Annotated in this window: 71 protein-coding genes and 1 pseudogene (1 of these 72 cut by a window edge); 26 read left to right on the top strand and 46 right to left on the bottom strand. The window is 62.9% G+C overall.

Annotated features, from left to right (window positions below):
• The 45 genes and pseudogenes from GJ654_RS18900 to GJ654_RS18680 form a co-directional block, all read right to left on the bottom strand.
• A protein-coding gene (locus GJ654_RS18900) for a glycoside hydrolase family 108 protein (protein ID WP_155447736.1) crosses the window boundary here: on the bottom strand, window positions 1-60 show its 5' end (the start). The gene continues 408 nt to the left of window position 1, outside the view; only the first 60 of its 468 coding nucleotides appear in the window; its start codon is at window positions 58-60; its stop codon lies beyond the left edge, outside the window.
• 11 nt (window positions 61-71) lie between these two features.
• Window positions 72-368, bottom strand: a complete 297-nt coding sequence (locus tag GJ654_RS18895) for a hypothetical protein (protein ID WP_155447735.1) — start codon at window positions 366-368, stop codon at window positions 72-74.
• Window positions 369-630: 262 nt separating this feature from the next.
• Window positions 631-897, bottom strand: a pseudogene (locus GJ654_RS21325) (septal ring lytic transglycosylase RlpA family protein); the annotation flags it as partial.
• Window positions 898-1127: 230 nt separating this feature from the next.
• Window positions 1128-1709, bottom strand: coding sequence for a hypothetical protein (locus GJ654_RS18885; protein ID WP_155447734.1), 582 nt, complete (start codon window positions 1707-1709; stop codon window positions 1128-1130).
• 12 nt (window positions 1710-1721) lie between these two features.
• Window positions 1722-2669 (bottom strand): hypothetical protein, encoded by a 948-nt coding sequence (locus tag GJ654_RS18880; protein WP_155447733.1) that lies wholly within the window; start codon window positions 2667-2669, stop codon window positions 1722-1724.
• A 3-nt stretch (window positions 2670-2672) separates the two neighbouring features.
• Window positions 2673-3416 carry a hypothetical protein gene (locus tag GJ654_RS18875; protein WP_155447732.1) on the bottom strand — a complete coding sequence of 248 codons (744 nt, stop codon included), beginning with the start codon at window positions 3414-3416 and terminating at the stop codon, window positions 2673-2675.
• Between the two features lie 288 nt (window positions 3417-3704).
• On the bottom strand, window positions 3705-4073 hold the full coding sequence (locus GJ654_RS18870) for a hypothetical protein (RefSeq protein WP_155447731.1): 369 nt from the start codon (window positions 4071-4073) through the stop codon (window positions 3705-3707).
• A gap of 97 nt (window positions 4074-4170) precedes the next feature.
• Window positions 4171-5016 carry a hypothetical protein gene (locus GJ654_RS18865; protein ID WP_155447730.1) on the bottom strand — a complete coding sequence of 282 codons (846 nt, stop codon included), beginning with the start codon at window positions 5014-5016 and terminating at the stop codon, window positions 4171-4173.
• A 12-nt stretch (window positions 5017-5028) separates the two neighbouring features.
• On the bottom strand, window positions 5029-6966 hold the full coding sequence (locus GJ654_RS18860) for a hypothetical protein (RefSeq protein WP_155447729.1): 1938 nt from the start codon (window positions 6964-6966) through the stop codon (window positions 5029-5031).
• Window positions 6967-6987: 21 nt separating this feature from the next.
• Window positions 6988-8079 carry a hypothetical protein gene (locus GJ654_RS18855; RefSeq protein ID WP_155447728.1) on the bottom strand — a complete coding sequence of 364 codons (1092 nt, stop codon included), beginning with the start codon at window positions 8077-8079 and terminating at the stop codon, window positions 6988-6990.
• Window positions 8076-9131: a hypothetical protein gene (locus GJ654_RS18850; RefSeq protein ID WP_155447727.1), complete on the bottom strand. Its 1056-nt coding sequence runs from the start codon at window positions 9129-9131 to the stop codon at window positions 8076-8078. Before GJ654_RS18850 ends, GJ654_RS18855 begins: the two co-directional genes overlap by 4 nt.
• Window positions 9131-9925, bottom strand: a complete 795-nt coding sequence (locus tag GJ654_RS18845) for a hypothetical protein (RefSeq protein ID WP_155447726.1) — start codon at window positions 9923-9925, stop codon at window positions 9131-9133. Before GJ654_RS18845 ends, GJ654_RS18850 begins: the two co-directional genes overlap by 1 nt.
• The gene (locus GJ654_RS18840; protein WP_155447725.1) at window positions 9925-10509 is read right to left on the bottom strand and encodes a hypothetical protein; all 585 of its coding nucleotides are present in this window, start codon (window positions 10507-10509) and stop codon (window positions 9925-9927) included. The genes GJ654_RS18845 and GJ654_RS18840 overlap by 1 nt, the downstream gene beginning before the upstream one ends.
• Before the next feature lie 19 nt (window positions 10510-10528).
• Window positions 10529-11095, bottom strand: a complete 567-nt coding sequence (locus GJ654_RS18835) for a hypothetical protein (RefSeq protein WP_155447724.1) — start codon at window positions 11093-11095, stop codon at window positions 10529-10531.
• A gap of 9 nt (window positions 11096-11104) precedes the next feature.
• Complete coding sequence (locus tag GJ654_RS18830; protein ID WP_155447723.1) at window positions 11105-12094, bottom strand: hypothetical protein; 990 nt, start codon at window positions 12092-12094, stop codon at window positions 11105-11107.
• On the bottom strand, window positions 12091-12885 hold the full coding sequence (locus GJ654_RS18825; RefSeq protein WP_155447722.1) for a putative phage tail protein: 795 nt from the start codon (window positions 12883-12885) through the stop codon (window positions 12091-12093). Before GJ654_RS18825 ends, GJ654_RS18830 begins: the two co-directional genes overlap by 4 nt.
• Window positions 12885-13997, bottom strand: coding sequence for a baseplate J/gp47 family protein (locus GJ654_RS18820; protein WP_155447721.1), 1113 nt, complete (start codon window positions 13995-13997; stop codon window positions 12885-12887). Before GJ654_RS18820 ends, GJ654_RS18825 begins: the two co-directional genes overlap by 1 nt.
• A gap of 12 nt (window positions 13998-14009) precedes the next feature.
• The gene (locus GJ654_RS18815) at window positions 14010-14546 is read right to left on the bottom strand and encodes a phage GP46 family protein (protein ID WP_155447720.1); all 537 of its coding nucleotides are present in this window, start codon (window positions 14544-14546) and stop codon (window positions 14010-14012) included.
• Complete coding sequence (locus GJ654_RS18810; RefSeq protein ID WP_155447719.1) at window positions 14546-14974, bottom strand: phage baseplate assembly protein domain-containing protein; 429 nt, start codon at window positions 14972-14974, stop codon at window positions 14546-14548. The genes GJ654_RS18815 and GJ654_RS18810 overlap by 1 nt, the downstream gene beginning before the upstream one ends.
• On the bottom strand, window positions 14971-16053 hold the full coding sequence (locus GJ654_RS18805) for a phage baseplate assembly protein (RefSeq protein ID WP_155447718.1): 1083 nt from the start codon (window positions 16051-16053) through the stop codon (window positions 14971-14973). Before GJ654_RS18805 ends, GJ654_RS18810 begins: the two co-directional genes overlap by 4 nt.
• Window positions 16053-17255 (bottom strand): DNA circularization N-terminal domain-containing protein, encoded by a 1203-nt coding sequence (locus tag GJ654_RS18800; protein WP_155447717.1) that lies wholly within the window; start codon window positions 17253-17255, stop codon window positions 16053-16055. Before GJ654_RS18800 ends, GJ654_RS18805 begins: the two co-directional genes overlap by 1 nt.
• Window positions 17255-19060: a hypothetical protein gene (locus tag GJ654_RS18795; RefSeq protein ID WP_155447716.1), complete on the bottom strand. Its 1806-nt coding sequence runs from the start codon at window positions 19058-19060 to the stop codon at window positions 17255-17257. The genes GJ654_RS18800 and GJ654_RS18795 overlap by 1 nt, the downstream gene beginning before the upstream one ends.
• A gap of 383 nt (window positions 19061-19443) precedes the next feature.
• Window positions 19444-19779: a hypothetical protein gene (locus tag GJ654_RS18790; protein ID WP_155447715.1), complete on the bottom strand. Its 336-nt coding sequence runs from the start codon at window positions 19777-19779 to the stop codon at window positions 19444-19446.
• Between the two features lie 7 nt (window positions 19780-19786).
• The gene (locus GJ654_RS18785; RefSeq protein ID WP_155447714.1) at window positions 19787-20158 is read right to left on the bottom strand and encodes a phage tail tube protein; all 372 of its coding nucleotides are present in this window, start codon (window positions 20156-20158) and stop codon (window positions 19787-19789) included.
• Between the two features lie 30 nt (window positions 20159-20188).
• Complete coding sequence (locus tag GJ654_RS18780) at window positions 20189-21751, bottom strand: phage tail sheath subtilisin-like domain-containing protein (protein WP_155447713.1); 1563 nt, start codon at window positions 21749-21751, stop codon at window positions 20189-20191.
• A 2-nt stretch (window positions 21752-21753) separates the two neighbouring features.
• Entirely contained in the window at window positions 21754-21975 is a 222-nt protein-coding gene (locus GJ654_RS18775) for a hypothetical protein (RefSeq protein ID WP_155447712.1), read from the bottom strand.
• The gene (locus GJ654_RS18770) at window positions 21972-22748 is read right to left on the bottom strand and encodes a hypothetical protein (protein ID WP_155447711.1); all 777 of its coding nucleotides are present in this window, start codon (window positions 22746-22748) and stop codon (window positions 21972-21974) included. The genes GJ654_RS18775 and GJ654_RS18770 overlap by 4 nt, the downstream gene beginning before the upstream one ends.
• Complete coding sequence (locus GJ654_RS18765) at window positions 22748-23221, bottom strand: hypothetical protein (protein WP_155447710.1); 474 nt, start codon at window positions 23219-23221, stop codon at window positions 22748-22750. Before GJ654_RS18765 ends, GJ654_RS18770 begins: the two co-directional genes overlap by 1 nt.
• A 4-nt stretch (window positions 23222-23225) precedes the next feature.
• Window positions 23226-23894, bottom strand: coding sequence for a hypothetical protein (locus tag GJ654_RS18760; RefSeq protein ID WP_246664823.1), 669 nt, complete (start codon window positions 23892-23894; stop codon window positions 23226-23228).
• Window positions 23824-24330, bottom strand: coding sequence for a tyrosine phosphatase family protein (locus GJ654_RS18755; RefSeq protein WP_155447709.1), 507 nt, complete (start codon window positions 24328-24330; stop codon window positions 23824-23826). The genes GJ654_RS18760 and GJ654_RS18755 overlap by 71 nt, the downstream gene beginning before the upstream one ends.
• Window positions 24327-25373: a major capsid protein gene (locus tag GJ654_RS18750; protein ID WP_196305622.1), complete on the bottom strand. Its 1047-nt coding sequence runs from the start codon at window positions 25371-25373 to the stop codon at window positions 24327-24329. The genes GJ654_RS18755 and GJ654_RS18750 overlap by 4 nt, the downstream gene beginning before the upstream one ends.
• A 34-nt stretch (window positions 25374-25407) precedes the next feature.
• Complete coding sequence (locus GJ654_RS18745; protein WP_155447707.1) at window positions 25408-25794, bottom strand: head decoration protein; 387 nt, start codon at window positions 25792-25794, stop codon at window positions 25408-25410.
• A gap of 34 nt (window positions 25795-25828) precedes the next feature.
• On the bottom strand, window positions 25829-27094 hold the full coding sequence (locus tag GJ654_RS18740) for a S49 family peptidase (RefSeq protein WP_155447706.1): 1266 nt from the start codon (window positions 27092-27094) through the stop codon (window positions 25829-25831).
• Between the two features lie 349 nt (window positions 27095-27443).
• The gene (locus GJ654_RS18735) at window positions 27444-29105 is read right to left on the bottom strand and encodes a phage portal protein (protein ID WP_155447705.1); all 1662 of its coding nucleotides are present in this window, start codon (window positions 29103-29105) and stop codon (window positions 27444-27446) included.
• Window positions 29105-29332, bottom strand: a complete 228-nt coding sequence (gene gpW, locus GJ654_RS18730) for a gpW family head-tail joining protein (protein ID WP_196305621.1) — start codon at window positions 29330-29332, stop codon at window positions 29105-29107. Before gpW ends, GJ654_RS18735 begins: the two co-directional genes overlap by 1 nt.
• Window positions 29333-29334: 2 nt before the next feature.
• A complete protein-coding gene (locus GJ654_RS18725) occupies window positions 29335-31350 on the bottom strand; it encodes a terminase gpA endonuclease subunit (RefSeq protein ID WP_155447703.1) in 2016 nt (671 codons plus the stop codon).
• A gap of 5 nt (window positions 31351-31355) precedes the next feature.
• Window positions 31356-31922, bottom strand: coding sequence for a hypothetical protein (locus GJ654_RS18720; RefSeq protein WP_155447702.1), 567 nt, complete (start codon window positions 31920-31922; stop codon window positions 31356-31358).
• 650 nt (window positions 31923-32572) lie between these two features.
• Window positions 32573-33361, bottom strand: a complete 789-nt coding sequence (nusG, locus tag GJ654_RS18715) for a transcription termination/antitermination protein NusG (RefSeq protein WP_196305620.1) — start codon at window positions 33359-33361, stop codon at window positions 32573-32575.
• Between the two features lie 122 nt (window positions 33362-33483).
• Window positions 33484-36177 (bottom strand): phage/plasmid primase, P4 family, encoded by a 2694-nt coding sequence (locus tag GJ654_RS18710; protein WP_155447700.1) that lies wholly within the window; start codon window positions 36175-36177, stop codon window positions 33484-33486.
• 95 nt (window positions 36178-36272) lie between these two features.
• Window positions 36273-36503: a winged helix-turn-helix domain-containing protein gene (locus GJ654_RS18705; protein ID WP_155447699.1), complete on the bottom strand. Its 231-nt coding sequence runs from the start codon at window positions 36501-36503 to the stop codon at window positions 36273-36275.
• On the bottom strand, window positions 36503-36772 hold the full coding sequence (locus GJ654_RS18700) for a DUF1153 domain-containing protein (RefSeq protein ID WP_155447698.1): 270 nt from the start codon (window positions 36770-36772) through the stop codon (window positions 36503-36505). Before GJ654_RS18700 ends, GJ654_RS18705 begins: the two co-directional genes overlap by 1 nt.
• A gap of 164 nt (window positions 36773-36936) precedes the next feature.
• The gene (locus GJ654_RS18695; protein ID WP_155447697.1) at window positions 36937-37272 is read right to left on the bottom strand and encodes a hypothetical protein; all 336 of its coding nucleotides are present in this window, start codon (window positions 37270-37272) and stop codon (window positions 36937-36939) included.
• The gene (locus GJ654_RS18690; RefSeq protein ID WP_155447696.1) at window positions 37272-37877 is read right to left on the bottom strand and encodes a GcrA family cell cycle regulator; all 606 of its coding nucleotides are present in this window, start codon (window positions 37875-37877) and stop codon (window positions 37272-37274) included. Before GJ654_RS18690 ends, GJ654_RS18695 begins: the two co-directional genes overlap by 1 nt.
• A 3-nt stretch (window positions 37878-37880) precedes the next feature.
• On the bottom strand, window positions 37881-38303 hold the full coding sequence (locus GJ654_RS18685) for a hypothetical protein (protein ID WP_155447695.1): 423 nt from the start codon (window positions 38301-38303) through the stop codon (window positions 37881-37883).
• Window positions 38304-38649: 346 nt separating this feature from the next.
• Window positions 38650-39060 carry a hypothetical protein gene (locus GJ654_RS18680; RefSeq protein ID WP_155447694.1) on the bottom strand — a complete coding sequence of 137 codons (411 nt, stop codon included), beginning with the start codon at window positions 39058-39060 and terminating at the stop codon, window positions 38650-38652.
• A 59-nt stretch (window positions 39061-39119) separates the two neighbouring features.
• Here GJ654_RS18680 and GJ654_RS18675 point away from each other — a divergent pair, with 59 nt between their 5' ends.
• A complete protein-coding gene (locus GJ654_RS18675) occupies window positions 39120-39386 on the top strand; it encodes a hypothetical protein (RefSeq protein WP_155447693.1) in 267 nt (88 codons plus the stop codon).
• 348 nt (window positions 39387-39734) lie between these two features.
• Window positions 39735-40412, top strand: coding sequence for an XRE family transcriptional regulator (locus GJ654_RS18670; protein ID WP_155447692.1), 678 nt, complete (start codon window positions 39735-39737; stop codon window positions 40410-40412).
• Here the strand turns inward: GJ654_RS18670 and GJ654_RS18665 are convergent, their stop codons facing one another.
• Window positions 40413-40817 carry a hypothetical protein gene (locus GJ654_RS18665; protein WP_155447691.1) on the bottom strand — a complete coding sequence of 135 codons (405 nt, stop codon included), beginning with the start codon at window positions 40815-40817 and terminating at the stop codon, window positions 40413-40415.
• Between GJ654_RS18665 and GJ654_RS18660 the strand changes: the two genes are divergently transcribed.
• The 24 genes from GJ654_RS18660 (at window position 40816) to GJ654_RS18550 (ending at window position 51988) form a co-directional block, all read left to right on the top strand.
• Complete coding sequence (locus tag GJ654_RS18660; protein ID WP_155447690.1) at window positions 40816-41031, top strand: hypothetical protein; 216 nt, start codon at window positions 40816-40818, stop codon at window positions 41029-41031. The two genes, GJ654_RS18665 and GJ654_RS18660, sit on opposite strands and share 2 nt — an antisense overlap.
• A gap of 53 nt (window positions 41032-41084) precedes the next feature.
• Window positions 41085-41357 (top strand): hypothetical protein, encoded by a 273-nt coding sequence (locus tag GJ654_RS18655; RefSeq protein ID WP_155447689.1) that lies wholly within the window; start codon window positions 41085-41087, stop codon window positions 41355-41357.
• Window positions 41354-41611, top strand: a complete 258-nt coding sequence (locus GJ654_RS18650; protein WP_155447688.1) for a hypothetical protein — start codon at window positions 41354-41356, stop codon at window positions 41609-41611. The genes GJ654_RS18655 and GJ654_RS18650 overlap by 4 nt, the downstream gene beginning before the upstream one ends.
• Window positions 41611-41835 (top strand): hypothetical protein, encoded by a 225-nt coding sequence (locus GJ654_RS18645; protein WP_155447687.1) that lies wholly within the window; start codon window positions 41611-41613, stop codon window positions 41833-41835. Before GJ654_RS18650 ends, GJ654_RS18645 begins: the two co-directional genes overlap by 1 nt.
• 7 nt (window positions 41836-41842) lie before the next feature.
• Entirely contained in the window at window positions 41843-42103 is a 261-nt protein-coding gene (locus GJ654_RS18640; RefSeq protein ID WP_155447686.1) for a hypothetical protein, read from the top strand.
• A gap of 1 nt (window position 42104) precedes the next feature.
• Window positions 42105-44213, top strand: coding sequence for a ParB/RepB/Spo0J family partition protein (locus GJ654_RS18635; RefSeq protein WP_155447685.1), 2109 nt, complete (start codon window positions 42105-42107; stop codon window positions 44211-44213).
• A 5-nt stretch (window positions 44214-44218) separates the two neighbouring features.
• The gene (locus tag GJ654_RS18630; RefSeq protein ID WP_155447684.1) at window positions 44219-44644 is read left to right on the top strand and encodes a hypothetical protein; all 426 of its coding nucleotides are present in this window, start codon (window positions 44219-44221) and stop codon (window positions 44642-44644) included.
• Window positions 44644-44862, top strand: a complete 219-nt coding sequence (locus tag GJ654_RS18625) for a hypothetical protein (protein ID WP_155447683.1) — start codon at window positions 44644-44646, stop codon at window positions 44860-44862. The genes GJ654_RS18630 and GJ654_RS18625 overlap by 1 nt, the downstream gene beginning before the upstream one ends.
• Window positions 44859-45176 carry a hypothetical protein gene (locus tag GJ654_RS18620; protein WP_155447682.1) on the top strand — a complete coding sequence of 106 codons (318 nt, stop codon included), beginning with the start codon at window positions 44859-44861 and terminating at the stop codon, window positions 45174-45176. Before GJ654_RS18625 ends, GJ654_RS18620 begins: the two co-directional genes overlap by 4 nt.
• 152 nt (window positions 45177-45328) lie before the next feature.
• The gene (locus tag GJ654_RS18615; RefSeq protein ID WP_155447681.1) at window positions 45329-45703 is read left to right on the top strand and encodes a hypothetical protein; all 375 of its coding nucleotides are present in this window, start codon (window positions 45329-45331) and stop codon (window positions 45701-45703) included.
• Between the two features lie 20 nt (window positions 45704-45723).
• Entirely contained in the window at window positions 45724-46056 is a 333-nt protein-coding gene (locus GJ654_RS18610; RefSeq protein WP_196305619.1) for a hypothetical protein, read from the top strand.
• Window positions 46057-46067: 11 nt separating this feature from the next.
• On the top strand, window positions 46068-46319 hold the full coding sequence (locus GJ654_RS18605) for a hypothetical protein (RefSeq protein ID WP_155447680.1): 252 nt from the start codon (window positions 46068-46070) through the stop codon (window positions 46317-46319).
• A gap of 4 nt (window positions 46320-46323) precedes the next feature.
• Window positions 46324-46530: a hypothetical protein gene (locus GJ654_RS18600; protein ID WP_155447679.1), complete on the top strand. Its 207-nt coding sequence runs from the start codon at window positions 46324-46326 to the stop codon at window positions 46528-46530.
• Window positions 46531-46568: 38 nt separating this feature from the next.
• Entirely contained in the window at window positions 46569-46982 is a 414-nt protein-coding gene (locus GJ654_RS18595) for a hypothetical protein (RefSeq protein WP_155447678.1), read from the top strand.
• Window positions 46979-47179 (top strand): hypothetical protein, encoded by a 201-nt coding sequence (locus tag GJ654_RS18590; protein WP_155447677.1) that lies wholly within the window; start codon window positions 46979-46981, stop codon window positions 47177-47179. The genes GJ654_RS18595 and GJ654_RS18590 overlap by 4 nt, the downstream gene beginning before the upstream one ends.
• A complete protein-coding gene (locus tag GJ654_RS18585) occupies window positions 47176-47394 on the top strand; it encodes a hypothetical protein (protein WP_155447676.1) in 219 nt (72 codons plus the stop codon). The genes GJ654_RS18590 and GJ654_RS18585 overlap by 4 nt, the downstream gene beginning before the upstream one ends.
• Window positions 47395-47724: 330 nt before the next feature.
• On the top strand, window positions 47725-47931 hold the full coding sequence (locus GJ654_RS18580; protein ID WP_155447675.1) for a hypothetical protein: 207 nt from the start codon (window positions 47725-47727) through the stop codon (window positions 47929-47931).
• An 18-nt stretch (window positions 47932-47949) separates the two neighbouring features.
• The gene (locus GJ654_RS18575) at window positions 47950-48312 is read left to right on the top strand and encodes a hypothetical protein (RefSeq protein ID WP_155447674.1); all 363 of its coding nucleotides are present in this window, start codon (window positions 47950-47952) and stop codon (window positions 48310-48312) included.
• 496 nt (window positions 48313-48808) lie between these two features.
• Window positions 48809-48982 carry a hypothetical protein gene (locus GJ654_RS18570; RefSeq protein ID WP_155447673.1) on the top strand — a complete coding sequence of 58 codons (174 nt, stop codon included), beginning with the start codon at window positions 48809-48811 and terminating at the stop codon, window positions 48980-48982.
• Window positions 48979-49875 (top strand): hypothetical protein, encoded by an 897-nt coding sequence (locus GJ654_RS18565; RefSeq protein WP_155447672.1) that lies wholly within the window; start codon window positions 48979-48981, stop codon window positions 49873-49875. Before GJ654_RS18570 ends, GJ654_RS18565 begins: the two co-directional genes overlap by 4 nt.
• A complete protein-coding gene (locus GJ654_RS20915) occupies window positions 49872-50282 on the top strand; it encodes a hypothetical protein (protein WP_196305618.1) in 411 nt (136 codons plus the stop codon). The genes GJ654_RS18565 and GJ654_RS20915 overlap by 4 nt, the downstream gene beginning before the upstream one ends.
• Before the next feature lie 10 nt (window positions 50283-50292).
• Window positions 50293-50631 carry a helix-turn-helix domain-containing protein gene (locus GJ654_RS20910; protein WP_196305617.1) on the top strand — a complete coding sequence of 113 codons (339 nt, stop codon included), beginning with the start codon at window positions 50293-50295 and terminating at the stop codon, window positions 50629-50631.
• A gap of 164 nt (window positions 50632-50795) precedes the next feature.
• Window positions 50796-51626, top strand: a complete 831-nt coding sequence (locus GJ654_RS18555) for a tyrosine-type recombinase/integrase (protein WP_196305616.1) — start codon at window positions 50796-50798, stop codon at window positions 51624-51626.
• A complete protein-coding gene (locus tag GJ654_RS18550; protein WP_155447669.1) occupies window positions 51623-51988 on the top strand; it encodes a hypothetical protein in 366 nt (121 codons plus the stop codon). The genes GJ654_RS18555 and GJ654_RS18550 overlap by 4 nt, the downstream gene beginning before the upstream one ends.
• The last annotated feature ends 126 nt before the right edge of the window (window positions 51989-52114 follow it).

Raw genomic sequence — 52114 nt, 5'->3', positions numbered from 1 at the left:
CCAGCCGCCCTCATAAGCCAACGTGAAGGCGAGCGCCGTTTTGAAATTGTCTTTTGCCATAGGGAAGACTTTCACAGATCATGCTCATCGGCGGGACGGCACCCGTTGACCGATTTCAGGTGAAGCGATGGGCGTTCCGTCAGCCATTGCGTGACGCGCATCCATCCGGCGCCCATCATGCAATGCACGGAATTGTCTGCTTCGACGGGAAGCCTCTCGCGCCGGCATTGCTCCTGCGCATTGCAGACCGTCGCCAGCACCACCCACCGCTGTTGCGGCGGCGTGTATTCCTCGGCGCGGGCGTTGAGCCATTGCGCAAGGAGAAGGAGCACGACGAGAATGGCGCCGGCGCAGATGTCGCGAAGCATGGTCAGCCCCAAGCGATCACGTTCGGGTCAGCCGGTTTCCCAATGGCGCAAGTGACCGGGAAAGGCAGTTGCCACGGCGCAGGGGAGAACGGTGACGGGTCAGACCAGATCGGCGGCCGAGGCGGATAATATGGAGCCGGGAGCACAGGAGCCGCAGGCAGGTGCGGAGCCGGCTTGCTCGCAACCCTCTCGCATTCGGAACACTGGCGCACATCAGGCGCCCAACACCGGCCGCAGCCGGGACATTTCCAGCCCATCATTTTCAAAGCCTCGTTATGGTGACAGCCCCAACGCCGGGCAGTCCGATGGCGCAGGCGGCGGCTCGCGAAAGATCGAGCGCCCGCCCACGCGCGAAGGGGCCTCGGTCGTTTACGCGCACCACGACGCAGCCTGACCGGCAGACGCGAAGCCGCGTGCCAAATGGAAGCGTTTTGTGCGCAGCGGTCAGAGCGTTCGCGTTAAACCGCTCTCCGGAGGCCGTGTAGCGGCTCAGGCGCTCGCCCTTGCCTCCACCATAGAACGACGCCACAACGGCGCTGCCGCCCCCTACAGCCTCGCCACATGGCCTCTGTAGCCGATGCTGATCTTGACGCGCGACCCTGACCTTTTTGTTGGCCTCAGGAAAAACCTGCCCAGCCGGCGCATGAGGCGAGAAAGCATCGTCCCAATATCCTCCTGCGTTGGCGGAAATCGGCGCGCAAAGGATCGCGCCCGCGAGTAGCGTGCGTTTCAACAAATTGGATTCCTTGGATTAGTGGCTTAGAGAGACGCCGCCAGCGTGAATAGCGCGTCGATCTCGGCCGATGTCTTACCCATACTCACGGCAAGCAGGCTTACAAACGGATTCAGGCGCTCGAAATCACGGCTCCCAACGACCGCCATTTGCGCGGCGAAGCGCTGGTCTTCAGGCAACGTATTGATCGCCGCCGCAATGCTCGCCGGGACCACCACGCCGGCGACGGCACTGAGCGCTTCGTCCGGCGTGATTAGGCCGGATAGCGCCGCAGCCTGGAAGAACTGCCGGCGCGACACAGTGGCGAGCGCCGCAGCCTGCGCGGCGTCGTAAGCGTCAGCCTTCGCCTTCACCGCGTCATAATCGGCGGTCTTTTCCTTGAGCGCGGCAAGCTCAACAGTCGCCGCGTCGTAGTCGTCAGCCTTCGCCTTCAAATTGGCGTAGTCGGTCGCCAGCGTGGCGAATGCGGCCCCGAGCACGCCGCCGACCGCGTCAACGGCCAACGGACGCGGCAGGCCGGGGACGCCCTGCTCATTCCAATCAATCTGATGAGCGCCGACAAGAGAGCCGTCCACCGCGCCACGGATGAGAATTTCATAGATTGCCACTTGTGATCTCCGTTAAGCCGCGACGGGCGAACAGTCAGAACAGCGCCGCCATGATCCGTTAGAATAGAAAACCGGGACACCCGACCCGGCGCCCGGCCCCTCTCCGTCCTTGCGCCCGTCAATGGCGTAGGCGTTCGCACGTTCGACGCCGGCAGGGAGAGTTGCGACAGTGAAAGGCGCGTCAAAATTGGGAGACGCGAACGACCAAGACCCAACAGCGGAAATCGGCCGAACAGCAGCGCCGGCCCCTGTGGCTTGCGTGCCGACGATGCAGGTGTTCGCCGTAGTCTTCCAGTCGATTGCAAACCACTCTTGGGCGCCGCCGCTGGTCCATGTGTTGTAAACGCGATCAGCCTGCGCGTTCGTGCCGTTGCGCTGGGCGATGATGCCAGCGGCGTCTAGATAAAGTCTTCCGTTTCCTGCGCCGTTAAAGTCTAAATACCCAGCAAATGAAAATTTAGCTCCGTCGCTTCCAAAAAGCGTAGCGCCTCCTTGGCCAACAACACTACCGCTGTCACCTGATCCTAATACAAGATAAGAACCGGATGTACCGGCGCGCATCGTTGGGTTGTTGTAACTTCCAGCCCTCCCATTAATCTGCCCGGCCGGAGTTATACTTAAAACAGACGACCCGTCTCTCTGAAAATCAGCCAGCTTTGACCCAGCCGCACTATTCGTATTGGTGACGTTGACCAGCAACGCGCCGGGGAAAGCGACGCCAGACGCATTCCACGTTCCGGTGATTTCTAGCCCGGAACCGCTCGACGTGAGCGTGCCAAAAGAGACAGATGCCGGGAGCGTCAGTCCCGGCGCGCTCAGAACGCCAGAGCCATCAATCGAAAGCCCAGAGCCGACCTTGACGCCGCCAAGCGTGGAAGCGCCCGCTATGGGCAGAGTGTAAGCCGTCGAAGCACCGGCCCAATCAAGGTTCCCCGTGAACGGGTTGAATTGCCAGCCCATCTCTTACGCCTTCGTGATCGAGGTCAGGTTGTTCGAGCCATCATAGGCGAGGGTCAGCGTGGCTACGGTCGTTCCGCTCGCGCCCCCTGTTTTGTAGGTGACGGTCGTCACGTTGCCGCCGGTGTAGCCAAGGCCGATATAGTCGTGGACAGGGATGGACATGCCGGCAATCGCCGCCTTGAGGTCGTCTTGTTTGGCGCTTGTGGCCGCCCCAGTCGGGAGGGGGAGAGTCGCCGCGCTGATTGGCTGCGTCGCCTGCCAAAACGTGCCGGTGACGGCAACGGACTCACTGACGGATACCGAGGGCGTCCCAGAAATTGTGACGCCGCCGATGACGTTGGAGCCAGTCGCGAGCGCCGGGAGCGACGCCAGCGAAACAGGTTGCGTCGCCTGCCAGAATGTGCCGCTCACAGGGATTGCGGACGATGCGCTAATCGCCTGCGTCGCCGACCAGTTGGTGACATGCGCCAACGCGCCGCCATCGCCATTAAGCGAGGGCTGGTTTGCCGCCGTCGCCGCGCCAGCAGGCAGAGGGAGAGATGACGCGGACACCGCCTGCGTAGCCGGCCAATTCGACACGGCCACCGACCACGAGCCGCTTTGCAAAACGGGGATCGCCGGCTGGTCGGATGCGATGGCAACGGAAATCGCATTTGCCCCGGCCTGATACCCGAGAGGCGGCGTTTGACCCGTCTTTGTCGCGCCGGCGCCGTCCGTGAATTGATATGACTGCGGAGCAGTAGCCATAGGGAACCTCTCAGAAAATCATTGCAGCGGCGGCTGCGGCGTTGATCGGGTGGAATTGAAGCCACGGCTCGGAGGGGGTCGGAGGCCCGGCAGGGACCAGCGCCCACGGATCAGCGACCACCGAAGCCGTAGCCTCGAAAAGCCCAGCGTTGAGCGTCACTGTGGCGCTAAAGAGCCCGACGTTAAGTCTTGCCGTCGCTACCCCTGGAGGAGGATCGCCGACTGGCTCAAGCCGCGCCGTGATTGGGACATGAGCGCCGGCCGGGCGGCGAAGGAGGTGTATCGTCGTCATTGTGGCGCCGGGCGCACGTAGAGCCGCCCCAGCAACACATTGCGGGTGTGGCCGTCAGCAGTCGCCTTGCACACGATGGAGTAGTTCTCACCCGCGGCGAGCGGCGTCAGCGTCTGCGCCGAGGCCGCAATCAACAGCGTGTCGCTGACTGACGAGCCCTCGCTTTGCACGATCTGCAATTCGCCCGTTGATGTCCCGAGCGTCAACGGCGTGTGCGCCGCAGACGACAGCGTGAGCGAGAATGCGATGCCTGAAAGATCACACGGCGCCGCTCCATTCGTGTAGGAAAACGCGGCGATCCAATCTTCAGCCGGCCCTACCGCGTCAGAGATTTGGTAGGGCCAGAGGTCCAGAATGTTTGTCATCAGGTCACCCGGCGCGCGAAGTCGAACAAGCGCACGAAAGCGCGCCGACGATGAGGCGTTTCAGCATTTCAAAATCTGGCCTTTTGGGTGGAGCGTTTCAGCGAGCGCGCACGCAAAACCGCGAGCGGCTGAAGCAGGCCTGTCCCGTCCGAACCGGAACCACATCGGTCGTCATGTTGGGCAGCGCGCCGACGATCATCTGAGCGATCGCCCTCTGATCCCCGAGAGGGAGCGATTCGACCAGAGAGACCAGCCACGAATCGCTGGTAAAACCAAGCGGAACTTCGCCGCCGCCAGCGCGGGTCAAAAACCCGCTCCCGTCAAAAACGACTTGGCCGCCCCCCACTGGGACAACGCCGTCAACGATTTCCGGGATCGCGGCAAAAAGCAGCTGTGAGACTAGCGCGCAATCAGCCGGGGATAGCGCGGCGAACTGCGCGGGGAGACCCTCTGGCGTCACCCGCGCCGCAGCCGCCCGCACCGCTTCCAGTATCGCCGTTTGCGACACAGGCAGCGCAACAGGCGAAAATTCCCCCAGCACTTCGACTGTGTCGCCAAGCGCCAATGTCGAGGGGCTGAGATCGCCGCCCCTGGACGTGACGCCGCGCGTAAAGCCAAGACCGCCCGCGAACGGCGCTTTCTTTGAGCCGTCCTGTAGCTCGATCCGGCAATCATATCTCAGCGCGACCGGCATCATCGCCATCTGCGCCGCCGGCGCAGAAAACACACAGAAGCCGGTTTGCGGATCGAATTCGACTTTCCCATCTTCTGAGCTGTCGCTGGCCCATCCATATTCGACGGCTTGCGACGCCGCCGAAATGCGCGCGTGCATCCTGATCACGCTGGCGGGAATATCGTATGCGATCGCGATCTGGCTAAAATCGCGCGTGAAAATGAAGTCCTCATTCGTTCGCGCGCGCAGGTTAAGGGTTTGTGTTCTCATCGCGCCGACCCCTCACTGCACATGCCAGGCGGACCCATCGGACAGAAAGGTGCGCCCCACGCCGGCCGCCAGGGTTGTGGGCGAGCCGGAGATGCTGTTGCCGTCGCTGTCCTTGACCGTCATCGACGTGACCCCGCCATCAGACGACAGTCTGAAAATCTGACCGTTTGCTCCGGTCAGCGGCGGGATCAGCACCGTGAAAGCCGGGATGAGTGTCGTGTTGATGAGTGTCGCATTGTCTCGTCCCGCAGACACGACGGCCGTGTTGTCCTCAGTGTGGTTGATCGGGTCGATCCATGCGGCTCCGCCGTGATGGAGAGCCCCGTTGACGACGATCTTGCCCGCGTTGTCCCCGTCCTCTGTCGAGAGAGTGATTGTTTTCGGACTGCCCTCGATGCCGCCAATCGACACGCTGTCCGTGTCGCCACGCATTTGCAGCGCTGTCGTGCGCTTCGTGCTCGTGTGATAGTTCAGCGCGGCAATCTGGTCCGAATTGGAGATCTGGCCTTTCCAGCCAAACGCCAGCGACGAGCCCTCGCTGAGAGGGCCGAAACCGCCGATTGTGTTGATCACCCGATTGTCATGCACTTGGGATTTGGTCGGAATTTTCCCGAGAAATCCGTAAGCGACTGTCCGCGTCTCCTGATTGTCAATGCAAGTATTGTTGCGAATGATCCAGCGTTCCGCAGTCGTTCCCGGCGCAAATTGAAAGCAGACGCCGGACGCGCCGCCTGGCCCAGGGTTGAAAATCTTGTTGTTTTCGATGGTGAGCGCGTTCGCTCCAAGGGCAATCTTGATCGCCGGTGACGTGGACGCCCCACCATATGAGAACGACGAGTTACCGGAAATGTCCGAGCGCTCAATCGCAGACAAGGCAATGTCGCCAAGAGAAAGATTCTGTGTCCCGTTCCCAACCAGCACGTTGTCTTTAATTTTGATGTTGTAATGGTTCCGCGTCTGATCGGTGCGCGTTCCGACCGATACTTCCAGGCCGACGCGCCCGTTGCCGCGCAGAATGTTGTTGGCGATCACAAGGTCATGACTCAGCGTTTGCGTATCGTTGTCGTTATAGACGCCGATACCAGAAACAAAGCCGCCTTCGATGACAGAATCAGTAATGCCGGAGTTCCAGACGCCTTTATAAAAAACAAAGCTCCCGTCGTTGTCGATGTTGCTGATTTTCAGACGCGAGGCCCAACAATTGTTTGAGCCCGCCGCAAACTCGGCCGAATTTGTCGAGTCCCGCATCGTGACGTCTGTAACAGAGCAGCCGGAAACGCCGACGAGATTAAGCGGCCACATGCGGGCTCCCTGGATCGTCACGCCGCGAATTTGAACATTCGAGGCAGTCGGCCCCGAGCTGATGCCCCCGGCCGCGCCGTTGGCCCCGGTTGTGTTGTTGCGGTTGCCGTCGATCACGCCAGATCCGTCGATCACCACATTACTGGCGCCGCTGCCGATCTGGATCACGGTTTGAACGATCCCGTCCGGCGCCTTCAGCGTTCCGTCAACGGTCAGATGCGAATTGGATGGCAGCGTGAGAAGGTCCGCGCGACAAGTGACGCTGGCAGGAATCAGCACGCGAGCATTACCAGCCGCTGCTGTGATGATCGCCCGCAGCGCTGTGCGGTCGTCAGCCGCCCCATTGCACACTGGGGCGGGCAGCGCGCCATAGCCGCGCAGCACGTTGACCGTCGCCGTCATCGCCGACAGATCTCCCGTCGCGCTGGCGGTGCCGCCTTGCCCTGTCGAGAGCGGCATGGTGAGCCCGTTGATCGACGTGATGTCGGAATTCGCGCCACGGCTGGCCGCGCCAAGATTGCTGCGAGCGGCGGACGCCGCCTCAGCCCCTGTTCCCCCGTCACCGACGCCCAATATGCGTTTTGTGCCGGGCGCCGCAAGCGCCGGCGCCGCGCAGAGCAGCGCGATCAGCAAAAGTGTGATTTTCATGATGGCCTCAGTTACGTCGCGTCACAGAACGCCGGCGACGGCGTCGAGAATTGCGCGCCCGCCCAATGACGGGTTGAGCGTGGAGCCGCCTTCGCTGTGCTCATTCCACGAATAGACCAGACCAGTTTGTGCTGGGCATTCTGTGGGATGATCGCGTAGAAATTGCAGCATTCGCCCAACATGCGCAGCGATTTCAGAAGGCGTTCCAGCGACGACATAATCCAGCCAGCCCCGCCATGCGGTTTGCGGGCCGCCTGCGGCGTTGGGCCGCTCCACCATTGGACGATGGTCCCAGCCAGTCATTGCAGTCGGGATGCTCGCCTGTCCGGAATCGGCGCGCGTTTGCCATGTCTGCTCGACAAGCGCCACAAGGCCAGAATACGGTTGCTCGGCGATGGGGCTGGAATTCGTCGCGTAGAAACCCAGTGCATCCGCCCCGGTCGCGGCGAGCACGCCGTCAATCGGCACAGGATGGGACACCAGAACGATATATGGGTTCCCAACTCCTGCGGTACCGCACGCCGCCCTGAAAGCCGTGATGTCTGCCGCTAGATCGACCACGGCGTAACTGTCTGCGAGCAAGCACACGAGAGGACGCCCGCTGATCACCCGCTGATAATTGCTCTGCGCGAGGCGGCTCATGACGTCCGCCATTGATGATTGAATTTCCAAGTGAAAATTCGTGTACGACGACCACAGATGACACCAATTCATCTGATTTTTGATCGACGATGTTTGGTGGAATCTCCATGCGTTTTGGATCGCTCTGGTCGTGCCGTACCAATCATACGCCCAGTAATCTAGACCGGCGCCATGCGCGGCAGTGATCTCCGCGTCGATAGCCGATTGCGACACGCACGAATCCAGCGAAATCGTATGATCATTGATCACCGTAGCGCAGGCTGGAGCGCGAGATTGATACCGCTGCGGGCTGAGATTGGACTGCGCTTGCGGCGCGTTGAGCGAAGCTGGCCCGGCGTACCATGCATCCCATCGGATCGCCCCCACCGTGACCCCAGGATGCGCCGCCGAGGCGGGGAGCGGCAGCATCGTGGCGGCGGCGGCGGCGGCGATGGAGGATTTCAAGACTTCACGGCGATCAAGCTTGATCATGGAACCCTCGTGGCGCGCAGCGAGCCGTATCCAGTGACAGCCCCGGTGTGGCCGGCTTGGCCCACCAGATTGTATTCTTTGGGCGCAGTGAGATTCACGCGCAGAGGGCCGACCGGCAGCGAGTCAAAACTCACCCCGTTGCCCGTCCATTGCCAGCGCGCGTTGTTGTAGTTGCCGCGATCGGGGCGTCCGAGCACCGTTCGGTCCGGTCCGTCAGGCGTGTCTATCGTGACGGTAGCCGAGCATATCTCGTAAACGATCGGCGTCGCGTTGGCTGGCAGAAACCCACAATCCCCGGAAATATCCCAATTTCCTGCCGTCAGCGTGATCGACATGATGGTGGTCGGGGTATTGTTCGTGAGCGAGACACCGGCGGGCGCTTCCTTATACGTCGAAATCAACTCGCCGATATTGCCGGCGCTTGGATTAGCTCCGGTGGCCGTGCCCATCGCAACCAGCGGTTTGCTCAGCGTCGCTTGAATTTTCGACACCCGAAACACGCGTTCTTCATCGATCATCATGTCGATCTTGCCATAGTCGCCGACTGCGGCCAGCGCCGTGCTCCCAGTCGATCCGTAAATCGCAATATTGTCGGGCCGAGCCCCGGGCCTGATGCGCGTGACCACTGTGATGGCGTCGCCGGGGTCCTCCACGCGCAGCATTTCGCCATGCCCATTCCCGAACGTATGTTGGCCAGAACCGATAGCGGCGTAATTGCATCGTACCGACGTGCTCACCGCCGACCAACACAGCCATGTTGCGCCGTGACCGAGCTGCCCGTTCTGCATCACCGCAAACTCAACAGGTGTCACACCGCCAAGCGTGTGCTGTTTCCCGACGCCCTCCGACCCATCTGGGGCTGAAAGCGTCGCATTCCCGGAGCTATCGACGGAATGCGTCCCGACGCCCAAATTACGGCGAGCGTCCGCCGCAGTCGCGGCGTTGGTTCCGCCGTCCTGAATTTGTAGTTTTGGGTTTATGCCAGGGTCAGCCGCAAGCGCAGGGACAGCGCACAATACGAGCACAAACGCTCCATGAATGCATTTCGACATCACGGCACTCCGGGCGTTAACTGGATCGTCGCGGTTTCCAGCGTGTTGGTGTCGGTCGCTGTTGCGACGCCAATCTTCACGGAGATCGTCGTGGCTGTCGCCGTATTGACCGCGCTGTAGTATGGGATGCCGGCAGACGCGCCGATGACGCCGCCGCCGCTGACGGCGCTCACCTGCACAGTCTCAGACCCGGCATTCGCCACACCAAAGAGGTACGACGCGCCGCGTGTTGTCGTGGTTGAATTCGACCCGAGTTGAGACGCGCCAAGGTATAGCGATGTGCTTTTTGCCCCAGCGCTATTGTTGTTTGACAGGGTTGCGGGCACATATACAGCCCCGTTTGGGCCGATTAGACCAGCAGGCACCGTCATGCTGTATGCAGTGAGCGCTCCCGTCGTCTGGGTGTAAGCGCCCGTCCCTGTGGTCGCAAAAGCGGCCTTGCTCGCAGGGATCGCCGGCGTCCCGCTCGTATAGGCGTTGTTGTAAACCGTCGCCGCCGTGGTCGATGAAAATTCGGCGTAATACCAACCCGCCGCGACGCCTGACGCGATGGCGTTCGCGGGCAAATAGACGTAGGCGGCGGGGTATGGGCTGGCGACGGCAGTGATTCCGCTCAGCGCCCCATTGGCGCCCATCGTCCCGGAGGACGGGATAACGAATGGGACGCGGCTTTGACCGATGACGCGCACAGCGCCAGGGGTGAAGTCCGACAGGCTGTCAGCGCGGGCCGGCGCTTGAGGCAAGCCAGACACGATCAGGAGCGCCGCAACGGCGTAGAAAACGGCGCGGCGCATCAGTACGTCTCCAGCGCGTCGGCCGCCTGCCCGGCGGACCCGGAAATGCCGTATATCGCCGCCGACGTCTCGACGGTTCTGGCGCGCCCCGGGGGGATGCGCGCGCCCGTCGACGTCGTCACGTCGGGATTGCCGACGTAGATATCAGTGGCGCCCCAATTTGCGATCGTGACCGCCCGCCGAGATGTACGGGCTGCGACGATCTGCGATGCGGTGACCCCGATTGTCCTTTGGGCGGTGGCAATGCTCTGCCCACTCGACTGGCTCACAGGTATCACGCCGATGGTCGCTGACGCCGCGCCCTGTCCCGGCAGCACCCACCATTGGTTTTTGGCGGTGAGCACTGGCGAGATGTTGCCCCCGGAGACATAGACGACTCCAGCCGCGCCGGCTGGAGCGGTCGCGCTATCGGAGAGCCACACACCGCTGGTTGAAAATGCTTGCACTTGAACCGGTTCAGTTCCGGACCCGACGCGAGTCCACCCGACCACATCCCCTCGGCCCGAGACAATCGGCGTATCGGCGAACGCAGATGACGCGCAGATGAGCGCCAACGCGCCCGCGAGAAGCGTTCGTTTCAACATTGCAAAATGTCCTATGATGTCAGAGCGTAGCGGCGAACCGGAACAGGTCGTCAACGTCGCCCGCGTCATGGCCGAGAGCCGCCGCCATGAGGTTCATCAGCGGGTTCGCGCGCTCAAACGTCTCAGCGCCAATCGCGAGCATCCGCGCTCCAAATTGGTCTCCTGCCGGGAGTTTTCCAATTTCGGCCAGGACAGCAGCAGGCAGCGCCTGACGCGCGACAGCGGCTTCGGCTTCGGCTTCCGTCAGGAACCCCGCCAAAGCAACGGCATGAAAGAATTGGCGGCGGCTTACCGATTGAGGCACGGGCGCGGGGGGCGCCGGCGGCGTGCGCCCAGCAAGCACTTCGGCGATGATCGGCGCAACGACCGCGTCCACAGCGTCTGTGGTGGTGAGGATGCCGGAGGTCGGCGCCTCGAATGTCACGGTAGAGACCGTGGCGCCAGCCTCCGGAGCCGCGACCTTCTCTTCTGACGCGATATGGTGCGTGAGCGCGAAGGAAAGCCCCGCGTCCGGCCCGCGCATGGCCAAAGGAATCGCAGCCATCACTTTATCCAACTGCGCAAGAGTGAGTGTATAATCCGCCATGTCCCTGCCTCAGATGCCGACGCGAAAGCCGGAAAAAAAGTTGATGGAATTGTTGCCCATCGCCTGCGTTGATCCTGCATCATGGTAATATTTTGCGTAAACGGTATCGCCGGCAGAAACGCGGATCACACCAGAACAGCAATTTGGATCGAGGTTCGCGATAGGCGTGCCCGATACCGAGAGCGCTTGATTGGCGATGGCGGCGCTGTTCTGGAAAATGAGAATTCGCTCGTTGTTGGATGCGCCGTTTGTGTTGGCGCCGGCCGTGAAAATCCAATCTCCGGCGTCGCCAGCTGCGGCGTTGAAATTTCCGGCTGATTGATCGACGCTGCCGCTAATCCCCGAGATGGTCATGCTCGGCCAGCCCGTCAAATTTGTCAGTATGCCCGAGGGGATGTCAGCCGGAGCCCCGAACATTCGGAACCCACATGACCCCGCCGCCAGGCCATTGCCCGCGACCAGCAGCCATGAAGCGCCGTCACATTCGAAATCCATGACGGTGCCCGGCCGCGAGACCATTGTCACGCCGGTCCAAGTCGTGTTGACGATTTGGCCAGCGCTGGTGGTCAGATTCCAGTTCGCGCTTGAGCCATTGATCCACCGAAACCGGGCGCCGCCAGATGACGCCGGGGTGGGCAAATGGAACGTTTGCCCGGTCGCGCTGCCTGTGGCCTGAATGGTTCCGCTGTAATCGTCGCTGTCGAGCGTATCGTTCGATGTGATAGCCCTGCCGGTCACCATCAGGCCACCCTGCAGAGTCAGCAACCCCGTCACTATGCCGCCGGACTTTTTCAGGCGCGCGCCAAACAGCTGCCGCAACTGCGTCAGATCGGCATCGTTTGGCGTCAGCCCGTCAAGGAGGATCGCATTGACGATCTCGCGCTGCACCACCTCGAAGCCGCGCGCCGTCGGGATTGACCCGGCGAGACCGACGGCGGCGTTACCCTGGACATAGGAAGCTTCCAGATCGGTCGATCCAAGCGGCGGAACGTATTTCATGAGGCTGCCCCAGAGTAATCGAAAAAGACGTAAGTTTCGACGTTGGCGCGATTGCGGATGCGGCGTTCGAGCGCGGTCGCGTACGGGATCGACGTCAGCGCCTGCGCGCCGTCGAAGCTCATCACGCCGTCAAAGGCGAGATAGGTGGCCTGGATATCGAGCAGCTTGACCGTCCAGAACTGCGTCGGATCGACGCAAAAATTGGTCAGGCCGGTCACGCTGTCGAAGCTCATCACGCCGTCGCACGAAAACAGGCGCACATCGGAAAGCATCGCCAACCGGGTCGCGCCATCGAACGGCGTTCCGTCGAAGGCGAAGAACCCGTTTTCGGTCACCTCGACGCGATAGCCGAGCTGGTCCGCCACACAGATGAAATAGCCCGGCGAGGCGCCGCCGGCGTCGGCGTAGGCCTGCCGCACCGCGCGTAACCGGGCGGCGTCGTCAAGCGTGGCGTAGATCGCCTCCTCGCCCGCCTCGGGCAGTCCAAGCTCGGTCTCCCAATCGGCCAGCGCATCCGTGACCAGCGACGGGAACGCCTGCGAAAACACCGTGAACAACCGCGTCCACATGTCGGCGGCGAAATCGGCGATGGCGAGCCACACGCCGCGCAGCACCGTCTCAGGCTCGAAATTCTCGTCTGTCGACCAGGCCGCCCCGCGCGGCGTGAAGTGCAGGATCTGCGGCAGCAGGGTCTCGTCCGTCGGCGCGCTCTCAACGTCCACGATCGAGGGCGGCCGCGCCGAAATCAGCGGGCAGATCGCCGCGTCCTGCGGCGTCCTGATGTCGAGCATCAGACGTAGCTCGGCGCTTGATAGGCGGGGATGCGCCCCGGCGTGTAATAAGTGATGTCGCCCGCCGGCGCGACGCGGGTGAAAGTCAGCAGCCCCGGCGTGCGCCCGATCGCCTCGTCGATCCAGTCCACCGGCAAAACAAAACTGCTGTTCGGCGTCGCCGGCGCGACATGGGCGCCATCGACGGGATTGTAGGAGGTGAACAGCGCCTGCAGCTCCAGCGCGATCCCCGCGCGAATTGCGGGCGTATCGGGAATAACGCGGGTCAGAGTGACCGGCACGGGCGCGGGCGTGACGCCAACGACGGTCGGGCGCGCCGTCACCGGCCGCTGGTTCGGATTGCCGAGCGCCGCTCGCATCGCCGCGACATCGGCGCCGGACGGGGCCCCAAGCGCGCGATCGGACCGGGCGAAGGCGATCCACACCTGCCGCGTCGAATTCGAGAAGGAATCCACCCAGGCCCAGGCCACGCCGGCCGACGACGCCCGCGCCCATTTCTGCCAATCCGACACGGACCCCCCGTTCGGCGGCTTGCGCTTTTTCTCCAGAATGCGCGCGCGCCAGGCCTCTTTGCCCTCGGCGTCCGCGCCGCCGCCCAGGCCGCCGGCGCCCACAATCGCCACAGCCCCCAGCTGCGGGGTGTCATCGGGATAGACCAGCGCCAGCTCGGTCGCGGCCGCCGTATTCCCCGCGGCCCCGGCGACGTTTGCCACGAGCGGCAACACCACGCTGGCGCCGGACGCCGTCACTTCGGAAGCGGTCGAAAACAGTGCGCCATCGGGGCGCTGGAATTGCACGCCGCGCGGGATGACCAGCCCGGACACCGCGTCACAGGTCGCGGAGCCCGTGGCGGCGACGGCGGGGATAGCGGACACGCCCAGCTCATAACCATGCCTGCCGATGATGGCGACATCGGTCGCGCGCGAGACAAAAATCTGGTCCCACAACCAGGACATGCGTTGCTCGAACGCCTGCGCGACCGGCGCCAGCACCTTGCCGAGCACAGACCAGGTGTTAGGCCAAACAGACACGACGGCGCCGTCCACCGCCTTGGCGAACAAGCCGCGCGCCCACTGGCCCAGGGCGTCGAGTGTGCGAACCGTCAGAGGCATTTTAGTTCCTGATCAGGGCTTCAGCAGCGGACCGCCGGCCTTGCCGGCGATGGCCTGCCACAAAATGTCGAATCTCGCGGCCCACATCACGCCGCCGTCTTCGCCGTAAATCGTCACAAACAGACGGATCAGCCCGGCCGGTGCGTCCACTTCGGCAGAGACATCGATGCGCGCGCAGGCCTTTTGCGTGATCAGCGGACGCAGCGCGCTGCGCGCCGCGTCCTCGACCTTGTAACCGGTTTCCGCCACCAGCTCGGACCGGCGAAAGCGCCACAGCAGCGACCCCATCGGCCCTTCGCCGGCGCCAGCGTCGATGTCGAAGGCGTCGCCGATCCAGCCGCGACGGTCGCCGTTGTCGAACATGGTCAGATCGGATTTTTCGCAGGCCGCGTCGGAAAACAGCAGCATGCAAACGGCGGAAGCGAATGTCTCGCCGCCGCGCAGCCCACCATCGGCCGCGAGCGCGAAATCGCCGCGAACGCCATTCCAAACGATGTCCGGCGGCGGAACGGCGTTCTTGGTGGTGAGAACGCGCGTGGTGATCGCCATCAGGCATAGACCTTTTCAGACGGCCCGTTTTCCGTCATCACCCGCGCGCCGCCCTTGCCGTTGAGATAGACATTTCCGGCCGACGTCACGACCACATGCCCCTGCTTGTTGGAAATGTGGATGCCGTTCTTCAGGCCCATGAAAATCGTGTTGCCTTCAGCGTCGTAAAGCCGGCATTCGCCCGGCGCGAGGTCTTTGGGCCGAAGATCGGGATGCTCCATCCCAAGCATGAACGCCAAATCGCCCATGCCGCGCGGCGAATAGCCGACGCCATGCGACCCCTTGGGCGGATTGTACGCGTAGCCAAAATGGCCGACGCGATGCGCGCCGGCGAATTCCTCGCCGGCATAGCCCTTCCCATCGATTTTCTGCAGCTTGCCGCTGTCATCGACCTTGTCGAGCAGGAAGCGGAAAATGTCGCCGCTCATTCGTCCAGATCCTTGCCGTCGCCGCCCGCGCCGAGCGCGCCGGCGTCACCCTTGCCCTTGGAGCCGCCGAGCGCCCGCGGATCGACCATGGTCAGATCGGCGATGGTGCCGTCCGTCAGATCCTGCGAAAACGACACACTTTTGATCGCCATGTCGCCATCGATGTGCCAGCGCGGCGCCCGGCACGCGACCAACTTTCCGGGCGTCCAGAGCTGCCCGGTCGAATCGCGCCAGCTCGAAACCTTCGGCGTCCAGACCTTGCCTTTTGCCGCCTGGCGCAACACCTCATGCTTGCCGCGTTTTTTCGCCAGCTTGATGTCGCCGTCGCCCTCGAGATGGACGATTTTGCGGCTGATGCGCTTGATCGTCGCGTCGAGCTCGATGTGCTCGACCCGCAAGCTTTTCTCGTCCACGCCGAGCGCGCGCTGCCCGCGCACATGAATGTGCGAATGCTGGCCGGAGCGATCAAATTTCACGCGGCCCGACTTCAGCGGAAAGAACCCCTCGACCAACTGCCCGGCGTGCCGATCGCCTTTGGGGCGGGTGATCTTCACGGTCCCGTCCGGCTGCGGCACAAGCGCCGCGCCCTGCTTCCGCGCCTCGCGCTCGACCGCATGGAACACGGTGTCATCCCGCGCAAGCTGGATTTTCGGAATCGGCTTCAGCGACAAATCGCTGGTGAATTTCACTTGAAGGCCAGTGGATTTCGACAACTCGTTGGCCGCGTCCACCAGTTTTTTCTTTTCGATCCGCCCGGTCTTGTGAACCGCATGCGACTTGATTGCATCGCCGCTCTTGGACCGACCCGAAATCGTGACTTCGTGATTGTCCGTCGAAATATTGGCTTCGTAAGTGTCGATATAGCCGGTGACGACAAGGTCGCCGCCGGCATAAATCGACAACTCCTCGTCAAGAAACGGCACAGCCGCGCCTGGGTCCCACGCCTGCGTCCATTCGGGCTCGGTCACCTTCAGCTCAAAACTCTGCGCCGCCGCCTCATAGTCCCAATCGATCGAAACCGACGTCCAACCGGTCATGCGCAGCGACGACAGCGCGACAGAAACTTGCTCGATCGCCATTATTCGGCCAGGGCGACAAAGATATTCGGCATGAACAGCGGCGTCCCCACGCCATTGCGCGCCAGCAGTTCGCCTGCGCGCGACGGGTCGCCATAAAGCGCATAAGCGGCGGCGGCCGCGGGATATCGCAGCGTGGTCGAAACCTCAATCAGCGGCGCCGTGTCCAGCATGGCGGCGTTGAGCGCCCGCACCGCGGCGATTTGCGCGTCTGCCAGCGCCTGCGACGCGTCCGCGCCCAGCACCTGCCCCAAAACGTCAATCATTGGGTCGGTCGCCGCCACCAGCGCGTCCAGCGCTTCTTTGGCGCTTTGCCGGTCCGTCAGCTCCAGCGACGACGCCGCGCGCGCGATCTCGCCCGCCGCCGCGCCCCGCGCCGCGACGAGCAGCGCCGAGGCCAGCACATTCTGCGCGGCGATCCCGGGCGAGGCCGAAGACGGGGCCAAAGCCGCCAGATTGGCCGCCAGCCCGACCGCGAACGCGTTGCCGTCAGTCGCGGGCAAGGCCGCGCCCACCGTCTGGATTTGCGCGGCCACAGCCTGCGCGAAATCCGCGACATCGGCCAGCGTGGCGATCGACGCGGCGGAATCCGTCAGCTGCGCGCCCGAGGTGTGGACGCTGGCGGCGTCATCGGACGCAAGCGGCGCCGCCGACGACGCCGAAACCACGGCGGAGGCCACGGACTCCGCGAGGCCCGCGGCGGCGGCGATCTGCGCGACGGGCGGCGACACCATGCCGCCGATCGCGACGGACAGCAGCGCCGGCAGGCCGGACAACACCGAGGCGCACACCCGATCGAACAGCTCGACCGAAAACGGCCCGAGCGAACCGCCCCAAGGCAAAAACTCCAGCTCGAAAGCGACATAGCCTTGCTTGTCGCGATTGTACTTGCGCTCGACCTCCGTGCAGATGCACGCGATCACCTCGCCGTCGGGCATGACGAGATCGCCGGACCCTTTCGAGGCGCAGACGCCGAGCAGCGCCCGACCATCGGCATAAGCGGAGCCGTTGGCGATATAGGCGGTGATCCTGTGCGTCCCGGTCTTGCGGCCGAGGTCTTCGGCCTGCCCCTGCTCGCCGCCGACGTAGTCGTGGTTGACGGCGTGCCGGCCGAACCCGCTCGGGCCGCCGCTCTCGACCTGGAAAGCGAAGCCCTTGTAGCTGGCGCGGCGCAGCCGCTTGGTCCAGTCGGTGACGGACTCCATTATTGCGGCGCCCCGGCGTTCGGCATGGTCGGGCCGGTGCTCGCCTTAACATTCGCCTTAATGTGACCTTTGGACGAGGCGAACATGCTGTCGACCCTCCCGGCCCCTTCCAGCACCCTGATCCCGACAGTGACCTGCGCCGAACCTTCGAGCTCGACTTTGCCCGTTACATCAACGGGCTTGTTCACCACTGCCTCGATCTTGCCGTTGAGGATGGCCTGAAGGTCGAGCGGCTTGTGCTCGCTCTGTTTGCTGGCTTCCGTCTTCGGCGCGCCGTTCGCATCAAGCCCGGAATAGTCTTTCGACAGCGGGAAGGCCGCGGGGCCGCCCGGATGACGGTCGCCGGGCTTCAGTTCCGGTTTTTCCCGGTTCATCGCATATTGCTTCAACGACTCGAGCGCCTGTGCCGCGCCATCGGCGTCCGCGCGCAATCGAGCAAGCGCCTCATGCGCTTCAATCATCGACCCGGCTTCTGCGGCGATTGCCTCACGCGCTGCGTTGATCTGCGCGACCTGATCCTTCCATGCCTGTGCGCCGCCCGTTTGGTTGACCATGCCTTCGGCGAACTTCAAATCCTTGTTGAGCTTTTCCAGTCGGCCAAAGAGCTCATCACGCCGTTTTGCATAAGCGGCTTTGTTGTTTGGATCTCTCGTAAGGTCTCCCACGACCTTGTTGGCGAGATCGTTAAATCTCTCTTGCCCCGGCGAAACCTCGCCCTTTTTGTTGGCCTCGAGATTTTCGTGCAGGCGCTCCGTCGCCGACGCGACAGCCTGCGCAAATTCGTTCGTCGGCGCGGCGAGACTGTCGGCGATCGCCTTGCCGGCTTCCTGCATATAGCTGCCGAGCTGCTGGCCGAGGTTTCGAAACGCGATGCCGCCGTCGCGGCTGTTGAACATGTCGGCCGATTCCAGCCCCTTGGCGCCGCGCACCAACGCCGCGTCTTTCATAAACCGCGATTGCTGGGTCGCAAAAATGCTGACGAGCTGCGCCGCCGTGCCCTTCGAGAACAGCGTGGCGATGACTTCCTGGATCTTGTTGGGATCGACGACGCCCTTTTTTGCCAGCGCCGGCAGCAGAAATTGGTTCACCCATTCATACGGATTCGCCATCGCCATCTGCGATCCGATGATTCCACCCGGCTTGACCTGCGCGATGTGGCCGCCCTTCGGGGTGTAAACTTTCGATGGATCGACCAGCCCGTAATCCATCATTTGTTTCAGGGCGGTCTTGGTCATCTTGCCGCCAACGATGGCGGAAAAGAACGCCTGTTGCGCCGTGCCGGCCTGGGCGCCGCCCAATTCCTGCGCCAGCGTCGGCGCGACCTGAAGCATGTATTCCTGAGACAATCCGCGCGTCGATTGCCGGCCATACTTGAACATTTCGTAATAATCGGTCGGGCGCAACGTGTCGCCAAACACGTTCATGGCCTTGGCCATACCGTCCATGTACTGACGGAACTCCCGAGGATTCTGCGTCGCGCCTTTGATCTCCATGCCCTTGATGAGCTTGTCAAACTCCTCGGCCATGTTCTCGCCGCCGCGCGCCGCTTCGGTGACGGCGCGCAATTTCATCATCGGTTCGAGCAGTTCGGCGGCTTCCTCATACGACCCGACAATCGAGCGCATGTTGCGCAACATGTGCATCGTCGTCGATTGGTCGAAATTCGGAATATCCTTCGCCAGTTTCAACGCCTGGGCGTTGGCGTGCTCGATCTCCTCCTTCGCCATGCCGGAGGCTTCCATGCGCAACCGTTCATGCTGCGCCTTCTGCCCGGCGGTGATCACTTTGCCGACGCCATAGGCCATGGCGGCGGGCCCGGCGACGGCGGCGACCTTGTCCAGCATGCCGGCGGCGGCGGCCGACGCCATGGCGGCGCGCGAGTTGCCGAGCCCGCGCGACAGCCGCGACATTTTCTCCATGTCCTTGGCGTTGAGCCCGAGCGACGCCGCGCCCTTGATCGATTCCGCCGTGCGCCCGAAGCCCTTGAGCGCCGCGCCGAGCTTCGACAGGGTCGAAGTAAACCCGGCGTCCCTGGCGCTGATTTGCGCCTCGGCGCGCATGATGCGATCAGCCATCAATCACCGCCGTTGCTTCTTCAACCATTTCACGCAGTGTTTGGCGACGGCCAGGAGGTCAGACCGCGCCATTTCCGAAAACGCTCGCGCGTCCAGCACGCGGACGCCCGGCATCAGGACGAGGAGCTCGAAGAGTTGCTCGAAATCTTCGCCCGGGCTTCCCAAAAAAAACCGAGCATACCCTCCTTGATCCGCATGGCGTCGACCAGTTCGGCCTGATCGAGCAGGAGAGAATCGGCAGGCGCGACAACGCAGCGCTCGATATAGCCCTTGATCGCATCGTCGTTTTCGATGCGGATGCTCACGCCATCTTTCACGGCCCAGCGAGCAGGCTCGCCAAGCTCGGAATATTCGCTGTAACGGGGCTCGCGAAGCGTGACCGCCGTCACCGGGCCGGAATGGCTTTTGATCGGCTCGCCGATCAGCTGAATCGTCACTTGCTTCGCCATCGCCGCCTCACACCGCCTGATACTTGTCGGTCTCGACCTTGAGGCCGGTGATTTCGCCCGTCGCCGTGTCCAGCTCTGGCCGCCCGCTCCAGCGCGCGCTGGTGAGCAGATGGCTGACGCCCGTGTCCATCTCATTGACCGTCACGTTGATGTCGGCCAACAGCATCGCGTTGTCCCATTTGATGCCGGAAGTCTGCCCCCGGTCGAAGCTGATATCCGCCGCCGCCAGCACCGGCTTGACAGTGGAATACCCGGTCCCGTCGCCATTGGCGCCGTTTTCCATCTCCACCGTCGTCGGCGAAATTTTCACGCTGGCTTCGCGCGGCGAATAATTGACGCCGTTGATCGAAATCGAGACGCGGCCGCCCTTGTTGTCCATGTCGAACTCCTATGTTTGGCGCGGGCCGGCTCAGCCGTTCAGCAGCGCGTCGGTCATTTGCGTGTAAATCGTGATGTTGGCCGCAAACACGCGGAACTGGTTGGCCACGTCGGTTGGCAGGAAGGAATTGACCCGGTTCGGGTCGGAATCCCGCTCGACGATCAGATATTTCGCGAACAGCGCGACATTCTCGACCAGCGAGGCGCCGGCCAACTCGGTGTAGGCGTGAATGTTTGCGGCGCGAAGCGCGTCCGTCGTGACTACGCCCTGGTTGTTGTTTGGGTTCTCGTCGACCAGCACGCAGCGCGGAAAGAGCGACTCGACGCGATGCCGCATGTAGCGGCCGACATATTGCGAAATCGCCAGCGTTTCGATGTCGAGCCAGGTCGTGTCGGGCGTGTCGTAGGGATTCCGCTGGTAGGTCGTGACCAGCCGCTCCAGCCGCACCGTTTTGGCGGCGTCCACCGTGTAAGCCGCAATGCCGTTGCGATAGAGCGATTCCCGATCCGCACGCGCCCAATAAGACGATGGAGCATAAGGCGCCAGAATGCCCGAAAGCGCGATGGTTTGCAGCGGCCGCGCGATTTCCGTGGCTTGAGAGAGCGGCGCGCCAAGGTTCTTGCTGCGCGCGACCACGCCGCCGACCGCCGCCGCCACCACCCACGGCGCGGCGGGCATGCCGCGGATGCCGAGAATAGTCGCATGCGGATCGTTGCGCGCCGCGCCGAACGCCGTCAGCTCCGACAGTGTGCCGGGACGCGCCGTGATGTAATGGCCGCCCTGCTGCACGGTCGGCGCCCAGCGCCCGGAGCCGGAATTCGCCAAAAACGTCTGCGACGCATTGAGTTGCGCCGTCGAGGCCCAGGGCCCGGAAATCCATTCGGCGTTGACCGGGCCGAGCCGCGCCAGCGCCGCCGCCATATCGACCTCGCCCGAGCCCCCACCCAGCAAATAGGCGCTGTTGACCGTCGAAGCCGCCGTCCCACCGGAATAAGTGACCGTGATGCCGGCAGGATCGTTTTCGCCCTGAAGCGCGCTTTCGATGCGGATGTCGTTGCCATACGACCCGTTATGAACAGCCGTCAGCGTCACGACGGCGCTGTTCACTGCCGCCGTCACCGGATAGCCCATCCGCAAATTGAATTGCGTGTAGCCGGCGTCGACGGCCGCCTTGAAGGCGGCGGCGACGGACGCGGCGGTGTCGCCCACGGCGACGGCGACCGAAACCGCCTGGCCGGCGATGTAGCGCGTGAACGTGCCGCCGGCGGTGGCCGGGCCGGCGAAGGTCACTGTCGCCGAGGCTTTGTCGCCCGTCGGCTCCGCCACCACCAGCACGGAAATCGCGCCGAGCGGATCGTGCTCGCGCGCATAAAGCGCCATGTCGGCGGCCATCGATCCCAGACCGAACAGATTGGAGGGATTGCCTCCACCCAGTTCGTTCAAACCGCCCACGGCCGGATAGCCAGCCTTAGCGTGCGCGATCAGCACATGCCGCGAGGTCGAATTGTACGGCGCGGCGCCGGCGTTGAATTCTGCGAAAAACAGCGACGTCCTGATGTTGGACGGCATGCTTTCAAAAGCGACATTGCCCATCGTCAGGCTCCAGTGTTGTCAGCGGAAGGTTCAGCGGAAGGTTCAGCGGAGGCGGCCGACGGCTCCACGATCTCGATATCGCCGCGCATGATGTGACCGGCCCAATAAGCGTCGTAGATGCGCGGAACGCCTTCCTCCACCCACGGCAGGCGGGCGCCGCCATGCGACGGGTCGGAAATGTCGGCTTTGGGATCGGTCGGGCGAATGTTGATGGTCTCGGTCATGTCGATTGTTCCGGGTGGGCGACAAAGGTCGGGTCGGCGGGGTCGGGCGTGGTGGACGCGGGCCCGCCGGCGCGGCCGGGCTCGAGCGTGAGGGCGACGGTTTCCAGCCTCGGGAGATCGTCCGGCGCGCTGAATTGCGCCGCAAGGCGTTTCAATTCCGCCAGCACGTCGGCCGGCGGCGACAACGCCGCGAGCGCCCCAAGTGCGGGCGGGAGCAGGTTCAGCGGCGCGGGCAAAACGCCCGCAAATGCGCCACGGGTCTTCATCTCGCAGGACAGCGTCACCACTCGCACCGCGAACCGCTGCCCGGTGGCGTCGTCTTGATAGCGCGACGACGAAACCTTGCTGATGCGGCGAATGACGTGGTCGCGCAGATATTTGGAATAGGTATTTCCCGAGCTCAGGAAAAACCCGCCATTTTGAATATCCGAGGCGTCGCCAACGATGCGATGTTCGATCAGATCGAGATCGCCTTCCATCTCACGGTCGGACACAGCGACCACGGCGTCGCCGGTGTCTGGATCGGTGGCGCGAATGGCGATTTCCATCGTCAGTTCGCACGTCCGGTTGAAATCCGGGCCGCCGTTGTTGGCGGAAAACGCCCCGCCGTCGTCATCTTCCGCATAGAGCAGAATGAGCGGGACCGGCTCCGCGCTGTCGAACATCGCCAAACGTGAATCGAACACGCGCCCATTCAGCCGCGCGGCGAGCACGGGGTCGGCGAGCAGGGCGCAGCAGGCGCCCAGCCGCAAAGCGGTCCGTTGCAGCGACATCAGTCGTAAACCGGCTCAGCGAGCGTGCGCGAAAGCTCCGGCGGATTGGTCGCCACCAGTGTCATCTCCACCATGCCGAGATCGAGAGGTTGCGTCATCTCGACGCGAAAAAAAGCTTCGTCTGCAAGCCGCGCTACCAGGTCGCCGCGCTGCGGGTCGCTCCCCGAAAGATCGCGAATGCGCTGCGCCTCGGCGCCCGAAAGCGCCAGAACGGGCGAGACGCCGGACAGCGGATGCACATCGGACGCCGGCTTGTTGCGCCCGGCCGGATGGATGACTTTTGGAACCATCCGGAACCGCCCGGTGAAATAGACCGGTTGCCGATCGGTCGCCTCCAAGGAAGGCCGAGCGTTGACCGCAGGCTGACCATCGGCGCGCAAAGGCGCGCCGCGCGGAATGAGCCGCCATTCTTCGCCCATGGCTTCGTCGAGGGCTGCTTCAGCGTCCACCCATTCCCGCGCGAAATTACTCATCTGGTCAGCCAGGGATTACGCGCAAGAGTTCGTGGAAAACGCGCGGCATGAGGTCGGATTGCACGGTTGAATAAAACGACGACGCGGACGCGCCGGTTACCATTTCATCGGGAATGTCGAGGCCTGACTTCACAACCTCAAGTGGCTTGCGTGAGCCTCCCACCCTTCGCATGACGTTGCCGCCGAATTTTTTTGTTTTCTTGCGCCGCTTCTTACCGAAGCCGCCGCCAACTTTGGTGAAGCCTCCGGCATAGTGGTGCTGAGCATTCCACGGCGACGCGTCGACGCCGTCGCCGCCCTCACGCGGCTTGAAAAACTTCAGACGGATGTTGCCGCCCTTGGACTTGATGACATACGCGCCCCGCGCAGCGCCGCCCGACCTGCCGTCGTAAGCGGTATGCTGCCCGAGCGCTTTCTTGATAGTCTTGTTTTTCAAGCCCGTTTGCGGGACTAGCGCCCTGACCATCGCGATGCGGGCTTTCTTGCCGGTATGGTTGAGGGCGCGCATGATCGCGGTTTGCGATTTCTCGCCGGCCGCGCCCAGCAGATTGCCGAGCGTGGTCAATTGGCTGGCGTCGATCCTAATCTGGACAGCGGCCATTTCACGCACCTTCAATCGGTAAGGCGAACGGCGCGCCGAACCCGTCGCCATCGCCAAAACGCTCAATTGCATCAATCATCCGTCCACGCCGCCCCATCACAGCATCACCGAGAGCGACGAGAAGCCGGTTTGGCTGTATGGATGGACTGGCCCGATACATATCGGCGGAGATCTCCGCCTCAGCCCTCTCCGGTGATAAGGCGCAAGCGACAATGAAAGCCGCCGCCGGAGACCGGCCAATGCCACGCCAGCAATGAACCAACATGGCGTCGCGCTTGCCCCAGGATTGCGCGAATGCGATTAGCCTTCGAGCGTGCGCGGCGGTTGGCGGCAAAAGATCACGCCGCCGCCGCGCTACATCGGCGAATTCCAACCGGAGGGTCTCAACCCCCGCAAAAAACGGGGCCTGTTCCGTCGCATCTCCAAGCGAAACAACCGCGCTAATCTGGTTCTTGCTCGCTACATCTTGAATTTCGTTTATTGCGCAAACCCAGATGACGGCGCTCACGGAGCCGCGCCGGAATCGAGCTCGACCAGCACTTCGGGGCGGCGCACCATGGCGAGCTGGTTGGACTGCGTCATCAGTTCGACGCCCTGGCCGTGATCGAGGATCTTCGGCGAGATGAACACTTCCTGGCCGGGCGCCTCGTTGACGAAGCGGATGTCCTCGGGCGGCGCGTCATAGGTGTAGAACGTGTCGAGCGTTCCGGCCGGATAGGCGTGGCCCTTGCCAGTGGTGACGAAGGACTTGGACACCAGGGAGCCGCTCACCTTCACCGGCGCGACGCCGTAATATTCGCGGAAGATGATCTTCTGATAGGTGAAGGTGCGGCCCATCTGGCCGCCGACCTTTTGGCGATCGACCTGCGCCAGCTTTTCGGCGTTGGACCAGTTGAGCCAGTATTTCTGCACCTTGGGATGGCCGATGAAAGCGTCGAAAAAGGCCGGAGAGACAATGGCCTCGACGTGGCTCATCACTTCGCCGCGCAGGTTGGTGGCGATCTGCTCGAACAACTGGCTGCACAGCCCGTCGACATCCGTGGTCGAGCTGGAGAGGTTGAAATAGATGGTGACCTTGGTGAAGCCGAAAGCGTCGAACAGATTGTAGAGGGTGGCATCCTGGCCATCGACGATGTTGCCCTTCAGGGCGCCCATACGAATCCATTCGCGGGTGATCGCGTGCTTGCTGCGGATGGCGCGCAGGCGCTTGGCCATCTCGTCCTCGAGCGTGCGCGGCCTGGCGGCGCGGCCGTCGACCGTCAGCATGTTCTGCAGGTCGCGCGGGCCGATCATGTCGAGATGCGGGAAGTGCGGAACCTCGAAATAGAGCACGTCACCGCGTTTACGTTCGGCGACCGAAGCCGGGCCGCCGCGTTCGACGGCCGGCAGCACGGACAGCGTATGCTCGTCGCGCCGCACTTCGATCAGAGTGGAGATCGACCCGGACGACGGAAACAGGTCGAGATCGTTGAGCAGACCGTAGAGGTTCGGAATGCGGTTGACCTGCCCGGTCAGTTGCAGGGCGGTATAAGGAAACAAAATGTCGGTCACGGTGACCTCGCTTGAAGAGAGAAGGTGGAAGACATCAGACGGCGGCGCGGACCTTGACCGGGCCAGGAAGCGCGCGCAGCTCTCCGACGGCCTTGGTCTTGTTGGCGCCGGAAATGCCGGACGGCCAAACGATGCCGGAATCGGCCAAGAGCGCATTGTTGGCAATGTAGAGGGCGCCATCCGTGACATCGGCGACGCCGGCGCTGCGTTCAGCGATGGAAACGCCGATGCAGGCGAGCGACCCGTCGTTCGGCAACGCCACCACCTTGCCGTTGGCGTCATGGGCGACGGGCGTGCCAATGACGGTTGTTTCGCCGGCTTTCAGCGTGCCGGTGTCGCGGGAATAGCCCACCTCTTCTTCGTACTTGACGAGGTCGGACAGGATTTTCGGCTGGGTGTAAGTGCGAACGGGAGCGACCATTGCGCGTGTCTCCTTGTTTGGCGGTAACGGCCGCTCAGCGCTTCGGCCGAGCGATCATGCGATCGACGGCGGCGGCGAGGCCCGCGCCGACGGCGTCTTCCGGGCTATTGTCCCTGTCCTGGGCGTCAACCGCCGGGTTTGGCGCGATCGCGTCGAGGCGGTGCGTCTTCGGCGCGGCAGTGGCGAGCGGCGAGGCAGCGAGCGCGGCAGCAGCGGCTTCCGGCGCCATATCGGTCTGAAGCGCCAGATGCTGCGCCAGGGCCTCACGCCCTTTCGCGGCATCATGGCCAAGAATGGCGGCGACGCGCTTGCGTTCGGCTTCGGCGCCCAGCGCCATGGCGGCGGTTTCGGCAGCGGCGAGCTGCTCGGCAGTGATGGTGGTTTCGCTCATGCTTTTCGGTCCTTGATTTCCGCGCATAGCGAGCCCCAGCGCGTCCTCGGCTTTCAGATCGGCGGCGATCATGGCGAAGACGTCGTCCAAGCCGCCGACGGCGTCGGCGAGACCGGCTTTGACAGCCGCCCGCCCCATGAAAATCCCGGCTTTGGTGTCGCGCACGGCTTGCTCGGAAAGCCCACGAAAGGCCGCGACGGAAGAAACGAACAGCCCGTAAGCGGATTCCAACCGCGCATCGATGCGCGCCGCCGCTTCTTCGGACACCGGCCCGTAAGGGTGGCCGTCCGCTTTGAATTCGCCCTTGGTGAAGATCGTCGGCTTGGCGCCGGCCTTCTCCAGCTGCGCCGACCGGTCCACATGCACCATGATCACGCCGATCGAGCCGACCTCCGCCGACGGCGTCGTCACGATCTTCGACGCGCCGGCGGCGATGGCGTAGCCGGCCGAGGCCGCCAGCCCATTGACAAAAGCATAGACCGGCTTTTTGGCCGAAAGCGCCCGCACCCGCGCCGCCGTCTCCATCGCCCCAGCGACCTGGCCGCCCGGCGAGTTAACGTCAAGAATAACGGCGCGAACCTCCGCCGCCTCGGCCGCGGCGAGCTGCGCGTCAAGCCCTTCATAGGAAGTCAACCCGCTCGATGCGCCGATCCAGGCGCCGCGATTGACCAGCTCGCCCATCACTGAAATCAGAGCGACGCCGCTTTCCATTCGAAACATCGGAATGGTGCGCCCGTCTTCGCCGCGAGGCCCGGACGGGCGCCCGACGAAACGGCTGGCGTCAATCTCGACAAGGGGATCGACGCCGAAGCGTTCCGCAAGACCGGAAACCAGCGCCTCGGCGGCGCTGGGCTCGACCATCAACGGCTGATTGAACACCAGCGAGGCGACGCGGAGGGTTTGGGGCATTTTGGAACTCTCTGCCCGCTCGGGCGAAACTGATGGCCGTCTTTCCGACCTGTCACCGCTTCCCGGGCCTGCAAGGCTTGCGGTCAACCCAACTACAACCCCCGGGTGGGGAGAGCGCTTTAACGAACCGATATGCGCCCCATTCTTTCTCCCTCACCCGCCACCCCGATAGGCTGAAGCTGATCCTTCTTAAGGGGCCTCACCGTCGCTCCTGCGGGAATAGGTTCGTAAGAAAAGCTCGTTTCAAATTCGGGCGGCGGGCTGAACCCCTACACCTGACTGCCGCCAGGGTCCTCAAAGAGTGCTGGGGGCCTTGCGAGCCTTACCAGACCGCCCTCTCTGGGTATTTCTAAGTTTGTTCGCCCGCGCCGGCCGGGCCGGTCGCTTCCTCGGAATCGGGCTTAACGCCCTTGTTCGCCTGCACGGCGGCGACGATGGACATGCGCGACAAACCGTTTTCTTTGAGAACGTCATTTTCGAAAGCGATCTGCTCGATGTTTTCTTCCCAGTCGATAGACTGATCAGCGCACTCGGTTTCGAGATTGGACGTCAATCCCTCCATGCGCAGCGCGGCGCCTTCGGCTTCCTTGACCGGGTCCACGTAGCCGCGCCCGGGACCGATCCAGCGCACTGACGCATAAGCTTCCGGCATGCCCCAAAAATCCGGCGCGCCTTCGGGCGCGACGACATAGCCTTTGTCGAACGCCTCCTCGAGAAAGGCGAGATAAATTGGCTGCACATATTGCTCGGCGAACACCGCCTGTAATCTCTTGATGGCGCGCCAGACCTCATTCAAGGCGGCGCGCGCCGACGAATAGTTCGTGCGGCTCCAGTCCATCGAAAGCTGCTCGTACGACAGGCCGAGAGCCGCCGCGATCGACTGCAGGAAGGCGGATTGAAACGCATGGAACGCCGTCGTCGGGCGCGGCGCGTTGTTCAGCGAAATCTTGTGCCCCGGCGGCATGATCGGGATGCGCACGCCGCCGAGTACAGCCGGGTTTTTCTCCAGATAATCCAGCGCGCGCGTCATGTAGGACGCGCGCACACTCGACTCCTTGCCGCCAGCGGCAAGACGCGACGCAACTTCCTCATCCGGAAGATCGGAATAAACAAAGGCCGCGAGCAACGCGTTGGCGGTGGCGTTGGCCAGCTCGGTGTCGCCGTGCTTCCCGATCATGCGCAAGCGCGAAACCAGCGCGGCAAACGGCGTGACGGCGCGGGTCTGGTCCTCGCGCTCCGGCTCGAACGCGTGAATGAACACCGGGCGGCCCCAAGATGTCTCACGCTCGATTCGGGTCCAGGTCTGCGCCTGCACGGACGCCCACCAATCCGCGATATGGCCGTTGCGGACATGATAGGCGACAGGGACGCCGTCGCGGTCGAACTCGACGCCGCCGCGAATTTTCAAACTGTCGGCGGCGTTTTTCGGATTGCAAACCCGGTCCGGGTCGATCTGCGCGACGCAAGTCGCATAGCGCGCGCCAAGCTTTTCGACGCGGCGGCGGTCGTATTTGATCGCGGATGTCGCCTCGCCGCCGATTGCAAAGGTGCGCGCCGCAAGGCGCAACAACCCGTTGAGCGACAACCGCCGACGCGCATCGGCAAATTTGCGAGGGTCGCGCGAAAACAGCTTCCATTCCGACCGGATCACGCGACCGATTTCGCGCGCCGTTTTCGGGTCTATCCCCAATGCTCTCGCGTCCGGCGTCGGTACACATTGCCAGCCGGCGCCGACAACCATGTCGACCAACCGCATGATCGCCGCTGTGGCGTGCGGATCGTTGCGGACAAGATGTCGCGTGCGGTCGAGCGCGATCCGCTGGTTCGGAAGCGTGGCGGAATCGCCCGACGTCATCGCCGGCCAGAACGCCGCCAACTCCTGCGTCATGCCGGAAGACGCCGTGTAAGCCGTGCTGGCGGGCGCCGGCCGCGCCGTCGAAGACGATATGGCAGCCGCCTGGGGCTCGTAGGTCGCGCTCCAGTGGACGCGCAGGTTGGCGGGCGCGTTCATCAGAACACAATCCCGACGCCGGAGGGACTATAGGTCCCGCCGTTCGCAATCTGCGCCTCAAGCCGGGCGACATAACCGCGTAATTCGCTGACAGTGGCAGTGGTATAGGTCACCCACTTCTCGCCTTCGCGCACCTCGACGCTCCGGCGACCGATCTGCAATTGATGCAGCGCGGTGCGGGCTTCAGTGAGCCACTGCGTCAGCGTCTCCATCGGAACAGCGGCCATATTCATCCCTGATTAAAGCGCGCCAGGCGCTCGAACGGATCGTCGGGTTCGTCTTCCGCTGACGGCAATGGTATCGGCGGCGGCTTATCGGCGGCGCCAGCGATAGGGCGCGCCGCAAAGAGGTCGTTGGCTATAGCGTCGTCAGGCAAGCCACGCCGACGCGCGAGATGCGCCCATTCGACATCCGTGGTGCTCGACAGACCGAGATATTCGGCTAAAGCCAGATTGTAGATCCTGCAATCGAGCAAATGGTTGTCTTCATAGGCCCGCTTCCAGACTTTCCTTGAGCGGCCGCGATAAGCCTCATCAGCCATGTATTCGGCAGTGATTTGCCTGAAATATTCTTCGTCAAGCCACATGCCAAAATGACAATAGCCTTCCGGATCGGCCGATGCGCCTGACTTCACCCCGAGCTTGTGCAGGTCGGAATAAAACGCCCCTTTCAGCGGCCATGTACCGACCGGCCAGAGCTTGACGCCTTTCTTGGCCTTGTGCCCAGCCAGATCGATATCCATCAGGCTCGGTGTGCCGATCGGCGGCTTGCCCCAACCGTCGCGCCCGTCGAGCGCCAGAACCATATCCTGCCCGGTGTCAATGTGAAGCCGCTGGTTGCTTCGCACCCACGCGTAAACCACATGCGACCGGTAGCCGGAGTCCACGCCGAGCGCGTCAATTTTGCGCATCCGCCCGAAGGCGTCGGGAAATTCCCGGTTAAGCGTCTGCGCCCGAAGCTTCTCGAATGCGTCTCCGTCAGGAGATTCTGTCGAGCCGTCGAGATAAAGCGCGTCCACCACCCATGTCTGCCGATCCGGCGCGATCGCAATGATTTCCAGCCAGATGCCGCGCATCTGCACGTCAGCCGCCGCCAGCAGGATGAGCCCGCGAGGCGGAATATGGCCACGCGTTAGACCCTCTTCGCGGCGCTCCATCAGCCGTACATGGTCCGGCGCGTCGCCCCGGAACTGGTAGGGCAGGCCGAGAACCAGGTTCCAATAATCCTTGCGGCCGATCTCGCCTTTTTTGCGCTGCTTGAGCCAGTCCTCGGCTATCGCCTCATAGGACATCATCAGCGAAATGAAGGCGTCGATGTGAAAACCAGGATGGCGGTTCTCACCCGTCGCCGTCGCCCGCCACTCGCCGGCCCGGATCATCGGCACTCGCGACGCATCATCGATCAGCGTGCCGCAATTCTGGCAGACATAGGCTGTCTTGTGCGGCCGCTCCTCATCGATTTCGAGGAAACGGAACTCGTGCACGAACCATCCCTCGCAATTCGGACATTGGCAATGCCAAAATCGCTGATCCGAGCGCTTGAAGGATCGGTCAACCCGGCAATGACCAGGAGCCTCCCCCAGTTCGTCGCCGGAATCGACCTCCGGCGTCGAAATCTCCAGAATTTTCCAGTTTCGCCGCCGTCTGAAAGCCGTAAAACGCCCAAAAAACAAGGTTTCTGGGTCGCCATAACCCGGAATGTCCTGCCACTTCGACACCTCGTCCTTGACGCCTTTTTTGGCCGTCTTGGACGAAAGGTCCATTACCGCGTTGGCGTTACCGAGCCAGAGGCGGCCGCGCGAGAAAACCTTTTCGTATGTTGTGGAGCCTGAGCCAGAGCGCGACGTCTGCGGCTCGATAACGTCACGACCGGTCCGACGCTGCCACGCGTCAATAAGTGGCTGCAGCTTTCCCGCGTTGAGGTCGCGCAGCGCGTCGATCCCCGGCACAGCGTAAAGCGTGTTCGCCGGTTCGCGATCAGCGATGTAGAGACACCATGCGAGCGCCAGAATGGAAGCGCCGGTCTGCTGGCTCTTTCGCACCGTGACCAGGTTGCACGGATGATCGTCGCCAAGACAGTCGGCAATCTCGACGAGATAGGGCGCGCCCTTCGCGCTCCAGAGTTGGCCCGCGGCGGGGCCGTCGACCAAAACGATGTTTTCCGCCATCCACTCTGACAATGGCATCGGTGGCGCGAGAACAAGACGCTCCGCCAGCGCGTCGAGCACACCGGCGATAGCCGACATGTCGTTTATTGCGTCTTGGAGGGCGCGTCCTCGACAATGGACGCGCGCAGATTGTTGGCTTCGGTCTTCAAGGCGCGCACCATTTCAGCGGAGAATTCCGCCGCCACCCTCTTCAGAACCGGCGCGAGGCCTCGCACGCCATCCTTGGCGACAATCGCCGCCAGATCGTCGGCTTGCTCTTCCAACCGCCCCAGCACGTCCAGAATCACGGTCGCCGCGCGGTCATACCCTTCGGCTACCGCCTGAGTGTCGACGAGCTTGCCCTTGATCGTTTCCAGATCAATCCGGCGCCGCTCGGTCTCCAGCCAAGTCTTCTGCCGCAGCGCCTCGTCATAGGACTCTCCGTCCTTGGGAAGCTCTGTGCGCTCCTGCGGCTTTGGCTGTTGCGCCTTCGATGGATCATCGAACCGACCGCGCAGCGCATCATACTGGGCGACGTTCACAGCCACCACATTGCCCCGCGCGTCGCGCTCAACAGCCAAATCGTGCTGCTCTACGAACCGCTTGACCCGAATTGAAACGGTGGGCTTCGAAACGCCGTCACGCGCCGCGATCTGAGCGATAGACCACATCACAGCGCGAGGAGTGTTAGGCGTGTTAGTAGCAGCCGTTAGCACCGTTAGCCCCTATTAGCCCTGATTTTTCCATTGCCTAACTGGAAACACGCCGGGCCATTTTCCTGCCGCGTGCGATTTTAAGCGGCGGAAGGACCCGTGAAACGGGGATGTTTCACGGGGTAGGGCGACCGCGCGGCGGAGGGAGGGGCTGCGGTCACGCGCGGCGACCAATGCCCCAGAGCAGCCACCACGGGCTTGTCACCCACGCCGCAGCCATACCCCATGACGCCAGCCACAGCGCCAACGCCAGCGCGTCGGCGGCGTCTATCGCCGGCATACGCGCGACCCGCCGCAGCGGCGTTCGGACACCAAGGCGCGGCCCGACAGCGCCATGCTGACCAGAAGCAGGATCAGACCGATACGGATCAGCATCGATACACGCCGTTGAAGAGAGGATTTTCTTGCCGCGCTTGCGCACTCGGACCGGATATCATCCGGTTTGCTTTCGAGGACGTCGGCGCTGTCTGGCGCTCTTTTTGCCCTCGACGGGCCAGTGTCTCACGCTGCCTGGGGCGGCCTTGGGCCGCATACCCGCGATCTGGACCGGTTCGTTGGCCGGTCCGCACGCGACTGGCGCATAAACAGCCGTGATTTGATTTGATTCGTCAAGCCGTCATACGCGTCAGTTCAGACACATCCACTTTCAATTCGAACTGCTGACGCCCGCCCAGAGCGTCCAAATCCAGGAACGCGCGCATGCGTTTCTTGCCGTCGAAGTTTGTGATGTGCGCCATCATTCCGGCAAACGGCCCGGATTTGATCTCGACGCCAGCGCCGACATCGAGCCCTGGCTCAGCCTTGACGAGCGCGGCGGCGTCAATCATCGCGCCCGCCGCCATCAGCATGATCATCTTCCAGCGCGGGATCAACGCCGGCGGCGAAAACCGATCGCCATCGCGCAGCACATCGACCACGCCACGCACATGCGGCGCGGCGCTCCATTGGTCAAAATCGTTCCAGCCGAAAAAAAGATAGCCCGGGAACAAAGGAAACGCGGCCGCCTTGGCCTTCTCCTGCTTGCCCGCGCGCGAGGTCCGCCACCGCTGTTCGACGATCGACGGCGCGAACACATCAAATCCCGCAGCTTCGAGCGCCTCGCGCGCCGCCGCATTGCACGCCGGCTCCGGCAGCATCCGCGCCCCAAAGGCAAATTCCCGCCGTTCGCCCAGCGCTTTCACGCCTTGCTTCACCGCCGCCACGCCCCAAAATTGCCGATCCATCATCCCCTCACCCCTCGCAGAACACGCAAAAACGGCCATCCTCCCGTCCCTCCCGGAATTCTCAAAAACCTCCCGTCCATAAGTCTTTGAATAAAAACCATTTGGGAGGATTTGGGAGGATAGGGAGGGTTTTTGCATATGAAATTCTATTTTTTCCTGCGCGAGCGCGCGCACACACATATGAGGCCGAAGCCCGCGAAAACCTCCCTATCCTCCCAAATCCTCCCAAAGCCAGCTTTTACAGCAGCTTACGAGCGGGAGGATTTGACAAAAAACGGGAGGATGGGAGGATTGCATCACGGATCACGCTCCTCATCATCGCCAAATCCGCGCTCGCGTTCTTCGTTCGTCCAGGCGCGCCCATGCTCATTGACGAAGTCGCTGACGCCCTTGGTCAGCGACAAATCAAGCCACCAGATTTCAGACGCCTTCTTTTTCGGAATGCCGCGTTCGGTGAGGGCCATGCCCAACCCCTTCATCGTCCACTCAGCCTCGCCGTTGGCTTTCGCCCAGGCGCAGAACAGCCGATGCATTTCCACCGCCTGGACGCGCTTGCCGAGATCGGGCTTTGTGCAGACCTCCAGGAAGCGCCCAAGCGGGTCACTGTCCGCCCTGTAATCCGCCGTCGCGGACTTCACCGTTTCCGGCAGCAGCAGGCCGTGATCGAGCCAATCGCGCAGCCCGTCGAGGCACCAATTGAAGATGCCCGAGGCCTCCTGATAGAGCTTCTTGTCGAGACCTCTGTCCTGCTTGGCCGGCGCGATTGTGATCGGCCAGGGCACGAGGATCATACGTTGCCAAATGCCCTCATCCGTGCCGCTGATTTTTGGCCGGTAGTTCCCCTGCATGGTCAGCTTGGCCTGCGGGCGAAACGAGAAGAATTCCTTGTTGAGGTGGCGCGCGTCGATCCTATCTTCACCGGTAAAAAGTTTGACCAGCCCCTCATCGAGCGTCGCGCCCTTTTTGGGCTCAGATGTCGTCAGCAGCCGCACGCCCGGCAGCTTGGCGAGATCAGGCGTAGCCTGGCCGCCAGCTCGCGCGCGGCCGGAATCGAGAAAGCTTTCGATGGGGATGGTGTCGGCGTAGTCGCCGCCGATATGCAGCAGGCACTTGGTCCAAACACCCTTGCCGTTCCGCCCCTTGCCATAGTGGAAGGTCAGCCGCTGTTCCGACGTGTCGCCGGTCAGGCCAAGGCCAGCCCATTGTGCGAGGAAACGTTGCGCCGGGCGGGAACCGTCCGCCTCCGGCGGCTGCACTTGATCCAGGAAAGCGCGATAGTTCGGCGCTTCCGCATCTGGATTATAATTCACGCGCGCTAGTTTGGTGATCCGGTCTTTCGGGGCGTGAGGATCGAGGCGCACATAACCCTCGAAATCCTTGCTGACGCGCAGCGTCCCATTAAGCACATTGATCGCATAATGGTCGCGGTCGAGCTCCTCAGGGCCAACGGCGAATTTCGCCGCAGCCAATTTTCCGATCGCGGATATCCGGTTGTTGCTTTCCGAGGCGCGACCCCACTTCGAGACCTTGGCAGAAAACAGCGTAACTTTCCCGCGATCATCGACAATCTCATAATCGTCGTCAGTGCCGCGAATGGCCTTGGCTTCATTCTGGATCGCACGCACCGTCGCTTGCACGGCCGACATCACGGCGTCATTGGCGCCATCCCGCGCAAAACGCCGCCCGTCCCAGATCAGCCAGCCCAGCTTTTCGCACCACAAAACCTTCCCGTCATGGCGCGCGAAAAAACGCTCCGCATTGCCAAGATCGGTCATCGGCAGAAAGGCGCAGCGGCGATCAAGTGAGCTGTCGTCAGAGACGACGCCGCTTCCCCCACCCCCCTGGGCAGGCCCGCCGTCGTCGCCTCCCGTTTGGGAGGGTTCTTCAGGCGCGCCAACAAAGGGTCCGGGTTCAGAGGAGCGCGGGGCGATGGGTTCGCCTGGCGGGATGTACCCGTCATCGGGAGGCGCAGCTCGTGCGGCGAATGGCACAACATTCGAACGCTCCCGCGCGCGCGTCCCGATCTGCGAAAGGTCGGCGGGTTCGGATTCGCCGAATTTCAGGCCGCGTTCGATGGTCCCGCCAGGCCGCACCGCCTTATCGTTGCCCTTGATGCCCCACGCCATGCACGCGTCAACGAGCGCCGCCAGCGCCACCGAGCGCGACAAAATGCCAGCGCCGACCAAATGGCCAATCTTGATCGCGCAAATGTTGGCGGTGTCGCTGCGTTCGCCTGGGGGCGTGCTGGACAGGATGCGGCATTCGGCGTCAAGCGCCGCAAGCGCGTATTTGCGCCGCGCGTCATCGACGGCGGAAGCCTCTGCGGACGCCCTCTTGGCCACATCGACTCGAGGAGCTAGCCTCTGCTCGAACTCCCCACGTTCCATTATCAGATCGACGAGCCGCGCTGGCGCTTCGGGCAGCAGACCCGATGGCGGCGTCAGCCATTCATAACTGCGCCCATTGAGCATGACCGAGGGAGGCGCGATCACATAGCCATAAGGACCGCGCACGTCGACATGCGCACGGATCGCCTCGGGCGCGTCATCGCATTTCTTGAACAGGTTGGCGCGATTGCGCATCTCGATATCGACGGGAGAACGAAACCACAAATGCAGTCCGCCCGATTGCGTTCGGCTGATCGCCATGCCCTCAGGAAAGCCGCCGCAAAATTCCTCCAGCGCCGCCAGCATGTCTTCGGCCGAAACGTCGCGCGGATCGAGATCGACAACGAAGCCGGCGCGCGCATCGGTGCGCACGCCGATCAGCGCGCGCGGCCACTGTCGCCACCAGGCGCGAATTTGCTCAGCGTCGCAGGTCGCGAGGTAGAAGCCGCCATCCTTAGCTCCGGGTACGGACTCTTTGGGCGTGAGCGGCATTTTCCCGACGCCCTTGTCGGGCGAAGGCGAGCAAGGGAAAACCGCCCATCCGCGCGCGGCATAATCGAGTGCGGCCTCCAGAGGCGAAAATGTCCGTGCTGGCTCGCTCATTTTGCCGCGCTCTCAATGCTCTTCTTCTTGGTTGGTGGGAAAACGCACGCGAACAAAAAGTCAGATCCAGGACTCGACCTGCGGCGAGAAGCTCATCACGCCACCTTCCGGCGCTTCGGCCGCGCCACGCCTTTCTGCGCATTGGTCATCCATTCACCCCTAATCTTCCCGACGTGGCGTCCAACGGCCATCTCGCTCAAACTGAGGCGCAGGCCTATCTCGCGATTGGTGATGCCGGGGAATTTCAGCAGCAGTTCAAGCACAGCGCGTCGGTTGGCTAGGTCTATCTCGCGCGGGTCGGCCGTCACTGCGCCAGCGTCACTCATCACGCCACCCGGTCAAGCGCCAACGGGCTGCGCCGCGACACCCGCATGCAATCGCGGCCTCCGTTCGCGTCGCGCGACCAGGCCAGCCATTCGTCTTCGGAAATGCGATAGAACTTCAGCACGTCGCCAAGCGTCGCGTGGCCGTTCTTCACCGCCGCCACCAGCGCCATTTTGCGCGCGGGCGTGAACCGCCCGATCTGCGCGAACAGTTTCAGCACGCCGTCAGAACAGCGATCCTTGACCGGATTACCCCGCAGATCGATCCACATGGCCCTGACCTCCAGACGACGCGGACGGCCAACACCGCCCGCAAAAATAGCTCTTGCCGATTCCAAACGGCGGAAACTTCGCCCCGCAAGCGCAGCGCCGCCGGTCGTATTCCGCGAACCAGTCGCGCAACCCCTTGGCGCGCGCCTCCGCCTCGGCTTTCGGATCAGGCCGCCGCGCCATCGCCCGACTCCAGCATTCCGGCAAGCGCATCGAGCGCGGCCCCGGCGATCCCCTGGGCCTTGCCGCAGGCGTCGCGGGTGACGCCGGCGCGCAGCCGGTCGAAATCGCAGCCCAATTGCAGTGCGTAGGACAGCAGCACGCCAGTGTCGCGGATCAAATGATCCATGAACTGGTCGCGCTTCACCGCATTGATGAAAATCTCGCCGGGTCGGCCATCAGCCAGAAACCCCACCGTCGCGACGGCGGGATGCGACGAGGTCGCCGGATCGGCGAAAAACTCAAAAGTCAGCGCCGGCCGGCGCGCGGGAAGCTCGGACATCACGCCGGCGCCCGCAGTTCGGAAAACCGCACGACGCCGCGCATGTGCCAATTGTCGCGCCGCTGCCGCGTTTCCCGCGACTCATAAGCGAGCCCCATGTGGTGCGCGCAATAAGGGCCGCCATCGATCGGCTTGCCGGCGCCGCAAAAATGAAAATCCTCGGCGCCCGGATGACCGATCGGCCATTTGCACATGCGTTCGGTGAGATGCGCGATCTGCACGCGCCCACTCTCGGGAAGTGCGACCTCGCCGACCGCCAGATCAATCGCCGGGGCGGAGGGCGAGCGAGCAGACTGTGCGCCCTCCGTCCCGGCAACCTGCGGAAGCGCTGAAGGCGCGCGCGCGTCCGCTTTGGGAGGCGGCGGAAGTCGCGACGCCGCCTCATTCCTTTTTTTCTCCGACGCGTTCGATCGCGTGTCGCCGCCCCGCGCGCCCTTGAACCGCAGCCCCAGCCGCCACGCCAGCCCCAGCACCGCATTGCGCGAGCCGAGATCGGTCGTCACCGCAACCTGCGCGGCGCTCAGTCCTTTCGCGATCGCCTCCGTCAAGATGCGATAGGACGGATGGTCCTCTCGCGTTTTCGCATTGCCGAACGCTCCCGCCATGCCTCAGACTCCCCGTGTGTCGCGCGCTATTTGCGCCCGCGCAGCTTGCGCCTCGACCAGGAGGCGGGCGGACGCCAGCGCGTCAGGCGAACCAGCGTCCACCCCGCTTTCATCAGCCGCCACCAGCTCCGCCTGAATTCTCGAAATCTGTCGCAGCAGCGCACGGTCGATCTTCCTCGCAATCGCGACACGGACGCCTTTGTGGCGCTCCCGACGAATATTTTCCGCTGTGCCGCCAGCCACGCCGATCGCGTCGGCGACGATTTGGCGGGCCTTTTCCGCGCCCTTGCCCGATAACACCCGCGCAATCGCCTCCAGCAGCAGTAGGGAGACGCGGGCGCGATCGTCCGGGTTGTGGGGGAATGCCAAATTCATGGATGTTTTATCCAGATTTTGGGATGTTTTATCCATGTGGGCTGGATGCATCGCGCCGCTCCCCGTGTGATCCTGTGATCGCTGACAACGGGGAGGGCGATGCGTGAAGGAGATGAGACGCGCGGCCGGGCAAAGCAGGCGCGTCTCGTGGTCAAAAGGAAGCGGCGGATCGCCCCAGTGCAGGTGACGAGCGATCCGCCGACGGCGCGGGCGAGAAGAACCGGAGATCCCGCGCCTTCCCCCAGCCCACTTGCGCGACGACCAAGACCGCAAGAAACCACCGGGAGAACAGAATGTTGAAAGCCTATATGTTCGAGACCAAGCGCGGCGTGTTCCGACTGCTGCCGGAGACGGACGGCTATGTCCTGATGTTCGGAAACGAGCGACTGGCGAAGGCTCACGACGCCCCCTCCGCCTTGTGGCAATTGTTCGCGGGCAAGTCGGCGTTTTCCGCCGTCGAGGCGCGCGAATTCGGCGTTCCCTCGACGTTGGACGATTGGGACGCGTTCGATTTGCGCGCCCGCAGCACCTGATCGTGCCCGACGATAATTTCGTCCTGCCATGCACGCTCTTTCACCGCGAGAACTGCGCGATCGAGCAGCGACGGGTCCATGGCGACAAACGCTCCGACCAGAAACCGCACCTGCTCATGCGTGAGGCGAATCCACAGCGCGTCGCGCAGGGTCGGATGGTTCTCAGGCTCGACGGTGACGCCCCATTTCGCGCCGAGATAGGGCCCGGACACCGCAACATGCTTAGCGTGAACGGAGCGGTCGAACGGCGTGCGCACGGGGAGCTCGGGGATCATGAGCGCCGCTCCGCGAAATAGCGCTGGAAAGCGCCGAGGGATTGCAACCGGAGGTCGGCATGACTTTTGACGCAAATGACACGGCCAAGGATTTGCTCCTGGCAGGACTGCTGCAAGTCCTCGACCGCGTCGCCGCCGAGGGCGGCGAGACTGTCGCGATGAAAATCGCCGCCGACATCCACGCGGCCTGCGACACCTTCGGGTTTCCAGGCTTGAATGCTGAACAGGCGCAGGCGGTCCGCCGCGCCTTCGACGTCAAGATGGCCGCACTTGAACAAAGCCTGCTGAACGCAGCGCGCAAAGGCGGCAAACCGGGCGAGGGGTGAAGCGCTCACGCGGCGGCCTCCGAATCGGTGGGAGCGGGGCGCGGCACGTCGGCGGGCCATTGAGCGCCTTCGGGCCATTGCGCGGAAAATGAAGCAAGAACGCTCGCCAACTTGCGCGCACCCATGTCACCGCCAGCCCGCAATTCGCGACTGCGACGCCCCGCGCCCAGAAATCTGGTCGACACGGTCGCCTCGGCTAAGCCGGTGGCAGCGGCGTAAACGTCAATGACGCGAATAAGGCTTTCAACGTGGCTCATGCGGACAATATGAGCGGACTATAATCCGCATGTCAAGCGAGGACTGCAGTCCGCGTTCTAAAACCATTCCTCATTTGCGATAATTCTAACCATGAAGCCGGCGACAAACCCAATCGTTGCGCGCATCGATCAGGCGAGAGAAAAGCTTGGCAAATCGCGCGAAGCGGTATCCCTCGAAGCGAAAATGGTGCGCGGCTATCTACAAAAGATGGCTGAGCGTCCGCACGCCGTTCCGAAAGCCGACACATTAGCGCGCCTGGCTACGGCAAGCGGAGCGCCGCTGGATGAATTGCAGGCCATAGCAAGCGGGGCGACACCTCGCGCTTTCAGCAGCACAGAGCGCGAAGCTGTCACAAGATCGCTTGCGGAGCCGCCGATTCCTATCCTTGGGGACGCGAAAGGCTCAGCGCTCGGGGCTGTGATGTCGTGTTCGACCCCTATAGGCTATGTCGCGCGACCGCCGGGCCTGATTGGTGTCGAAGGCGCTTACGCGGTTTTCGTTCAAGGAGATTCCATGTCGCCGCGCCACAAGAATGGCGAATTGCGCTTTGTTCATCCCTACAAGCAACTAAACCCAGGCGACGACATCATCGTCCAGATTGTGAACGCCCACCACGAATCGGGCGCATTCATTAAGACGTTTGTCGCCAAACATCAAAAGTGGTTAGTATGTCGACAAATCGCACACGACGCCGAAGTCAAATATCCAGTCCAGCAAGTAACGTCTGTCCACAAAGTGCTTAATACAAACGAGCTCTTCAATGTTTGATTATCGAATCGTCGTGAATTTTCCTGCGCGCAAAATCACACGCGATCGGCATGCGTTGCAGTCTGCGCCAATCGCATCGTCTTTCGGTCTGCCTACTATGAACACTGGAGAACCGCAGGCAGGGCAGTCACCAACCCACGCTCCTTGACGCCAGCGACGACCAAACAGGCTCACTCCACCAACAACAAGAAACGCCCCAAACCAAAACATCGGGTCAATCAAGCCTAGCCGCGTCCATGCGCCGAACATAAGCGCTAGACCGCCAATCATAAGCGTCGCGCCAATAAAAGCAGCAATGGTCATTGCTGCTGCCGCCATCGCCCATCCGCGCCGGACAACTTTTCCTGTTTTCAGGCTCACGGCAACGTTTCGATCGTATTTTGCGGGTGTCGGGGTGTCGGGCATGGGCTACCTGCAGAGCTTGTGGCGCATCATCGCGACGATCGCCGATGCGGACCCGCCAAAAGCGCCGCACGCCGCCGTGCAAAGAAAAATCGCAAAAACAACAAATATCGCCCGCAATCGCCTGCTCCGTCCCAGAAGGCCGCGAACTGAGCCTAAAGCACATGTGCGTCGGCGTCATGCGGAAAATAATCCGCATCCTCTTGACGCGGACTAAAATCCGCACATATGATCCTCCCATCGCCGCACCGAGCGCCGATGGGAGCCGTCATGCCGCACACCCCAACCCCTACCGAAAAGCCGATCCACAACCACCTTGGCGCGGTCTGGCTGCACATGCGCCCGGAAATGCGCGATCCCGAATACATCGTCACGCGCATGTCCGCCGACCTCTGCGCTCTTCGCCGCAAGCACGGTCACTACGACCTGCACGCGCTGCTCGCCCTCGGCTGGACCGAGGCGCAGATCAACGAGCACAGCGCCGCCGCCATCGCTTCCGCCATCGCTTCCGCCATGTTCCTTTCTGTCGGAGTCTCCGCATGACCCATCTCATCGACGCCTGCACGCCGTCCGCCGTGGAGCTCGGTCGCCGCATCAACACCCTGATCGGCCGTCGCCTGCAAATCATCGCGGCGCTGCAAACCGACAATGTCGAACACGCCCTGGCCGCGTGCACCGATTACGCCGACGCGATGACGGACCTCATCGACGAAAGCATGAAGCTGGCGTTGCTTATCGAGGCCGCCTTCGAGGCCCGCTCGGCCAACCCATCCCTCCAGACCGAACAGGGGGCGTGATGTCCCATCGCATGACGCAAATCCCCCGCGACATTCTCAACCAGATTTTTGCGCGCAATCTGGAGGCCACCACGGCGGTCTGCGCCATTTACGGCCGCATCCAGGACAATCCCGAGATCGCCCGCGTCGCCGCCGAGGATCTGACGCAGGCCGCCGAAGGGCTGCAAGCCCTGGCGCAAAGCCTCGCCGCCTACCTCGCCCCCGAAAACTCCAAGCTGAATTGAGACGACGATGACGAACAAGATGGACGATGGCGGCCCGGCGTTCCCGAACCTCGAATATGTGGAAGGCCAGCGCGACGGCCATGGCGACACGATCGACGGCTACACGGTGGCGACCGGTGGCATGTCTCTGCGCGATTGGTTCGCGGGGCAAGCGCTGACAGGCCTTCTGGCGGCGTGTGAAATATCATGCCCTGCTTCGCTGTTTGCAAAAGAAGCTTACGCCGCCGCCGACGCCATGCTTGCCGCGCGCGCGATGAGGAGCCACTGACATGGTCCAACTCATCGCCGAACGGAAGATCGCCTTCACCCGCATCAACGGCGCGTCGCCGTGCAACGTCCGCGCCGAGTCTGACGCGCTGGGGGACGATTTCGCCTCGCTCGCCGCCACCATCGACGCGCTCGGTCAGATCAAGCCGCTCGCCGTCCATGGCGACGACCTGTCCGGCTACTGGATCATCGACGGCTTGCGGCGCTGGAACGCGCAGGCGCTCCGCATGCAGCAAGGCCGGCTCGATCCCGAGGCGGACGAAATCCCCGCCAAGATCTACGAAGGCACGTCCGCCGAGCTGGCGGAACTGTCCATCGCCGCCAGCCTGCAAAAGCAGCTTCATCCGGTGGAGGAATTCGAGGCCTTCGCCTGGCTCAACGAAGCCGGCATGACCACCGAAGCCATCGCCAAGGATTTCGCTTTCACCCTTCGCCACGTCAAGCAGCGCCTCGCGCTTGGTCGCATGGCGACGCCGATCCGCACCGCCTGGCGTGTGGGAAAAATCACCCGCGATCAAGCCGAAGCCTATTGCGAGGCCGGCGACCCCGCTGAGCAACAGGCGCTGTTCACGCGCCAGTTTAATCAGGGCGAAATCAACGCGCCCGCATGGCAAATCCGCGCCTTTGCCCGCAAGGACAAAGTCAGCGCCGCCGATCCCATGGCTCGCTATGTCGGGCTCGACGCCTACGCCAAGGCCGGCGGCGTCATCCGCGAAACCCTGTTCGACACCGACGAGGAAAAACTTCTCACCGACGGCGCGCTGCTGCGTCGCGTGGCGCGCGAAAAACTCAGCGCCGAGGCCGAGATGATCAGGGCCGAGGAAGGCTGGGGGTTTGTCGTCATCGAAGACGACCCCGAGGCGCCGAAATTCAGCTTCGACCAGCGCGCGCTCGACCTGACCGACAAGGAGCGCGCGCGCCTTTTGGAGATCGAAGAGGAAAGCGCCCAGGGCGACCCGGAAGAGGAAGCCCGCGTCCGCGAAGTCGACGCCATCGAAAAGAAAGCCTTCGCCCGCACCTATTCCAAGACCGAACGCAAAAGCCTCGGCATCACTGTCGAGATCAACGATCTCGGCATGCTCTCCGTCACCCGCGCCGCCATGCTTCTCCCCGCCCAGGCGGCGCCCGAGCCGGCTTCTGACTCTCCCCGGGAGCCGGCTCCCCAATCCGACGCCTACCAGCCCGCGCCGCTGGAGCGCGCCAAGATCGAAGTGGAAGCCCCGCCGAGCAAAGGCGCAGGCGAAGTGGTCAACAGCGCGGCGACCGAAGCGCTCGCCGGCGTCGCCGCCGCCTGCGGCAATTTCGCCCTGGCGCTGCTGGTGGCGCGGCTGGGCTGCTCCTATGGCGGTCGCGAAGGCGGACTTTGCATCTCCGGCCACGAGTCCGCGCATTGTTTTCAAGAGCCGAGCAACGAGCTGCTCAAGAGCATCAAGCGCGAGAACTTTGGCGCCGCTCTGAAAATCGTCGCGGACGCGCCGTTGAACGATATCACCGTCGCCGCTTTTGCTTTGATCGGCGCGCACATCAACACGCGGCCGGAGGATTTCAAACACACCCGCCATACGCTGCGGGTCGCGGCGGAATTCAGCGACGTGCGCGCCCGCCTGCGCGAAGCCATGGATTACGAGGCCTATTTCAAGGCGTGCCCGCGCGAAGTGGCGTTCGACCTGTTCGAGGAATTCCTCGGAGCCTCGGACGTCGCCGCCGCGAAGAAACTGAAGAAGGCGCCAATCGTCGAGAAGGCCGCCCAGCTCGCCAAGGACAAGGGCTGGCTGCCGGAGCAGTTTTCCGATCTGCCGGTTGACGCGGACGCAGAACACCCCGCGCCTGTTGCAAAGCCCGGCCGCGCCGCCAGCGTCGAGGTCGCGACTTTCGTCGACGCCCAATGCGTGCGCGGCGACGACATCGAGCAGCCGACCCCGGCCAAGGAAATCTACGCGGCCTATGCCGCCTTCGCCAAGGCGCGCGGCTGGACGCCGATCACCAACGCCGCCTTCGGCCAGGAGATCGCCGCGCTCGGCGTCGAGAAGATCAAGACCCGCGCCGGCATGGCCTATGTCGGTTTGGGCCTGCCCGCCATCCCCCGTCCCGTCACCCAAGCCGCGGAGTGATCGCCATGCAGCAGCAAGCCTTTTTCACCATGCGCGCCGGCCGGCTGGAGCGCATCCCCGTGGACCGCTCGGAAGACGGCATTCTCGACCTTTCCACCCATTTCGCCGCCGAACAGAGCGCCGCGATGATGACCGCCCCGGGCGAGGTGCGGAAGGAGACGGCGCGCCTGCTGACCGAACTGTCGCTTGACCTTGAAGCGGTCCGCGACGCCATCAAGATCGCCATTTCGTCCGGCCTGATCGAGGAGGCGATCAGCGCGTTGGAGGAGCTGAGAGACCTGTCCTTCGTCGACGCGAACCATGTCGCGCCGATTGTGCGCACCGCCTTCACCACGCGGCGCGCCGAGATCGCCAGGGAGCTGCACGCCCTGCTGTGCGCCGCCTACGAAAAGTTGACCGGCCGCTGTGTCGAAATCGAGCGGAGGGCGTGATGGACCATCCCACAGTTCCAACCGAATCCCCGATCCAGGTTCCGCGCTGGCGTGTCACGATCACCTATCGGGCCGACGCCAACCGCCCCGGCCTGACGCGCCTGGTGGCCGACCAGGACGAGGCGGCGGAATACGTCCGCACCGCGCCCTATTTCGACGAAATTGAATTCATCGACCTGGTGCTGATCCCGCGCCGGCAGGCGGAGCAAGCGGCATGACGCCAAACCTCCCCTGGGCGCCAATCTCCGGCCAGACCGCGCTGCGCGTGATCGAGCGCAGCGAAACCTTTGTGCTGTGCGAGGACAGACACTCAGGCGCGATTTGCTACCTGTTCGGGCTGGACGGAAAGCCGGTGTCCATTGGCGGCCGCAGCCTGACGCTGCAAGCCCGGGTGATGAAGCCCGAGCCCGTCGCCGAGATCGAACCCGATCCTCGCAGGCCCGCCTTTGAAATGGTCGCGCCGCCGGCCATCGCGGCGCGCGCCACGAAGAAGGCCAGCAAACCCAAACCCGCTCAGATGAGCCTGTTCTAACCCCGGGAGTCGCCCATGTCATACGCCATTGTTGGACTGATCTGTTTTGCCCTCGGCTCTTGGTTCGGCGCGGCCCTGACCGACGACCGCGACCCGCTCGACCAGCCGGACGAATGAGCCGAACGAACCCCTGAAGTGAAGAGGAGGAGACTATGAAGACGATCCACGTTTACGACCGGCGCAAAATCATGCAGCGCGCCCACCAGATCGCGCGCCAGACGCGCGAGCAAACGGCGCGAAAAGCGTTTGACCTCGACGTCCGCATCGTCGGCGCGATGATCATCCATAACAAGCCGCTGTCGGCGCACATCGCCGCGACGCCGGTGGATTTCGCCGCCGCCATGCGCACGGCCTGGGCCGAAGCCAAGGGCGCGAACGTGCTCCCGCGCAGCCAGGCGCTGACGATCGCGCGCCCCACGCCGCTAGCTCCGTTCAACCGCCGCATGCGCTTCGCCCGCGTGTTCCGCCTGCTGTCGAGCGCGGCCCGCTGGGTCGGCGCCCGCTTCATCCCCTCGCGCGCGGCGTGAGTTCAACGAAAGGCTCGCACATGACAGAGACGGCCGAAGCCGCGCCTCCGGAAAACGACGGATGGGAATGGGCGATTGTCGAAATCTTCGGCCATCGCAAGCACGCCGGACGCACGCGTGAAGAGGAGCGTTTCGGCGCCAAGCTCCTCCGCATCGATATCCCGAAAGACGGCGATCCGGAGACCAATGGCTGGGAGACGGTCTACTACGGCGGATCGTCCATCTTCTCGTTTGCTCTTGCGGATGAGGCGACGGCTTTGCGCTTCAACAAGCCCTACGCGCCGCCCTCGCGCATCCAACTCACCCACGAGCCGGCCAACGAGTCCGACGACGACGACGACATGAACTTTTGAGGGACCGCGCTATGATTCCCGACATCACTTGGCCTGAGAAATTGACGCCGCCGCTAGACGACGTGTTGAGGCTGATGAATTTTCAGACCGGCCCTATCGCGCATTTATACCGCCGCGCCGGCCATGATATTCCCAGAAAATGTGAAGCCGAGCAGGCTTTCGTCCTGCATCGATTCATTGGTCTTGCGATCAAACACGGCGACGAATGGCGGAAGTACGCGCAAGAGGAACTCAACGCGATGATGCAAGCGGCTGAGGCGTGACGCCATGACCGACCACGCCGACGCCGAGACCATCGAAATGGTCCTGTTCTTGGAGCAGACCACCGCCGGCGCAATCCGCGTCGGCGACGTGCACACCAAGAGCGTCTGGCTCCCGAAGAGCCAGATCGCCTTTCAACCAGATCAGCCGCGCATAGGCATGGTGACGGTCACCCTGCCCGAATGGCTGGCCAAAGACAGGGGGCTGATTTGACCACGGGAACCGACGCCGGCGTTGTGCCGGAAATCTACATGGACGAAACCACCCCGCCGCCGCGCGCCACGCCTGATGATTGGATCGTCCGAAAGGGCGACGCCTTCATGATCGATTTCGTCCCCGTATTTTGCGATGACGACGAAGCGTCGGAAGCGCTTGCCCTAAAAAACGGCGAGAGGGTCCCCTTTGGGCGGCTCTACACCTATCCCACAGCCACACTGACTTTTGGGGAAAACGGCAAATGGCAGTGTGAGCCTCCGGCGCCCAATGGCGCCGAACAGGTCATGGTTGAGGATGATCCCGAGACAATGTCGGATAGCGTCGCTGAATTGGTCGAGAATGCAGATCTAGATTCCGATTTTTCCTACACCCTCCATTTCTACACATGGACAGACGAGCTTTGGACCTTCGACGCCGAGGCCGGCAAGTTCACGCGAGGCGCCGCATGAGCAATCGCTGCGACATATCCCCGGAATACGCCGATGCGCAGATCGTCAGCAAACCGGGCGAACGGCTGCACCGGCTGTTCGCTATGCTCTGCGACACATGGATTGATGACCTGAGCCTGGAGAGAATCCACCAACTTGAAGAGTTCATTATCTCATGGAGGTGGATGAACGCGCGCGGGGAGCGGATGGACACATGACCCCGCGCCTCACCATCAACGAGAGCGAGCACGCCACGCCCGGCTATGTGGTCGCGACCGCGCGCAGCGCGTCGCCCGCCATCGTCTGGCGCGGCCCCTTCGCCGATCTCCAGCACGCCCGCGGCTATGACGCGATCCACTGCCACCCCAGCGACGGCGCAAAAATCCGCGCCGCAGCGGCGCGCAAGAACATTTTGGTTCGGGAGGCGGCATGAACGACGTCAATGCGCTGATCGCCAAAGCACGCGAAGCGTCAAACCACGTCAAGGACTGCGGCCACCGGAAAGGCGGCAAGCGATGACCGTCCCGCACCTGAATGCGACCGAAACGACTGTCCTTGCGGCCTTGCAAGGAGCGAACGGCGATTATTGCTTTCGGAACTTCACCTTCCTCTCGCGGGAAACAGGCCTGGACCGCCAGCAAGTCCGTCGTGCCTGCCGATCTCTGGCGCGAAAAGGCTTAGCTGTCTTCGGACGGGGCCTTTGGACGGAAGACGGAACGCCGGCCGGCAGCGGCTACGCGGCGGCAGGAAAGGATGGCGCGCGTTGAAAGAGCCACTCAAGATCGCAGGACAGATCAAGCCGACGCCAACGATTGAACGCGTCGGCTCTCAGATCATCGTCGCACTCGACGGGAAGCCGGTCGTCACGCTCCATTACGATTACGCGTACATGGACAATGCGACGCAATGGAGCTGGGCGCGAAGCATCGTTGAAGCGTTCGGGTTAATCCCACCCGAGGCCGCACCATAGACAGAGAGATGACGCCACATGAACCAGCACGCCAAACCCGACAAGCCGCCGAAGCCGAACTCAAGGAGTTTCGCGAGCGCGTCATCTCCGCTGAATTGGAGCGCGATGCGATACAAGAAGCCTGCGCCACGCTGGCCGCCACGTCTCCTGTTTCTGAACCGCAAAGTCCCGAAAACGCATGGACTTCGTGCCGTTCTTGCGGATGCCTACAAGACAGCACGGCGACTTGATCGCCGGGGTTACGCTCCGAACGACGATGATAAGGCGATGACGGACAAGCAGGCCGGTCGTCGTCTAGTTTTCCTCGCGCTCCTCATATGTCCTCTCGACCTTGAGGTTTGGCAGGCGAAGGAGGCCGGACAAGTCGTTCGCGTCGCTTGAGTTCACGGTCTATCGCCTCGCGAATGAAGTCCAGGCGGACTTCGCCCGCCTCAAGAACGGCGGCAATGCGCTCGGTGACCCCTTCGGACAGGGGGAGCGTGATCCTCGTCTCGAATTGCTTCTTTCTGCCCACAGTGGGCGGCTTGCCGTATGTACGATTTAGAGTCAAGCAGCACCTTTTTTCGTATGTACGATATTGACGGCATATCATACATACGTTATGACTTCAATCATAGATACGATTGGAGATGAAAATGATGAAAGGCTTACCTCTGCTCCCGCGTTCTGTCTCCGCCCCGTCAGGCCATAAATGCCTTGGAGCCTTCCCGGTCTTTGAAGTTGGTTGCGAATGCGGCTGGTACTCACTTCCGCACAAGGAACGGCGCCACGCTTATTCGGAGTGGCGCGAGCACGCGCGCACTCATGGCGGGGTAGTCGAAAGCTATGAAGAGCACGCAAAGCGCGAAGCGGCGTACAGGCGAAAGCTGGAAGCGCAATGAACCTGCCGCTTTTCGCCAAGCTGGTCGAGCCGAAAGGCCCGGCCAGTTCCGCAGCTCTGCAAGAGGCGCGCGTGCATGTGAAGGCCGAACATATTGCCGAGCCTGACAATTGGGATGCGCGCGATTGTGTTGCGCTCATCGACGCCGCCTTGGAAGAGAAAGACCAATGATTGACGAAGAACTGATTGATAAACTGGAACGCGGCGTCCCGCGCGTGAGCGGTATGGAACAAGAATGGGATGACATTGCCGAAGCTGACAGCATCATGCGCCAAGCCGCCGCCCGCCTCCGCGCCCTGACGCAGCCCGGCATGGGAAACCCCACGGAGCCGAGCGCCAGGGCGAGCGCCTACGCCATCGACTTCCCCCGCCCCGCGAGCGCGCAGTCGCAACCTGACAGCCGCGCAGACCGCTATCTCCGCGACGCTCAGGCCCGCCAGCGTGGGGAAAATCTCGACGGATCGCCGAGGCGGGAGTGCGTTGCTACAGCCCCGGGCGGCAAGACTGACGATTGGGATTTCCGCAGCAAGACCGTGATCGAACAGGTGTCGCCGGGGCGGTTTGAAGCCAAGGCGCAGGAGGAAACGAAGAATGTCTTCGCCTGCTTGCATTGCGGAGGTTTTGGAACCGTCCATGGCCGTCATTGCCCACGCTGCACCGGCTCGGACACCATCGCCAATCTTGAACGCAAGGCGCAACCCACGAAAGGAGGTGATGACACTGCCAAATCCAAGCAACAACCTGGCACGCCCCCCGGCGCGAGTGCGAGCGTGACCGTGGGCGCGCCAGATAAGCCAGACGAAGGCTTGAGCTATGGAAGCTCTGCTTATCGGTGGTGGCGGTCGCACGGTCATGTAAGGACAGCGGAAAATTCACCGGCTCAGCCAGCGCTTTTGGCCGATCTGGCGGGACTGGCGAGCTATGACGCGGGGCTACTCAGCGATTACGGAGGCGGAAACGTCGAATGGTGGCAAGATTACATGCGGGCTGAATTGGGCTGCGCCCATGACTTCTACGAAGCTCAACTCTCCGCCATCATCGCGCGCCATGGAGGAAAGTCATGAGCGATGGTGAAAAACCAGCAGCTGATCTGGCCGCGCTGGTGAAGCGTCTAAAAGGCGCCGCTTACGGAGCCCGCTACACAGACGGCGGGTCTTCCCCGCGCGCTGACTTGCTCGATGAAGCTGCTGCTGCCCTCATCGCTCGCCACAGCGTCGCGCCTGTGCAGGGAGCGCCACCCGAGTGGAGACAATTCCCTGCGCCGACACTTGAGCGCGTGTTCGCCTCGGGGTGGCAGAAGCCGAGCGGCAACACCGTTGGTTATTGGTGGGTTCACGAAGACACGACCGATGAGCGCGGCGTCCCGATGGATAAGCCAAGCGCGTTGCTCTGGCAGCCCATCCCAGAGCGCCCACCGTTCAAAGACCCTGACGCCATGCGCGCCGCCCTCGCGCAGAAAGGCGGGGAGTGATGGAGGCCGCATGAACCAGCTCCTCTCCCTCCAGGAGGCCGCCTCCCATCTCCGCATGTGCGAGCGCAGCTTGCGCGCTTGCGTGGACGCGGGAGAGCTTGCTTATATTGACCTTGCCAGGCCGCAGGCCAAGAGGCGGCGTATGCGCTTCGACCCTGCCGACCTCGCAGCTTTTGCGGCGGAGCGCCGGAGGAAAACATGTCCGTCTTCAAACGGAAGGACTCCCCCTATTTCTGGTACGAATTCCGGCTTCAATGTTTACGATTTCGCGGCTCTACGGGAAAAATGGGACGCCGAGAAGCCGAAATCGAAGAACGCGCCAGAAAAAGCGAAGCGGCGCGGGAAATAGAACGCCACGCAGCCGCTGAAAAAGCGTTTCGAGGGCAGGGCGCCCTCACCCTTGGCGCATGCATTGCTCGATATTGGTTGGAAAAAGGCCAGTTTTTAGCTGGGCCAGAAACCGTCAAGCATAACCTCAAGCGCATAGCCGACCACTTCGGCGAGCATCGCGCGATGACGGAGATTCACGACGCCGACATTGCCGCCTGGGTCGCGCAGCGCCGCGCCGAAAAAGCCTGGGGCCGCGACAAATCGACGCGTGTCCAGAACGGCACGGTCAACCGCACCACGATCGACGCGCTGCGAAAAATCTTCGGCCACGCCCGCGAATCCTGGAAACTCCCATTTCCGACCGAGCCCTCATGGTCAAAGCATCGACTGAAGGAGCGCGAGACGATCGGCGCCGAGGTCAAGCGCATCGACCAGCAGCAGATCGCCGAGGCCATGCCCGAAGGCTACCGCGAAATCTGGCTGTTCAGCCTCGCCACCGGCCTCAGACTGGCGGAATGTTTCATGACCTGGTCGCAGATCGACATGGAGCAGGCGACGGCGACGCTCACCCAGAAAGGCGGGGGACAACGCCAGGTGATCCTCGGCCGCGCCGCCATGGCGATCCTCGCGACGCAGCGGGGCAGGGACCCCGAACACGTCTTCACGTACATCTGCCGCCGAAGGGGCGGGAAGGGCCTCACCGGCCGCGACGAGCGCCTGATCCTGGGCCAGAGCTACCCGGTGAGCTACAGCGGCCTGAAAAGCGCCTTCCGCCGCGCGGTCGCGCACCTTGGGCTAAAGGTCAGATTTCACGACGCCCGCCACACCATGGGTTCAGCGATAACCCGGGTGAAAGGCCTGAAGGCGGCCCAGCGCCAGCTCGGCCACGCCAGGATCGAGACGACGGCCAAGTTCTACGCCCACGTTTTGGACGACGAGCTGCGCGACGCGCTCGATGCGGCCGCGCCGCATATCGGGACGGTGGACGACGGGAAGAAGAGGGAAAGTAGATGAGAGACACTCTTAGACAAATAATACACGCCGCAATCCTCGCCAGCCTAAAAAAACAAGCTACCGAGTACCAAGGATCGCCGCCCGAGCTTTACGAAGAAAATGATGATGGATCCGTGACCCTCGACGGAACGTTCAATCTCAATAAGGCCGCAGACGCGGTGTTTTCTGCACTTTGGGACTTACCGTTTGCCGTCACAATGGGCGAGGAGGACGCTGGCGCCTGGCTTTTCCACGGCGCTGGATGGACGATCAACGGGAAACCCCTTCCTTCTGTTGTGACGCTTGAGCCCGGTCAAAGCGTCACCGTGTCGCTAGAAAAAGCGCCACAGCTCCCCACATCACTCCCCACGTCGGCAAAATAAAATAAGTTAAGCCTCAGACAAATAAAGAGAACCAGCGTTAAGCGCCGGTTCTGGGGGACTAGGGGTCGTGGGTTCGAATCCCGCCACTCCGACCATTTAAAGCCTGATATTCAAAGGCTTTTTCGC

This window comes from Rhodoblastus acidophilus (genome assembly GCF_009720655.1).
GTDB classification, from domain to species: Bacteria; Pseudomonadota; Alphaproteobacteria; order Rhizobiales; family Beijerinckiaceae; genus Rhodoblastus; species Rhodoblastus acidophilus_A.
Note: the sequence above shows the minus strand (reverse complement) of the source record. Positions and strands in the feature narration are given on the sequence as shown.

Excerpts from the sequence above, each read along its gene's own strand:
- GJ654_RS18570 (WP_155447673.1), top strand. The coding sequence starts at position 48,809 with ATGAACCTGCCGCTTTTCGCCAAGCTGGTCGAGCCGAAAGGCCCGGCC.
- gpW (WP_196305621.1), bottom strand. The coding sequence starts at position 29,332 with ATGGCCGCTGTTCCGATGGAGACGCTGACGCAGTGGCTCACTGAAGCC.
- GJ654_RS18700 (WP_155447698.1), bottom strand. The coding sequence starts at position 36,772 with ATGTGGATCGATCTGCGGGGTAATCCGGTCAAGGATCGCTGTTCTGAC.
- GJ654_RS18575 (WP_155447674.1), top strand. The coding sequence starts at position 47,950 with ATGAACCAGCACGCCAAACCCGACAAGCCGCCGAAGCCGAACTCAAGG.
- GJ654_RS18735 (WP_155447705.1), bottom strand. The coding sequence starts at position 29,105 with ATGAACGCGCCCGCCAACCTGCGCGTCCACTGGAGCGCGACCTACGAG.
- GJ654_RS18830 (WP_155447723.1), bottom strand. The coding sequence starts at position 12,094 with ATGAAATACGTTCCGCCGCTTGGATCGACCGATCTGGAAGCTTCCTAT.
- GJ654_RS18585 (WP_155447676.1), top strand. The coding sequence starts at position 47,176 with ATGACCCCGCGCCTCACCATCAACGAGAGCGAGCACGCCACGCCCGGC.
- GJ654_RS18665 (WP_155447691.1), bottom strand. The coding sequence starts at position 40,817 with ATGCCCGACACCCCGACACCCGCAAAATACGATCGAAACGTTGCCGTG.
- GJ654_RS18645 (WP_155447687.1), top strand. The coding sequence starts at position 41,611 with ATGTCCCATCGCATGACGCAAATCCCCCGCGACATTCTCAACCAGATT.
- GJ654_RS18760 (WP_246664823.1), bottom strand. The coding sequence starts at position 23,894 with ATGCAATTGAGCGTTTTGGCGATGGCGACGGGTTCGGCGCGCCGTTCG.
- GJ654_RS18705 (WP_155447699.1), bottom strand. The coding sequence starts at position 36,503 with ATGAGTGACGCTGGCGCAGTGACGGCCGACCCGCGCGAGATAGACCTA.
- GJ654_RS18595 (WP_155447678.1), top strand. The coding sequence starts at position 46,569 with ATGGACGAAACCACCCCGCCGCCGCGCGCCACGCCTGATGATTGGATC.
- GJ654_RS18695 (WP_155447697.1), bottom strand. The coding sequence starts at position 37,272 with ATGTCCGAGCTTCCCGCGCGCCGGCCGGCGCTGACTTTTGAGTTTTTC.
- GJ654_RS18600 (WP_155447679.1), top strand. The coding sequence starts at position 46,324 with ATGACCGACCACGCCGACGCCGAGACCATCGAAATGGTCCTGTTCTTG.
- GJ654_RS18680 (WP_155447694.1), bottom strand. The coding sequence starts at position 39,060 with ATGATCCCCGAGCTCCCCGTGCGCACGCCGTTCGACCGCTCCGTTCAC.
- GJ654_RS18865 (WP_155447730.1), bottom strand. The coding sequence starts at position 5,016 with ATGAGAACACAAACCCTTAACCTGCGCGCGCGAACGAATGAGGACTTC.
- GJ654_RS18820 (WP_155447721.1), bottom strand. The coding sequence starts at position 13,997 with ATGCCTCTGACGGTTCGCACACTCGACGCCCTGGGCCAGTGGGCGCGC.
- GJ654_RS18635 (WP_155447685.1), top strand. The coding sequence starts at position 42,105 with ATGGTCCAACTCATCGCCGAACGGAAGATCGCCTTCACCCGCATCAAC.
- GJ654_RS18805 (WP_155447718.1), bottom strand. The coding sequence starts at position 16,053 with ATGGCGATCGAGCAAGTTTCTGTCGCGCTGTCGTCGCTGCGCATGACC.
- GJ654_RS18850 (WP_155447727.1), bottom strand. The coding sequence starts at position 9,131 with ATGTCGAAATGCATTCATGGAGCGTTTGTGCTCGTATTGTGCGCTGTC.
- GJ654_RS18565 (WP_155447672.1), top strand. The coding sequence starts at position 48,979 with ATGATTGACGAAGAACTGATTGATAAACTGGAACGCGGCGTCCCGCGC.
- GJ654_RS18795 (WP_155447716.1), bottom strand. The coding sequence starts at position 19,060 with ATGGCCTATGGCGTCGGCAAAGTGATCACCGCCGGGCAGAAGGCGCAG.
- GJ654_RS18605 (WP_155447680.1), top strand. The coding sequence starts at position 46,068 with ATGATTCCCGACATCACTTGGCCTGAGAAATTGACGCCGCCGCTAGAC.
- GJ654_RS18815 (WP_155447720.1), bottom strand. The coding sequence starts at position 14,546 with ATGGCGATCACCACGCGCGTTCTCACCACCAAGAACGCCGTTCCGCCG.
- GJ654_RS18650 (WP_155447688.1), top strand. The coding sequence starts at position 41,354 with ATGACCCATCTCATCGACGCCTGCACGCCGTCCGCCGTGGAGCTCGGT.
- GJ654_RS18590 (WP_155447677.1), top strand. The coding sequence starts at position 46,979 with ATGAGCAATCGCTGCGACATATCCCCGGAATACGCCGATGCGCAGATC.
- GJ654_RS18710 (WP_155447700.1), bottom strand. The coding sequence starts at position 36,177 with ATGAGCGAGCCAGCACGGACATTTTCGCCTCTGGAGGCCGCACTCGAT.
- GJ654_RS18810 (WP_155447719.1), bottom strand. The coding sequence starts at position 14,974 with ATGAGCGGCGACATTTTCCGCTTCCTGCTCGACAAGGTCGATGACAGC.
- GJ654_RS18550 (WP_155447669.1), top strand. The coding sequence starts at position 51,623 with ATGAGAGACACTCTTAGACAAATAATACACGCCGCAATCCTCGCCAGC.
- GJ654_RS18670 (WP_155447692.1), top strand. The coding sequence starts at position 39,735 with ATGAAGCCGGCGACAAACCCAATCGTTGCGCGCATCGATCAGGCGAGA.
- GJ654_RS18630 (WP_155447684.1), top strand. The coding sequence starts at position 44,219 with ATGCAGCAGCAAGCCTTTTTCACCATGCGCGCCGGCCGGCTGGAGCGC.
- GJ654_RS18620 (WP_155447682.1), top strand. The coding sequence starts at position 44,859 with ATGACGCCAAACCTCCCCTGGGCGCCAATCTCCGGCCAGACCGCGCTG.
- GJ654_RS18845 (WP_155447726.1), bottom strand. The coding sequence starts at position 9,925 with ATGCGCCGCGCCGTTTTCTACGCCGTTGCGGCGCTCCTGATCGTGTCT.
- GJ654_RS18660 (WP_155447690.1), top strand. The coding sequence starts at position 40,816 with ATGGGCTACCTGCAGAGCTTGTGGCGCATCATCGCGACGATCGCCGAT.
- GJ654_RS18775 (WP_155447712.1), bottom strand. The coding sequence starts at position 21,975 with ATGACCGAGACCATCAACATTCGCCCGACCGATCCCAAAGCCGACATT.
- GJ654_RS20910 (WP_196305617.1), top strand. The coding sequence starts at position 50,293 with ATGAACCAGCTCCTCTCCCTCCAGGAGGCCGCCTCCCATCTCCGCATG.
- GJ654_RS18855 (WP_155447728.1), bottom strand. The coding sequence starts at position 8,079 with ATGATCAAGCTTGATCGCCGTGAAGTCTTGAAATCCTCCATCGCCGCC.
- GJ654_RS18740 (WP_155447706.1), bottom strand. The coding sequence starts at position 27,094 with ATGCCCCAAACCCTCCGCGTCGCCTCGCTGGTGTTCAATCAGCCGTTG.
- GJ654_RS18615 (WP_155447681.1), top strand. The coding sequence starts at position 45,329 with ATGAAGACGATCCACGTTTACGACCGGCGCAAAATCATGCAGCGCGCC.
- GJ654_RS18895 (WP_155447735.1), bottom strand. The coding sequence starts at position 368 with ATGCTTCGCGACATCTGCGCCGGCGCCATTCTCGTCGTGCTCCTTCTC.
- GJ654_RS18640 (WP_155447686.1), top strand. The coding sequence starts at position 41,843 with ATGACGAACAAGATGGACGATGGCGGCCCGGCGTTCCCGAACCTCGAA.
- GJ654_RS18555 (WP_196305616.1), top strand. The coding sequence starts at position 50,796 with ATGACGGAGATTCACGACGCCGACATTGCCGCCTGGGTCGCGCAGCGC.
- GJ654_RS18875 (WP_155447732.1), bottom strand. The coding sequence starts at position 3,416 with ATGGCTACTGCTCCGCAGTCATATCAATTCACGGACGGCGCCGGCGCG.
- GJ654_RS18780 (WP_155447713.1), bottom strand. The coding sequence starts at position 21,751 with ATGGGCAATGTCGCTTTTGAAAGCATGCCGTCCAACATCAGGACGTCG.
- GJ654_RS18835 (WP_155447724.1), bottom strand. The coding sequence starts at position 11,095 with ATGGCGGATTATACACTCACTCTTGCGCAGTTGGATAAAGTGATGGCT.
- GJ654_RS18790 (WP_155447715.1), bottom strand. The coding sequence starts at position 19,779 with ATGGCGAAGCAAGTGACGATTCAGCTGATCGGCGAGCCGATCAAAAGC.
- GJ654_RS18770 (WP_155447711.1), bottom strand. The coding sequence starts at position 22,748 with ATGTCGCTGCAACGGACCGCTTTGCGGCTGGGCGCCTGCTGCGCCCTG.
- GJ654_RS18765 (WP_155447710.1), bottom strand. The coding sequence starts at position 23,221 with ATGAGTAATTTCGCGCGGGAATGGGTGGACGCTGAAGCAGCCCTCGAC.
- GJ654_RS18785 (WP_155447714.1), bottom strand. The coding sequence starts at position 20,158 with ATGGACAACAAGGGCGGCCGCGTCTCGATTTCGATCAACGGCGTCAAT.
- GJ654_RS18685 (WP_155447695.1), bottom strand. The coding sequence starts at position 38,303 with ATGCATCCAGCCCACATGGATAAAACATCCCAAAATCTGGATAAAACA.
- GJ654_RS20915 (WP_196305618.1), top strand. The coding sequence starts at position 49,872 with ATGAGCGATGGTGAAAAACCAGCAGCTGATCTGGCCGCGCTGGTGAAG.
- GJ654_RS18655 (WP_155447689.1), top strand. The coding sequence starts at position 41,085 with ATGCCGCACACCCCAACCCCTACCGAAAAGCCGATCCACAACCACCTT.
- GJ654_RS18860 (WP_155447729.1), bottom strand. The coding sequence starts at position 6,966 with ATGAAAATCACACTTTTGCTGATCGCGCTGCTCTGCGCGGCGCCGGCG.
- GJ654_RS18870 (WP_155447731.1), bottom strand. The coding sequence starts at position 4,073 with ATGACAAACATTCTGGACCTCTGGCCCTACCAAATCTCTGACGCGGTA.
- GJ654_RS18610 (WP_196305619.1), top strand. The coding sequence starts at position 45,724 with ATGACAGAGACGGCCGAAGCCGCGCCTCCGGAAAACGACGGATGGGAA.
- GJ654_RS18675 (WP_155447693.1), top strand. The coding sequence starts at position 39,120 with ATGACTTTTGACGCAAATGACACGGCCAAGGATTTGCTCCTGGCAGGA.
- GJ654_RS18725 (WP_155447703.1), bottom strand. The coding sequence starts at position 31,350 with ATGTCGGCTATCGCCGGTGTGCTCGACGCGCTGGCGGAGCGTCTTGTT.
- GJ654_RS18745 (WP_155447707.1), bottom strand. The coding sequence starts at position 25,794 with ATGGTCGCTCCCGTTCGCACTTACACCCAGCCGAAAATCCTGTCCGAC.
- GJ654_RS18690 (WP_155447696.1), bottom strand. The coding sequence starts at position 37,877 with ATGGCGGGAGCGTTCGGCAATGCGAAAACGCGAGAGGACCATCCGTCC.
- GJ654_RS18825 (WP_155447722.1), bottom strand. The coding sequence starts at position 12,885 with ATGCTCGACATCAGGACGCCGCAGGACGCGGCGATCTGCCCGCTGATT.
- GJ654_RS18800 (WP_155447717.1), bottom strand. The coding sequence starts at position 17,255 with ATGGAGTCCGTCACCGACTGGACCAAGCGGCTGCGCCGCGCCAGCTAC.
- GJ654_RS18720 (WP_155447702.1), bottom strand. The coding sequence starts at position 31,922 with ATGTGGTCTATCGCTCAGATCGCGGCGCGTGACGGCGTTTCGAAGCCC.
- GJ654_RS18625 (WP_155447683.1), top strand. The coding sequence starts at position 44,644 with ATGGACCATCCCACAGTTCCAACCGAATCCCCGATCCAGGTTCCGCGC.
- GJ654_RS18840 (WP_155447725.1), bottom strand. The coding sequence starts at position 10,509 with ATGTTGAAACGAACGCTTCTCGCGGGCGCGTTGGCGCTCATCTGCGCG.
- GJ654_RS18880 (WP_155447733.1), bottom strand. The coding sequence starts at position 2,669 with ATGGGCTGGCAATTCAACCCGTTCACGGGGAACCTTGATTGGGCCGGT.